This window comes from Fodinibius salsisoli, assembly GCF_026229185.1.
Lineage (GTDB): Bacteria > Bacteroidota > Rhodothermia > Balneolales > Balneolaceae > Fodinibius > Fodinibius salsisoli.
On record NZ_JAGGJA010000018.1, the window covers coordinates 1 to 57,671 of the forward strand.

58 protein-coding genes (1 of these 58 running past the window's edge) are annotated in these 57,671 nt (G+C 44.6%); 26 read left to right on the forward strand and 32 right to left on the reverse strand.

All coding sequences use genetic code 11. The features are described from left to right. Positions 1-154: 154 nt before the first annotated feature. Positions 155-661 carry a DinB family protein gene (locus J6I44_RS18395; protein ID WP_265767662.1) on the reverse strand — a complete coding sequence of 169 codons (507 nt, stop codon included), beginning with the start codon at positions 659-661 and terminating at the stop codon, positions 155-157. 263 nt (positions 662-924) lie between these two features. Here J6I44_RS18395 and J6I44_RS18400 point away from each other — a divergent pair, with 263 nt between their 5' ends. Beyond that, positions 925-1,656 carry a MerR family transcriptional regulator gene (locus J6I44_RS18400; protein WP_265767663.1) on the forward strand — a complete coding sequence of 244 codons (732 nt, stop codon included), beginning with the start codon at positions 925-927 and terminating at the stop codon, positions 1,654-1,656. Positions 1,657-2,110: 454 nt separating this feature from the next. Here J6I44_RS18400 and ligA read toward each other — a convergent pair whose 3' ends face one another. Together ligA and J6I44_RS18410 are read right to left on the reverse strand one after the other, a co-directional pair. Continuing rightward, positions 2,111-4,114 carry an NAD-dependent DNA ligase LigA gene (gene ligA, locus J6I44_RS18405; RefSeq protein ID WP_265767664.1) on the reverse strand — a complete coding sequence of 668 codons (2,004 nt, stop codon included), beginning with the start codon at positions 4,112-4,114 and terminating at the stop codon, positions 2,111-2,113. Between the two features lie 24 nt (positions 4,115-4,138). After that, positions 4,139-5,227, reverse strand: coding sequence for a helix-turn-helix domain-containing protein (locus J6I44_RS18410; RefSeq protein ID WP_265767665.1), 1,089 nt, complete (start codon positions 5,225-5,227; stop codon positions 4,139-4,141). Between the two features lie 161 nt (positions 5,228-5,388). On the opposite strand from J6I44_RS18410, the gene J6I44_RS18415 reads away from it, so the two are divergent. The 7 genes from J6I44_RS18415 to surE all read left to right on the forward strand — a co-directional run bounded on the left by J6I44_RS18415 (position 5,389) and on the right by surE (position 10,399). Further along, entirely contained in the window at positions 5,389-6,105 is a 717-nt protein-coding gene (locus J6I44_RS18415; RefSeq protein ID WP_265767666.1) for a ComF family protein, read from the forward strand. 50 nt (positions 6,106-6,155) lie between these two features. Next, complete coding sequence (locus J6I44_RS18420) at positions 6,156-6,791, forward strand: hypothetical protein (RefSeq protein WP_265767667.1); 636 nt, start codon at positions 6,156-6,158, stop codon at positions 6,789-6,791. Between the two features lie 6 nt (positions 6,792-6,797). Next, a complete protein-coding gene (locus J6I44_RS18425; protein ID WP_265767668.1) occupies positions 6,798-7,421 on the forward strand; it encodes a histidine phosphatase family protein in 624 nt (207 codons plus the stop codon). A gap of 65 nt (positions 7,422-7,486) precedes the next feature. Beyond that, positions 7,487-8,176: a bifunctional demethylmenaquinone methyltransferase/2-methoxy-6-polyprenyl-1,4-benzoquinol methylase UbiE gene (ubiE, locus tag J6I44_RS18430; protein ID WP_265767669.1), complete on the forward strand. Its 690-nt coding sequence runs from the start codon at positions 7,487-7,489 to the stop codon at positions 8,174-8,176. 48 nt (positions 8,177-8,224) lie between these two features. Further along, positions 8,225-8,671: a 3-hydroxyacyl-ACP dehydratase FabZ gene (gene fabZ / locus J6I44_RS18435; RefSeq protein ID WP_265767670.1), complete on the forward strand. Its 447-nt coding sequence runs from the start codon at positions 8,225-8,227 to the stop codon at positions 8,669-8,671. Beyond that, a complete protein-coding gene (gene panB, locus J6I44_RS18440; RefSeq protein ID WP_265767671.1) occupies positions 8,668-9,495 on the forward strand; it encodes a 3-methyl-2-oxobutanoate hydroxymethyltransferase in 828 nt (275 codons plus the stop codon). Before fabZ ends, panB begins: the two co-directional genes overlap by 4 nt. A gap of 142 nt (positions 9,496-9,637) precedes the next feature. Further along, the gene (gene surE, locus J6I44_RS18445) at positions 9,638-10,399 is read left to right on the forward strand and encodes a 5'/3'-nucleotidase SurE (RefSeq protein ID WP_265767672.1); all 762 of its coding nucleotides are present in this window, start codon (positions 9,638-9,640) and stop codon (positions 10,397-10,399) included. Here the strand turns inward: surE and J6I44_RS18450 are convergent. After that, entirely contained in the window at positions 10,396-11,256 is an 861-nt protein-coding gene (locus tag J6I44_RS18450) for an esterase/lipase family protein (RefSeq protein ID WP_265767673.1), read from the reverse strand. The genes surE and J6I44_RS18450 overlap by 4 nt on opposite strands. A gap of 1 nt (position 11,257) precedes the next feature. Next, complete coding sequence (locus tag J6I44_RS18455; RefSeq protein ID WP_265767674.1) at positions 11,258-12,220, reverse strand: hypothetical protein; 963 nt, start codon at positions 12,218-12,220, stop codon at positions 11,258-11,260. A gap of 140 nt (positions 12,221-12,360) precedes the next feature. Here J6I44_RS18455 and J6I44_RS18460 point away from each other — a divergent pair, with 140 nt between their 5' ends. Together J6I44_RS18460 and J6I44_RS18465 are read left to right on the forward strand one after the other, a co-directional pair. Further along, positions 12,361-13,503 carry a hypothetical protein gene (locus J6I44_RS18460; protein WP_265767675.1) on the forward strand — a complete coding sequence of 381 codons (1,143 nt, stop codon included), beginning with the start codon at positions 12,361-12,363 and terminating at the stop codon, positions 13,501-13,503. A 59-nt stretch (positions 13,504-13,562) separates the two neighbouring features. Next, positions 13,563-15,698, forward strand: a complete 2,136-nt coding sequence (locus tag J6I44_RS18465) for a PAS domain S-box protein (RefSeq protein ID WP_265767676.1) — start codon at positions 13,563-13,565, stop codon at positions 15,696-15,698. A gap of 21 nt (positions 15,699-15,719) precedes the next feature. Here the strand turns inward: J6I44_RS18465 and coaBC are convergent, their stop codons facing one another. The 7 genes from coaBC to J6I44_RS18500 form a co-directional block, all read right to left on the reverse strand. After that, positions 15,720-16,919, reverse strand: a complete 1,200-nt coding sequence (gene coaBC, locus J6I44_RS18470; protein WP_265767678.1) for a bifunctional phosphopantothenoylcysteine decarboxylase/phosphopantothenate--cysteine ligase CoaBC — start codon at positions 16,917-16,919, stop codon at positions 15,720-15,722. A gap of 2 nt (positions 16,920-16,921) precedes the next feature. Next, on the reverse strand, positions 16,922-17,215 hold the full coding sequence (locus J6I44_RS18475) for a DNA-directed RNA polymerase subunit omega (RefSeq protein ID WP_265767679.1): 294 nt from the start codon (positions 17,213-17,215) through the stop codon (positions 16,922-16,924). Positions 17,216-17,230: 15 nt separating this feature from the next. Beyond that, complete coding sequence (gene gmk / locus J6I44_RS18480; protein WP_265767680.1) at positions 17,231-17,806, reverse strand: guanylate kinase; 576 nt, start codon at positions 17,804-17,806, stop codon at positions 17,231-17,233. Then, the gene (locus tag J6I44_RS18485; RefSeq protein ID WP_265767681.1) at positions 17,799-18,680 is read right to left on the reverse strand and encodes a YicC/YloC family endoribonuclease; all 882 of its coding nucleotides are present in this window, start codon (positions 18,678-18,680) and stop codon (positions 17,799-17,801) included. The genes gmk and J6I44_RS18485 overlap by 8 nt, the downstream gene beginning before the upstream one ends. A 75-nt stretch (positions 18,681-18,755) precedes the next feature. Further along, positions 18,756-20,099, reverse strand: a complete 1,344-nt coding sequence (gene glmM / locus J6I44_RS18490) for a phosphoglucosamine mutase (RefSeq protein ID WP_265767682.1) — start codon at positions 20,097-20,099, stop codon at positions 18,756-18,758. 90 nt (positions 20,100-20,189) lie between these two features. Further along, entirely contained in the window at positions 20,190-20,747 is a 558-nt protein-coding gene (locus J6I44_RS18495) for a cob(I)yrinic acid a,c-diamide adenosyltransferase (RefSeq protein ID WP_265767683.1), read from the reverse strand. 169 nt (positions 20,748-20,916) lie between these two features. Beyond that, a complete protein-coding gene (locus J6I44_RS18500; RefSeq protein WP_265767684.1) occupies positions 20,917-21,531 on the reverse strand; it encodes an IMPACT family protein in 615 nt (204 codons plus the stop codon). A 209-nt stretch (positions 21,532-21,740) separates the two neighbouring features. Between J6I44_RS18500 and J6I44_RS18505 the strand changes: the two genes are divergently transcribed. The 10 genes from J6I44_RS18505 to J6I44_RS18550 all read left to right on the forward strand — a co-directional run bounded on the left by J6I44_RS18505 (position 21,741) and on the right by J6I44_RS18550 (position 30,932). After that, positions 21,741-22,436, forward strand: coding sequence for a succinate dehydrogenase cytochrome b subunit (locus tag J6I44_RS18505; RefSeq protein WP_265767685.1), 696 nt, complete (start codon positions 21,741-21,743; stop codon positions 22,434-22,436). Positions 22,437-22,477: 41 nt separating this feature from the next. After that, on the forward strand, positions 22,478-22,873 hold the full coding sequence (locus tag J6I44_RS18510) for a GxxExxY protein (protein ID WP_265767686.1): 396 nt from the start codon (positions 22,478-22,480) through the stop codon (positions 22,871-22,873). 70 nt (positions 22,874-22,943) lie between these two features. After that, positions 22,944-24,863 (forward strand): fumarate reductase/succinate dehydrogenase flavoprotein subunit, encoded by a 1,920-nt coding sequence (locus tag J6I44_RS18515; protein ID WP_265767687.1) that lies wholly within the window; start codon positions 22,944-22,946, stop codon positions 24,861-24,863. A 12-nt stretch (positions 24,864-24,875) separates the two neighbouring features. Then, entirely contained in the window at positions 24,876-25,643 is a 768-nt protein-coding gene (locus tag J6I44_RS18520; protein ID WP_265767688.1) for a succinate dehydrogenase/fumarate reductase iron-sulfur subunit, read from the forward strand. Positions 25,644-25,890: 247 nt separating this feature from the next. After that, positions 25,891-26,394: a tetratricopeptide repeat protein gene (locus tag J6I44_RS18525; protein WP_265767690.1), complete on the forward strand. Its 504-nt coding sequence runs from the start codon at positions 25,891-25,893 to the stop codon at positions 26,392-26,394. 298 nt (positions 26,395-26,692) lie between these two features. After that, positions 26,693-28,447, forward strand: coding sequence for a fumarate reductase (quinol) flavoprotein subunit (gene frdA, locus J6I44_RS18530; RefSeq protein WP_265767691.1), 1,755 nt, complete (start codon positions 26,693-26,695; stop codon positions 28,445-28,447). Positions 28,448-28,476: 29 nt separating this feature from the next. Continuing rightward, a complete protein-coding gene (gene sdhB, locus J6I44_RS18535) occupies positions 28,477-29,220 on the forward strand; it encodes a succinate dehydrogenase iron-sulfur subunit (RefSeq protein WP_265767692.1) in 744 nt (247 codons plus the stop codon). 25 nt (positions 29,221-29,245) lie between these two features. Beyond that, the gene (locus tag J6I44_RS18540) at positions 29,246-29,686 is read left to right on the forward strand and encodes a fumarate reductase subunit C (RefSeq protein WP_265767693.1); all 441 of its coding nucleotides are present in this window, start codon (positions 29,246-29,248) and stop codon (positions 29,684-29,686) included. A gap of 22 nt (positions 29,687-29,708) precedes the next feature. Further along, positions 29,709-30,062 (forward strand): fumarate reductase subunit FrdD, encoded by a 354-nt coding sequence (gene frdD / locus J6I44_RS18545; RefSeq protein WP_265767694.1) that lies wholly within the window; start codon positions 29,709-29,711, stop codon positions 30,060-30,062. A 405-nt stretch (positions 30,063-30,467) separates the two neighbouring features. Next, entirely contained in the window at positions 30,468-30,932 is a 465-nt protein-coding gene (locus tag J6I44_RS18550) for a hypothetical protein (RefSeq protein WP_265767695.1), read from the forward strand. 50 nt (positions 30,933-30,982) lie between these two features. On the opposite strand, the gene proC is transcribed toward J6I44_RS18550, so the two are convergent. The 9 genes from proC to J6I44_RS18595 all read right to left on the reverse strand — a co-directional run bounded on the left by proC (position 30,983) and on the right by J6I44_RS18595 (position 39,907). Further along, a complete protein-coding gene (gene proC, locus J6I44_RS18555) occupies positions 30,983-31,780 on the reverse strand; it encodes a pyrroline-5-carboxylate reductase (protein ID WP_265767696.1) in 798 nt (265 codons plus the stop codon). 20 nt (positions 31,781-31,800) lie between these two features. Beyond that, positions 31,801-33,093 (reverse strand): argininosuccinate lyase, encoded by a 1,293-nt coding sequence (argH, locus tag J6I44_RS18560; RefSeq protein ID WP_265767697.1) that lies wholly within the window; start codon positions 33,091-33,093, stop codon positions 31,801-31,803. A gap of 75 nt (positions 33,094-33,168) precedes the next feature. Continuing rightward, positions 33,169-34,230: a M20 family metallo-hydrolase gene (locus J6I44_RS18565; RefSeq protein WP_265767698.1), complete on the reverse strand. Its 1,062-nt coding sequence runs from the start codon at positions 34,228-34,230 to the stop codon at positions 33,169-33,171. Continuing rightward, positions 34,227-35,003, reverse strand: a complete 777-nt coding sequence (gene argB, locus J6I44_RS18570; RefSeq protein WP_265767699.1) for an acetylglutamate kinase — start codon at positions 35,001-35,003, stop codon at positions 34,227-34,229. Before argB ends, J6I44_RS18565 begins: the two co-directional genes overlap by 4 nt. Then, positions 35,003-35,941, reverse strand: coding sequence for an N-acetylornithine carbamoyltransferase (locus tag J6I44_RS18575; RefSeq protein WP_265767700.1), 939 nt, complete (start codon positions 35,939-35,941; stop codon positions 35,003-35,005). Before J6I44_RS18575 ends, argB begins: the two co-directional genes overlap by 1 nt. Continuing rightward, on the reverse strand, positions 35,938-37,077 hold the full coding sequence (locus J6I44_RS18580) for an aspartate aminotransferase family protein (RefSeq protein ID WP_265767701.1): 1,140 nt from the start codon (positions 37,075-37,077) through the stop codon (positions 35,938-35,940). Before J6I44_RS18580 ends, J6I44_RS18575 begins: the two co-directional genes overlap by 4 nt. Before the next feature lie 2 nt (positions 37,078-37,079). Further along, the gene (argC, locus tag J6I44_RS18585; RefSeq protein WP_265767702.1) at positions 37,080-38,057 is read right to left on the reverse strand and encodes an N-acetyl-gamma-glutamyl-phosphate reductase; all 978 of its coding nucleotides are present in this window, start codon (positions 38,055-38,057) and stop codon (positions 37,080-37,082) included. After that, positions 38,050-39,252, reverse strand: coding sequence for an argininosuccinate synthase (locus J6I44_RS18590; RefSeq protein ID WP_265767703.1), 1,203 nt, complete (start codon positions 39,250-39,252; stop codon positions 38,050-38,052). The genes argC and J6I44_RS18590 overlap by 8 nt, the downstream gene beginning before the upstream one ends. Continuing rightward, positions 39,218-39,907 (reverse strand): GNAT family N-acetyltransferase, encoded by a 690-nt coding sequence (locus tag J6I44_RS18595; protein ID WP_265767704.1) that lies wholly within the window; start codon positions 39,905-39,907, stop codon positions 39,218-39,220. The genes J6I44_RS18590 and J6I44_RS18595 overlap by 35 nt, the downstream gene beginning before the upstream one ends. 385 nt (positions 39,908-40,292) lie before the next feature. On the opposite strand from J6I44_RS18595, the gene J6I44_RS18600 reads away from it, so the two are divergent. Then, entirely contained in the window at positions 40,293-42,227 is a 1,935-nt protein-coding gene (locus tag J6I44_RS18600; RefSeq protein ID WP_265767705.1) for a RecQ family ATP-dependent DNA helicase, read from the forward strand. Positions 42,228-42,240: 13 nt separating this feature from the next. Here the strand turns inward: J6I44_RS18600 and J6I44_RS18605 are convergent, their stop codons facing one another. From J6I44_RS18605 to J6I44_RS20955, 4 genes are all read right to left on the reverse strand, one after another. Continuing rightward, positions 42,241-42,618, reverse strand: coding sequence for a DUF4296 domain-containing protein (locus J6I44_RS18605; RefSeq protein ID WP_265767706.1), 378 nt, complete (start codon positions 42,616-42,618; stop codon positions 42,241-42,243). Next, positions 42,608-43,327, reverse strand: a complete 720-nt coding sequence (locus J6I44_RS18610) for an SDR family oxidoreductase (protein WP_265767707.1) — start codon at positions 43,325-43,327, stop codon at positions 42,608-42,610. Before J6I44_RS18610 ends, J6I44_RS18605 begins: the two co-directional genes overlap by 11 nt. A gap of 72 nt (positions 43,328-43,399) precedes the next feature. Beyond that, positions 43,400-44,032, reverse strand: coding sequence for a uridine kinase (gene udk / locus J6I44_RS18615; RefSeq protein WP_265767709.1), 633 nt, complete (start codon positions 44,030-44,032; stop codon positions 43,400-43,402). Positions 44,033-44,038: 6 nt separating this feature from the next. Further along, on the reverse strand, positions 44,039-45,349 hold the full coding sequence (locus J6I44_RS20955) for an N-acetylmuramoyl-L-alanine amidase family protein (protein ID WP_265767710.1): 1,311 nt from the start codon (positions 45,347-45,349) through the stop codon (positions 44,039-44,041). 164 nt (positions 45,350-45,513) lie between these two features. Between J6I44_RS20955 and J6I44_RS18625 the strand changes: the two genes are divergently transcribed. Beyond that, on the forward strand, positions 45,514-48,294 hold the full coding sequence (locus J6I44_RS18625; protein ID WP_265767711.1) for an NACHT domain-containing protein: 2,781 nt from the start codon (positions 45,514-45,516) through the stop codon (positions 48,292-48,294). 2 nt (positions 48,295-48,296) lie between these two features. Further along, a complete protein-coding gene (locus J6I44_RS18630) occupies positions 48,297-49,367 on the forward strand; it encodes a mechanosensitive ion channel family protein (protein ID WP_265767712.1) in 1,071 nt (356 codons plus the stop codon). Positions 49,368-49,782: 415 nt separating this feature from the next. Here J6I44_RS18630 and J6I44_RS18635 read toward each other — a convergent pair whose 3' ends face one another. After that, positions 49,783-50,802, reverse strand: coding sequence for a 6-bladed beta-propeller (locus J6I44_RS18635; protein ID WP_265767713.1), 1,020 nt, complete (start codon positions 50,800-50,802; stop codon positions 49,783-49,785). 18 nt (positions 50,803-50,820) lie between these two features. Further along, positions 50,821-51,195 carry a hypothetical protein gene (locus tag J6I44_RS18640; RefSeq protein ID WP_265767714.1) on the reverse strand — a complete coding sequence of 125 codons (375 nt, stop codon included), beginning with the start codon at positions 51,193-51,195 and terminating at the stop codon, positions 50,821-50,823. 404 nt (positions 51,196-51,599) lie between these two features. Between J6I44_RS18640 and J6I44_RS18645 the strand changes: the two genes are divergently transcribed. Further along, positions 51,600-52,022, forward strand: a complete 423-nt coding sequence (locus tag J6I44_RS18645) for an ankyrin repeat domain-containing protein (protein ID WP_265767715.1) — start codon at positions 51,600-51,602, stop codon at positions 52,020-52,022. A 70-nt stretch (positions 52,023-52,092) separates the two neighbouring features. Here the strand turns inward: J6I44_RS18645 and J6I44_RS18650 are convergent, their stop codons facing one another. The 5 genes from J6I44_RS18650 to J6I44_RS18670 form a co-directional block, all read right to left on the reverse strand. Then, positions 52,093-52,818: an SAM-dependent methyltransferase gene (locus J6I44_RS18650; RefSeq protein ID WP_265767716.1), complete on the reverse strand. Its 726-nt coding sequence runs from the start codon at positions 52,816-52,818 to the stop codon at positions 52,093-52,095. A gap of 2 nt (positions 52,819-52,820) precedes the next feature. Beyond that, positions 52,821-53,312 carry a hypothetical protein gene (locus J6I44_RS18655; RefSeq protein ID WP_265767717.1) on the reverse strand — a complete coding sequence of 164 codons (492 nt, stop codon included), beginning with the start codon at positions 53,310-53,312 and terminating at the stop codon, positions 52,821-52,823. A gap of 69 nt (positions 53,313-53,381) precedes the next feature. After that, on the reverse strand, positions 53,382-53,549 hold the full coding sequence (locus tag J6I44_RS18660; protein ID WP_265767718.1) for a hypothetical protein: 168 nt from the start codon (positions 53,547-53,549) through the stop codon (positions 53,382-53,384). A gap of 41 nt (positions 53,550-53,590) precedes the next feature. Then, positions 53,591-54,787, reverse strand: a complete 1,197-nt coding sequence (locus tag J6I44_RS18665; protein WP_265767719.1) for a serine hydrolase — start codon at positions 54,785-54,787, stop codon at positions 53,591-53,593. A 604-nt stretch (positions 54,788-55,391) separates the two neighbouring features. Next, positions 55,392-56,645 carry a DUF819 family protein gene (locus J6I44_RS18670; protein ID WP_265767720.1) on the reverse strand — a complete coding sequence of 418 codons (1,254 nt, stop codon included), beginning with the start codon at positions 56,643-56,645 and terminating at the stop codon, positions 55,392-55,394. Positions 56,646-56,775: 130 nt separating this feature from the next. On the opposite strand from J6I44_RS18670, the gene J6I44_RS18675 reads away from it, so the two are divergent. Together J6I44_RS18675 and dapA are read left to right on the forward strand one after the other, a co-directional pair. Beyond that, the gene (locus J6I44_RS18675; RefSeq protein WP_265767721.1) at positions 56,776-57,450 is read left to right on the forward strand and encodes a dihydrodipicolinate reductase C-terminal domain-containing protein; all 675 of its coding nucleotides are present in this window, start codon (positions 56,776-56,778) and stop codon (positions 57,448-57,450) included. Between the two features lie 2 nt (positions 57,451-57,452). After that, on the forward strand, positions 57,453-57,671 hold the 5' end (the start) of the coding sequence (gene dapA, locus J6I44_RS18680) for a 4-hydroxy-tetrahydrodipicolinate synthase (protein WP_265767722.1). The gene runs 666 nt beyond the window's last position; only the first 219 of its 885 coding nucleotides appear in the window; its start codon is at positions 57,453-57,455; the stop codon falls past the right edge of the window.

Sequence of the window (57,671 nt, forward strand, 5' to 3'; positions counted from 1 at the left end):
TGCCTAAAACCACCTCTTTATCGGGATTTTTTTAAATGGAATCCCTCCATTTGTGGAAAAGGTGCATCTTAGTTACCCTTTTTAACACTTTTATTTGACTCTTAGCTAAGGGTATGCGCGGGTTAGGCGTAAGCTCTTTTCCCAATAATGCTTATCATGCTGGAACCCCGTGTTTTTCTGCGTAATAAAAAAGGATATCAAAACTTCCAGGGGCATAGCCGAGCTCTCGCAGTAGCACAGCAATTTGCCCGCGATGGTGTGCGCCATGAATAATTGAATGATGCAGTAATTCTCCCAAAGGCATTGACCGTTTTTTGTCTTCTTTGCCAGAGTATTCAACCCTTTGATTTAGATCCTCATCTTCGAATTGAGATAAAAATTCACGCATATAACTTTCAACGTTATGCCAATCCTTAATCAGTGGCTCCACTGTGGGATAGTCTTCAGCTTTAAGGCTTGCCCCGCGTTGGTGCCCACCACATCGACTAAGCCAACCCCATTCTGTACTAAGTAAATGAACCATTGTATTTCTGATGGATCGGTATCCTCCGGCAACAGTTTGGGTAAATTCTGCAGTTGTAAGCTGGGAGACCACAGGCAAAATTTTTTTATTTGCCCAATAGTTATAATCGTAGAAAGTTTCTAAATCTTGAACCGTCATTCTACTTGGATTTACATTTCGATAGTTGCTTACGCCTAACGACCTGGCGCTTAAGCGGCAGGCGTCAGAATGTTGTAATTGGTTACAAAAGAAGGTTAGCTAAAAAATGGTAAGCGGGCAAGGGAGGGTGAGGCCTGTCCGTTTATAGCGCTGGTTAGGTGTACTTTGAACTTGGATTTTTTAAAAGATAAAATTATTTCTTGACTCTGACGCGACGTAAGGTCTTATCTTATTGACAGAACAACAATAAAACAAGAAAAATCATGAACGACCGACTGTTAAAGATTGGAGAACTTGCCGAAAAGACTGGTTTGACTAACAGAACAATTCGTTATTACGATGAGCTTGACCTGTTAAAACCTACAAAACGCAGCAGATCAGGATATCGGTTGTATGGGCGGGACGAGCTGGAGCGTCTCCAAAAAATAAGATCTCTCAAATTTATAGGATTACAACTAGAAGAGATAAAGGAATGCCTGGAAGATGAGGATTATAATTTGGAGAAAATTATATACCGGCAGATGAAGCAAGTACGAACTGAAATAGAACTTGGAAAAGAACTCTACAGTCGCCTGAAAACAATCGCTAATCTTCTAAAATCTTCAGAGGATCTCTCTACAGAAGAACTTTTAAAAACCTTAAATACAATGACTAAATACGAAAAATACTATACGAAGGATCAATTGGAATATTTAGAAAAGCGGAAGCAGAAGCTTGGTGAAGAACGAATTAAAGAAGTACAGCAAGAATGGAAAGAACTCATAGCAGAAGTTCGAACAGAAATGGAGAAGGATACCGATCCGAACAGCGAAAAGATGCAAGAACTCGCTGCTCGCTGGGAAGAATTAATCCAGGAATTTACCGGAGGTAATAAAGAAATACGGAAATCACTTTCTAACATGTACAGTAATGAGGATACTGAAGAGGCCTCTCATGGATATGTGGACAATGAGACCATGCAATTTATTAGTAAAGCAATGAAAAAAGCTGATTGATTATAGTACACCTAACCTAAGCTTATTCATATGGTTTCTATGGTACGTATCGAATGGATAATATTCAAGAAGTGGGCCTATAGAGAATAATAGCCGATAATGATCATATTATTTGTATTCAAAAGATGTTACCAATACAGATAATGTCGATGGATAATATATTTTATCTGTATCGAAACCGGGGGCATTACTGATCTAAGATCCAACATGTTACCCAAAATCGGTACGATTTTATGGAGACGTAATCGCTTTTTTCGTGCTGTTATTGTAAATACTGATACAATATTTTAATTCTGGTAAGCTATCCAGTCATAAAAATCATCAATATCATGAAAGTCACCCTATGTCCGCGGGTCTACGTTTGAACAAAGCATTACTTGCCAGCTGAAGGGCAAGACGTAGTTGGGATATTCCATTCTATCGTTCAAAAGAATGGCAGGAATAATAAAAGTCGTTACCGTTCTTCGCCTATTTTAGAGCGGAATTCTTCTTCGGAAAGAATGGGAATGCCCCGTTCCCGGGCTTTATCATATTTGCTTCCGGGTGATTCTCCTGCTAAAAGAAAGTCCGTATTTCCACTTACAGAAGAAGTAACCTTACCCCCGTGTTTCTCGATCAGTTCGGTCGCTTCTTTGCGCGTTAGGGAAGGGAGGCTGCCCGTAAGTACAAAGGTTTTGTCGGCCAACTTTTCTGAGGCCTGTTCCTGCTCTTCAACCTCGAATGTTAATCCCGCTGATTGCAGGGCGTCAACCATCGCAAGGTTTGACTCATCATTAAAAAACGTAACCACCGATTCAGCAATTTTAGGACCAATAGAGTCGATATCGGCGATTTCTTCTTCATTTGCTTCAATCAGTGATCGCATATTCTGGAAAAAGGCTGCCAGGTCGCGAGCCACTGTTTTGCCTACAAAACGGATGCCCAGGGCATAAATGAGTCGGTCTAACGATTGTGATTTGCTCTTTTCGATAGCTGTAAGCAGGTTTTGGGCACTCTTTTCGGCCATCCGTTCCAGGGGCAACAATTGTTCCTTTTCAAGTTTATACAGGTCAGCATAGTTATGGATCAATCCCTCGGTAACCAGCTGATCGACTACTTTCTCGCCGAGTCCCTCAATATCCATGGCATCGCGGGAAGCAAAATGAGCGATACGCTGTCGAACTTGAGGCGGACATTCGGCATTGGTGCAGCGCCAGTCCACGTCATCGCCCAGTTTGGTCAGGGGATGTCCACATGCGGGACAGTCCGGAGGCATGGAGAATGCAGGTCCGCGGTCTTCACGATCTGGATTTACGACCTTGATGACCTGGGGGATGATTTCACCGGCTTTTTCAACGATAACCTGGTCACCCACCCGGATGTCTTTGCGGTGGATTTCATCCTCGTTATGCAGAGAAGCATGTTTGACCGTTGTACCGGCAAGTTCTACCGCTTTGAGGTCCGCAACGGGCGTAAGTTTACCGAGCCTTCCCACCTGCAGGCGAATACCTTCGATGGTTGTGGTTGCCTGTTCAGCCTTAAATTTGTAGGCAATAGCCCAGCGCGGAGATTTTGAAGTTGAGCCTAACTTGGCGCGGAATTTATCTTCGTTCACTTTTACTACCACGCCGTCGGTTTCGTAAGGCAACTGGTGGCGCAGTTCTTTCCATTCATCTATCTGCTCGTGAACTTCTTCGATCGAGGAGCATTTTCGATAATGCTCGCACACGGGTAACCCATATTCCTGAAGCAACTCCATCTTATGGTACTGGGTCAAAGAGTCTTCTTCGGAATCCACAAGCAGGTCAAAGCTGAAAAACCGAATAGGGCGGCGTGCTACTTCCCGGGGATCCTGCATCTTCAAAGATCCCGCGGTAGAGTTCCGGGGGTTGGCGAAAGTATTCAACCCTTGTTCTTCCCGGTGCTCGTTCATCCGGGCAAATGCTTCGCGTTCCATATAAGCCTCGCCCCGAATTTCCGCAACAGAAGGAAAGTCTCCGTTAAGATGGAGCGGAATATCCCGAATAGTTTTGATGTTGCGGGTAATATCATCGCCGTTTTCACCATCACCGCGTGTGGCCCCGACTACCAGTTTCCCCTCTTCATACCGCAGCCGGATGGAAGCGCCGTCAAATTTGAGTTCAGCCATATAGCTGAAGTCGGTATGTTCCAGGAGATCACGCACCCGCCGATCAAAGTCATTGAGCTCGTCTTCATTATAGGTATTGTCAAGACTGAGTAAGGGCGTGGGATGCTGGACGGTTTCAAAGTCACTGCTGGGTTCACCGCCCACACGCCGGGTAGGGGAGGCAGGTTCCTGCAGATCGTATTCCGCTTCCAGCTGCTCTAACTCAGCTAATTTTTCATCAAACTCTTTATCCGATATAAAAGGTTGTGCTTCTTGATAATAAGCTTTGTTTGCTCGGTCTAAAAAATCGCGTAGTTCAGTTACACGTTTCCGGGCCAATTCTTTATCCATATTGCGAGGTACTCTTAAATCAAATTAGTTATCAAGGTCGTGAACAACGGAGGGGGGCGGCGCTTGGATGGGCAGGGTATCCGGCGCGGGCTGGAGCCATTTGGAATCTTCCTGGAAAAAAGAACGATTTATTTCCACTCGGCCTGTTTCAGGATTCAGAAACTGCTCCTCAAAATCTGTAATAACGTGCCCATTCATCAACAGTACAATGCTGGATAGACCGTCCCGAAAATGAAATTCGTTGACAAAATCAAACTCAATAGCTTCGCCGCGTTGAATCCAGTAGGGGTTCAGCTGATCCGTGATATCGGTGTAAACTCTAACCGGCTCCAGCTTCTCGTATGCTGCATACAGTACAATAGAGAGCGTGTCTGGTAGTGCCCCTTGAGCTTGAGGTTGGCCTCTAAAATCAGAAAGATTCACCGTATCATCACTTGCCCGAGGGTTTAACTCTGATTGGATAGAATCAGGGGTACTGGTTGTTTGGGGAAGGCCCTGCTGAGTAGTCTGAGTGTTGGTCGGGGCGCCTTTGAAATAGAACCAATACACAAAAAATGCAGCAACTGCCAACAAGATCAGCCCAACGATAAGGGCAAAACGCCTCTTGGATTTCACGGTCTTGGCAGGCTGGAACTGGTACCCTAAGTTTACCCAATCTACGGATTCCACATCCTGAGAACGCAGTACAGGATTTTCTTCTTTTGGCGCCGAAGCCTCGGGTTGTGAGGGCTGATCAGAAGTGGTTTCCTCCTCTTCTTGGGAAGCTTCATCATCTTTCGTTTGCTCGGTGATGTCATCATTTTTTTGATCCGGAGCGTCGCTATCCTCAAAGCTGCTGCGTTGCTCATCCTCAATAAGAGAACCATCGTAATTATTGTGCTGTACTCGATTCAGAGCATACACAATTTTTTGTTCTTCAATAGACAAGGCCTTGGCATAACTCCGAACATAACTGCGGACATATATAGCACTACCGTCCGAATTTTGAAAGATAGAATTATCCTCAATGGAAGATAAAACTTTCTTTGGAATTTTAGTGGACTGATGAATCTCTTCAATAGTCAGTCCCTGGCTTTTACGAATTAAAGCCAGATCATTTCCCAGTGATGGCATAGGCAAGTTATAGATTTAATTATATTCATATAAGAGCCGCTTTAATAGGCGTAAATCTAAGCAAATATCATGGTTGGCAAAAGTTTTTTGACCAGTTGACTTTTTTATTTGTAAGGATTCCCTTTTTCAAGGGACTTACCTGTAAAAAGGAGGACCTGACGATGACTAAATTATTCAAAATTCTTGCAGAAGGGCTTTCTGAGGTTCTTTTTCCCAAAGTGTGTGTTTGCTGTGGCAGAGAAAACACTCAGAAGCATCGGCAGATATGTTCTTTTTGTCTGCAGGAACGATTTGAGGACGCCAATCCTGGTAATGAGCTGAGCTCCGGCGATACGCTTCTTCCGGAAGGGGTTCTTGCCCAACATGCCTTATGGCAATTCGATAAAGGGGGTGACTTGCAGGATTTACTGCACTTACTAAAATATGAACGCTTAACGACCGTCGGTATAGATTTAGGCCGGGAGCTGGGGAAGCGGGTACACAAGCATCCATTTTTGTCGCGGACTGTAAAGGAGGCGCCCCAAGCCGTTATTCTTCCAGTACCGCTGCATTATCTTAAATTTCGTTATCGAGGCTTCAACCAGGCCTTTAAGATTGCGAAAGGGTTTCAAGAGGCCTGGCCTGACATTCCACTGTGCGATATTAAAAGTGTCGTCAGAAGAAAGAATACACGCACGCAAACCGGCTTTTCTTTAGAAAAACGATTGCAGAATATCGAAGATGCCTTCCGGGTGAAGGTACCATCTGTGGTAGATAAGAAGTTGATTATCATCATTGATGATGTTTTTACAACCGGAGCTACTACATTTGAGCTCGCCCAAACGGTGCGGGCATCCGGAGCTGAATCGGTAGTTGTATTGACCGTTGCACAGGCATAATTTTTAGGATATAATTCATTTTTTGCTAAAAGAAGGATATTTTTAGAACTATGAACAGACAAACCTCTCGATCTCAAAATTTATTCCTGGAAACACAACTGGGTATTGTTACTCGCACCGGCGACTGGTTCCATACAACTGCAAAGCATATTGAACAATTTGTGCCGGGCTTATTAAAAGAACGTTCGCTCGATTTATTGGTTGAGGAAGCCGTGGCATGGGTGCGCAGTGCCGACAGTTTAGCCCTGACTATTCTACTGGTACTGTTGATGTTTATTCATCCCATTTTTGCAGCTATTATTGCTATTACCTTCCATTTTTTCTGGTATCGTTTTAAAAGTGGTTTTGTGACCATCTACCTGGGCAAGGTGCTGAAAATGATGAATACCGATGGTTACCTGTTGATTACTTCATTGGTGGTAATCAGCCTGGTGGGCATGGATGGACAATACCTGGCAGCAGGAGTCGGACTGGTATTCTTTTTCCTGATGAAACTAGGCCTTCTAAAGCGGCTATGGGATAAGATTGATGACGAGAAATCTGAAAAACTATCGCTGAATGATCGTGTGTTTAAGATGGTTTTGGTAAAATATGCAATGCATTACAACAAGGCTCCTTCAGAAATCCAAAGTATGGAAGATAAATTTAAAGAATTAGCAATTAGCAGAAAAAAGGGTGGAAGTTAACTGAATATGACGAATTTATATTTGGCCCGACACGGAGAGACCGAGTACAACAGGCGTAGCCAAATGCAGGGCAGAGGTATTGATGCACCTCTCAATGAAACCGGCCGTGAGCAGGCTAAAGCTATTGCAACACATGCCAAGTCGTTAGATTTGCATCATATTTATAGCAGTAGCTTGAAGCGTTCTCGCCAAACCGCAGAATTTGTTGGCCAGGATTGTGGACTGGATGTTCAATCTTACAGCGAGCTCGATGAAATGGATTTTGGTGAGTTTGAGGGTAAGCGGGCATCAGAAATAAAAACGGAATTACAGACTCTTCATACCAACTGGAAATCAGGGAATGTTACGTTCGCGGCCTCTGGTGGTGAGAGCCCACAAATGGTATTAGATCGGGCCGCCACTAAAGCTGAGCAAATTATGGCCGAACACCATACCTCGAATTTATTGTTTGTACTTCATGGGCGACTGATAAGGATATTACTATCGCACTGGCTTGGACTTGGTCTGTCAGCTATGCACCATATTGAACACAGCAATGGAGCGTTATATCATTTACGTTGGGACGGTGAGCATTATAATTCCGTTTACCTGCATAACACCGATCATTTGCAAAATGGAGCGTTAAGCTGATAAGAAGGCAGAACGGTCAATTTAACTGTGGATACAGGAATCAAATTTAAAATTGTTGAGCATTTATGAGTGAAAAAGTACGGAGTATGTTTGCGGATATCGCCGATGACTACGATCGCGTTAACTCCATCCTGTCATTTGGGGTACATCACGCATGGCGTAATCGAACGGTGCATCTGAGTACCGCAAAAGAAGGGGATCGGGTACTCGATTGTGCCACCGGAACCGGTGATTTGGCCCTGCAGTTTAAAGAAAAAGTTGGTCCAACGGGGCATGTGCTGGGCACAGATTTTTGCAGGGAGATGATTAAACATGCGCCCGAGAAGGCGCGCAAGAAGAAGTTGGAAGTGGATTTTGAGGTGGCAGATGCCATGGATCTGCCCTACGAAGACGATCGGTTTGATATTGCAAGTATAGCCTTTGGAATCCGAAATGTGGATGACCCCGTGCAGGCGCTTAAAGAAATGGGCCGGGTGGTAAAGCCGGGTGGCAAGGTGGTTATACTGGAGTTTGGACAGCCAAAGGGACTGCTTAAGTATCCATACGAATTGTATAGCCAGCATATTATGCCAGCTATCGGTGGCTGGATTAGTGGCAATCGGGAAGCATATACCTACCTGCCCCGTACAAGTGCTGAGTTTCCGGCGGGCGATAAGTTTATAGCATTGATGAAGGAGTCCGACGCATTCTCGTCGCAGACATCTGAAAAATTAACCGGTGGAATTGCATATGTTTATGTGGGTACCGTTCAATAAAAAATGTATATTAAACTCCAATTTTACTACAATTAAATACCATTTGACATGTCAGTAATGCAAATAGAAGCGATTAAAAAAGTATTACCTCATCGATATCCTTTCTTGTTGGTAGATCGGGTCTTAGAGCTTGAAGAAAAGCGTATTTTAGCGCTTAAAAATGTTACGGTGAATGAAGAGTTTTTTAATGGTCATTTCCCGGGAAAGCCCCTAATGCCGGGTGTACTGCAGGTAGAAGCACTGGCCCAAACCGGATGTATTATGCTTACCGAAAAACATATAGAAGACCCGGATAACAGCCTTATTGTCTTTACCAATATCAACAAAGCAAAATTCAGAAGATCAGTAGTGCCGGGCGATCAGCTTATGATGGAAGTAGAACTTACCAACAGGCGCCGCAATTTTACCACCATGGAAGGGACTGCAAAGGTAGATGGTACCGTGGTGTGTGAACTGGAAGCGACATCTGCAATTGTTCCAAAAGAAGACGAATGAGCACACAGAATCCCACAGATCGGCCTGCCAAAATAACGACCCAAACCATCGTTGATATGAAAGCCGATGGGCAGAAGATTAGTATGCTCACGGCTTACGACTATACGATGGCTCGTATTCTTGACCAGGCGGGTATTGAAGTCATTTTAGTAGGTGATTCGGCCAGTAACGTGATGGCAGGCTATGATACCACGGTACCGATGACCCTCGATCACATGATTTATCATACTTCTTGCGTAGTTCGTGGCGTAGAAACGGCCCTGGTGATTGCAGACTTGCCTTTTATGAGTTATCAGGTTACGCCCAAAGAAGCGTTAATAAGCGCCGGAAGAATGATGAAAGAAGCCGGTGCGCATGGCGTGAAACTGGAAGGAGGGAAGCCCGTGGTACAAACAATTTCCAAAATTGTGGAAGCCGGCATTCCCGTAATGGGCCATCTGGGACTCACCCCCCAGAGCATTTATAAGTTTGGTACCTACAAAGTACGCGCTACGGATACTGAAGAAGCCCAGCAACTTATAGATGATGCCAAAAGTCTCGAAGAAGCGGGATGTTTTTCCATTGTGTTAGAAAAAATACCCGCTCAGCTTGCTCAAAAAGTTACTGAGGAAATTACTATCCCCACCATCGGCATTGGTGCGGGGCATGAATGTGATGGACAAGTATTGGTAACCCACGATATGCTGGGACTTAATAAAGACTTCAAACCGCGGTTTTTACGACGTTATGCTGATATGGATACCGATATGACTGACGCCGTACAGCATTACATCCAGGATGTTAAGTCGGGTGATTTCCCCAATAAAGATGAAGAGTATAATTGATAAATAGGCAGAGATTCGTAGTAGCTAAACGACTGATCAGCTGGCTATTTTTATTATTTATTTAACATTCATCATTACAAATTAAGCGTTGAAAAGCGTAGATTAATTGAACGTTAGAGTGACTTAAGTAAAAGAGTTTTTTATGAGTGATAATAAGCCTGTAATTCTTATTTGTAATGATGACGGTATTTTTTCTCCTGGTATCCGGGCACTCGCTGAGGTAGCCGACGAATTTGGGGAAGTCCATATTATTGCCCCGGACCGCCAGCAGAGCGCGGTGGGACATGCCGTAACGGTTAGCACGCCCCTGCGGTCACGTTCGTTCCAGATTGACGGACGGTTTAGCGGTCAGGCGGTAACGGGTACCCCTGCTGATTCTATAAAACTGGCCCACGATCAGCTGATGAAACGCAAGCCTGACCTGGTGGTAAGCGGAATTAACCATGGAAGTAACGCCGGAGTCAATATACTCTATTCCGGCACTGTAAGTGCGGCCACGGAGGGCACGATTTTAGGATATCCTTCCATTGCGGTAAGCTGCACCGATTTTGATGAAGATGCCGACCTGAGCGGCTCCAAAGAGGCCGCCCGCAAGGTTATCAGGTACGTTTTGAACCAGGGATTGCCCAAAGGAGTGACCCTCAACCTGAACGTCCCGGCGGGCGAACTTAAGGGTATAAAGTGGGCCCGACAGGCCGATAGTCGGTATGTTGAAGAGTTCGAAGGTCGCGTGGATCCCAATAATCGATCGTATTACTGGCTCACCGGCCGACTGGAACTGCTGGATGAAGGCGATGATCTGGATATCAACGTGCTGAAAAAGGGGTATGCATCACTTACTCCCATCCAATACGATATGACGGCGTACTCTCTGCTTAAAGATGTAGAAGATGTTGAGCTTTAATGCCCCTTCTCTTCCAGCATTTGGATGACATTCAGCCAAAAGTCTTGGAAGGCAGCTTCCCGATCATTCTTTATGCGGACGTGCATTTGCTCTAAGTGCGAGAGATTTACGGTTTCAATATGATTACCCCATTTTGAACTTTGCACGGATACCATACCATCATTAATCCCTTCCTGCTCGTAAATATGGTTGTTTTGGTAACGCCCCATCACTTTAATGGGATGGGACGTTCCTTTCCCTACAGCTGAGCTATACGAGTAGTAGGGAATGTCCGGTACGTCAGCAATAACGGGGTTAAACTCCTCCGTGATATAACGGCGCGTTAATTGGGCCGCTGATGCTACGGAATCACTTTTGGTATGCGGATAGATACGATCCCCCATCCAGTCGAGAAAGTCGGCAAGTTTATCTCTGATAGCCTCCGGAGTTTTGAGGGTGAGCTCAGCCAGAGAGGTGCCATGATGCGGTGTGCAGACCGTCGTCAATGAGGCCACTTTGGGAGCAATGTCAAGTTTGGCAAGCGCATAACGAATATCAAGCCCACCCATGCTATGAGCTATAATATTCACCTTTTCGAAGGATTCTCCTTCAGTTAGTCGCGAGAGTAAATGAACCCAGCTCTCAGCCCGGGTTTCTATTTTAGCATAGGGTACAATGTTGGGAGCAAAAGCCGTGATGTTATGGGTTCGCAGCAGCATGGCTACATCATACAGCGGAGAAGGTTTCACCAGGGAGGCTATGGCTCCATAGCCATGGCATAGCAACACAGGGTGCTTTAGGCGAACGGTATCAGGTTCCGGGAACTCCTCGAGCTGCAGTTTATCCAGCCATTGGGTGGTATTAAAGCGTTCTAACATGTCAAAATGTTGTTTTAGGTGGCGGTATGATCTGGACGCCCGCTTTTTTTAGGTCTGGCAGCTTTTGTTCCAGCCAGCTTAAGGTAGTCTCATTGCCGGTAATAATGGCAACAGGGAAAGAAGGATCAGATTTTAGGGTTTCCAATTCTTCCAGGAAAGCGGCCTTGCCAAGTTCTTGATGCAGACGCAAAGCATTTTCTACCTTAACAAAGGATAAATTGGTTTCAGATACAATACTATTGTTGGATTCTCGTCCCTGGTTGGCCAACAGAATATCAGCCTGAGGCAGAATATCCTCAAACTGTTTCATTCGGCGTAAAGCTGCAGTGGGATTGTTGCGGATTAAATCCTTGTTATCTTCTGTTTGCAGCCAAAAAAGAAATCGATTATATCGTCCGGAAAGTGATTTTCTAATTTCATTAGCTTCCATTGGATGGTTGACACCAAGTACTACAGGGATCGGTTCTCCAAAGTTGGAAATAACATTAAGCAGGTCAACATCCGGCAGCTCATTAAAGGCAATGATGATGCTGGCTCTGTTACGCTGCAGCGTTAGGTCAGCATCGGTTCGTAACTCGACCGTGCGGATAACAGTCTGCTTATACTCCAGATGAATCTGCATTTCCTGTTCCGGGAATGTAACTTTCGCCGGCATGGCAATACCGTAGGGATGGAAAACCTGGTTTAACTCTGCATGCAATTGAGTTTTAGAAAACCCTTCGGGTAGGTCAACCCGGTAAATTTTACGGTTAAAAGAGGAGTCAAGCGATACGGAAGTGCGCTCAATTTGGTGTTTGCTAATGCTAAAGTTAGACAGTTCAAGCTCTATAAGAGAGTCGGCCTCAGCAAATGACTGCAAATGCCTGGTGGCCCCATCAGAGGTCTGGAATAGCATGTAACCACTTAGCAGGCATGCCGCCAGCAATAGCAGAGCAATAAATCGTTTTTTCTTTTGTTCCTTCACGCCAGTTGTAGATATTTAGTTGGCATTCAAGCCATCTAATAATAGGCGTTATTCTGTTGTAAATCTATGATAAATTAAAATGAATGAACGGCTGTTATTTTAGCAGTAATCGACCCTAACGATCTGAATTTTTTTGCAATATGCCATACTCTTTTAGCCGTGTTGAAACATCACAAGAAGTTGATGCTTTTCATGAATTACCTTTTCGTATTTATGAGGACGATCCCCATTGGGCACCTCCCTTTCGATTTGAGATTGAAAATGTTTTTGATCCTGATCACAACGATTTTTTTAATTATGGAGAGTGTGAACGTTATTTAGTGCATAGGGATAGTCGGGTAGCAGGGCGCTTTGCCGTGATGAATTCACCAGAACGTGACAAAGTACTGGAGCCCACAATGGGAGGGCTGGGGTTTATAGAAATGGAAAACGATCCCGAACTGGCCCGGGCGATCGTATCATTTGCAAAAGAGTGGCATAAAGAGCGGGGCTACCAAGCTATGCGGGGACCTATTAATTTTGGAGAAAATGATACCTATTGGGGACTCTTGGTTGAAAATTATGAAGAACCGCCCATCTATGGGATGTTTTATCATGCACCTTATTATAAAGAACTGTTAGAGCAAACGGGCGCTCAAAAGTTGGATGACCATTGGAGTTATAAGCGGAACTTTGATCAGCCGATTCCCGAGCGTATGCAGAAAATTACAAATCGCATCGAAAGTCGATCCGGCGTTTCGTTACGTTCTATTGATATGAGTAATCTACAGCGCGATGCCGAATTCATCCGGGAAATATATAATGATGCCTGGAGCAATCAGGATATTGGAGAGCGTGAATCAGAGTTTACAGAACTGGCCAGGGAGACGGTCCAAGCCATGGTCAAGAAGCTGAAGCCGGTAATGATTCCGGAGAGTATCCTAATCGCCTTTGTTGATGATGAGCCAGCTTCTTTTATTGTTTGCGTGCCGGATCTCAATGAAATTTCAAGAGAAACAGACGGTCGTCTACGTTGGTGGCATTACCCCAAGTTACTGTGGTTTAAGCGCCGGGCCAAACACCTGCGCTCGCTGGTCTACGGTACTAAACCCAAGTTTAGAAAAATGGGGTTGGAAGCTCTGACGTTTACCCGTGGCATCCAATTTACTAAAAAAGCGGCTCCCAGCCTGGAATATTTAGAAGGGGCGTGGGTGAGTGAAAAAAATTGGCTGATGCAGCGAAGTTTGGAGGCTTTGGGATGCCATCATCATAAAACGCATCGGACGTATAAGTGGGAGTTTTAGATTTTCTGCTGATATTTACATTATATTAGAGAGGTAATATATAATTTAGGGGTAGTAGTATGGAACAAGAACTGTTTGAGTTAAATCCGAACCCCGTCTTTATTTTTGAGTTAGACTCATTACAGATTGTGAAGGTCAATCAGGCTTTCATAAAGAAATATGGATATAGAGAGAAGGAAGCTTTAAAACTTAGACTCACAGATATACAGTCCTCCAATGGGGTAGCGGGGGGACTAGATGAAATGACCTCAGGATACAAGAATCCAGAAATTATTCGTGAGGATTCTGTAGAGCATATCTCAAAAGATGGGGAACATTTTTATGTAATGATTTCCTCTCATCCTATCACTTTTAAGAATAAAAGGGCTCGGATCGTTTTTATACATGATGTTACAGATCGTGTTGAAGCAGAGCAGAAAGCCCAAAAAGCCTTTGATGAACTCAGCCAGCATGTAAATAATAGTCCGTTGGGGATGATCAAATGGAGTTCCAGTTTCGAAATTATTGAGTGGTCAGACCGCATATCAGAAATAATAGGATATAGCCGGGAAGAGGTGCTGGGGAAAACGCCCTATTTCTTCCAATTTTATTCCGAAGATGATTTGCAGATCGTTGAAAATGAAATGTCTGCTATACAAGCTGGGGAAAAGAATAAAACACGGACTGATATTAAGATATACCGGCCCGATGGCAAATTAATCGATTTGCGAGTGCACGCCTCGGCTATAAGAGATAATAATGACCAGCTCATTTCTACCATTACCTTTGTGGAAGAGATTACCAGGCAAAAGAGGATGAGGCTTCGGTATCAGCGGCTTTTTGAAAATGCCAATGATGGCATCTTTTTGATGAAGGGAGATACTTTTATCGCCTGTAACCAGCAAGTTTGTAATATCTTTGGATGCACAAAAGATGAAATTTTAGGGCAGACGCCTGCTGACTTTTCACCAGAATACCAACCGGATGGTAACCCTTCTCTGGAACAGGCACGCAAAGTCATTGACAAGGCGTTGACCGAAGGTCCCCAGGTTTTTCCATGGCGGCATCAAAAAAAAGACGGAACCCTTATTGATACGGAGATTAGCCTTAACAGTATTAGTCTTGATGAAGATGGAGGATATGTGCAGGCTATTGTTCGGGATGTGACCAAGCAAAATAAGGATCAGGAAGAATTACGCCGGAGTGAGGAGTTGTTTCGCAAACTATTTCTGGAAGCACCAAGTGCAATGGTGATGGTCGATACGCAAAATAAGGTTACAAAAGTAAATCAAAGTTTTGAACAGCTATTTGGGTTTGAGAAAGATGAGCTTTTGGGCAGGGATCTGGATCAAATATTAGGGTCTGATGAAGATGCACCAAGAATGACGGAAGAAGGCTTGAAAGGGCAAGAGCTTTATATGGATATACAGCGTTACAATAAAGAAGGAGAAAAGCTTGATCTTCTGTTAAGTATCATTCCGGTGTACCTGGATGATAAACCAATAGCAGGATTTGGCATATATGTTGATATATCAGATCAAAAAAGGTATGAACGGGAGCTCAAAAGGTCGCTCGATGAGAAACAAGTTTTGCTCGAAGAAATTCATCACCGGGTAAAAAATAACCTTGCTATTGTATCCGGATTATTACAAATGCAGATGCTAAGTGTAGAAGAACCCCGTTTGACAAGTTATTTGCAAGATAGCCAGTTACGTATCAAGTCCATGGCTATTGTACATGAAATGTTATACCAGTCAGAGAAATTATCCCAGATTAATATGGATAGCTATGTTAAGAAGCTGGTTCGGGTAATTTCCAATACTCTGTCTCCAGAGAATAAAAATATACAAGTGGAGGTAAAGTGTAATGAATGTACATTGAATATAAATCAGGCTATTCCCTGTGCCCTTAATATCAATGAACTGATTACCAATAGTTTTGAATATGCTTTTAAGGGAAGGCAGAAGGGGTTGATAGAAGTGAAGGTCATTGAGAAAGAGGGAGTCATTACCGTAGAAGTTAAGGATGATGGGGTAGGTTTAGCCGATAATTTTGACGAATTGCGTAAAACTTCGCTGGGAATATCGCTTATTGAAAACTTAGTTAAGCAGCTCGATGCCAATCTGGATATAGATACGGGCGAATGGGGAACGGCTATTTCTTTTTCCTTTAATAAGGCAGATGTAGGCGGATCCAGCAGCTCCGGACGGGTTTAACATTAACAGTTACTTGGAGGCCTATGCCTTAAAGATGAGGGCTAATATTTTCTGAGCAATCTTTTTCTTGGAACCTGCAAAAGATTCAGTGCTCTGCTTGTTAATAACAGTAACGGTATTTGAATCAGATTCAAAGCCCACATTTTCTGCAGATATAGTGTTAGCTATAATCCAGTCGAGATTCTTTTTCTTTAATTTCTGTCGGGCATTTTTAACGAGATCCTCAGTTTCCATAGCAAAGCCGATGAGCGTTTGTGCCTCTTGCTTATGCTGGCCGAGCCACTGTAAAATATCCTGCGTTGATTGTAGGTGCAGAGTTTCTTTGGCTTCGTCTTTTTTCACCTTCTGTCCATGATAATCAGCGGGAGTAAAGTCGGATACAGCAGCCGCCATAATAATGACATCGGCATCCGCGTGATGCTTCATCTCTTCAAAAAGGTCTGCGGTTGAGGTAATCCCGATATAGTTGATACCCTCTGTTTTAGGCAGTTGAACCGGGCCGTGAATGACGGTGACCTCCCCGCCCAGCTGTTGTGCGGCATCAGCCATCGCAAAGCCCATTTTCCCTGAACTGGGATTGGATATAAACCGAATAGGATCAATGAATTCCCGGGTAGGTCCGGCCGTAACGACTACTTTTTTGCCGCTAAGGGGACCTTCACTGACTGTTCGAGTCAGGATGGCGCTTGATTCGTCTAAAATATCTTCAGTCTCTGGCAGGCGCCCTTTGCCTTCCAGCCCACTGGCTAAATAACCTTCCTCAGGTTCCAGGATATGGTATCCGTCGTCTCTCAATGTTTGGATGTTCCGTTTTACGGCTGGGGCACGGTACATCTCTCCGTCCATAGTGGGACATATAAGCAGGGGACAGCGAGCAGCCAGCACCGTTGAAGTAAGCATATTATCAGAGATGCCCCCGGCAATCTTGGCTATAGTATTGGCCGTACAGGGAGCAATAATAAAAAGGTCGGCCCATTCGCCCCATTCAATATGCTGAGTCCAGCTATCAGCAGCTGCTTGATTTTCCGGGAAGATGTGGGTAGCAACAGGATGTTTCGAGAGAGAGGCAAAAGTATCGACTCCTACAAAGCGATGTGCCGCGGGAGTCATTGTAACGCGTACTTCAGCACCGGCTTTTTGGAAGGCACGTAAAAGAAAAGCAGCCTTATAGGCTGCAATTCCTCCGGTAACTCCTAAAATTATCCGTTTGTCGGATAACATCGTTATTCCTCGTCTTGAGGATATCGAAAATAGATTTCGCCACGCCGCATTTCATCGATGGCCCGCTGTGTGGCATGTGGATATTTCTCAAATTCCTTAGAAATATTTTCCTGCTCTTCATTGAAAGAAAATTCATCTTCATCTTCAAAGCCTTCAAAATATTTCAGCTTTTCATCCAGCTCAAGCTTTTCTTGTGCCGCCACCTGACGCGCACGTTTAGACATGATAGAAATCAATTCATACTGATTTCCAGTGTTCTTATTTAGCTTCTCAATATCAAGCGTCTTAATAGGCATAGTAATGTTCGCTTTTTAATCGGTAATAAAAGATTCAATAATAGCTTGTATTTCTCCGTATGCGGTATCTAAATCATCGTTAACTACAGCATAATCGAAGCGCTGGGCAAAGCTCAATTCTTGTTCAGCCCGGGCCAGTCTTTTCTGAAGTGAATGGTCTGTTTCACTACCTCTGTTTTGGAGGCGAGTTTTCAAAACCTCCATTGAAGGGGGCTTGATAAAAATTGACACCACATCTGATCCATACATTTCGAGAACATTCAGGGCACCCTTCACTTCAATGTCAAGCAAGGGAAAATAGCCAGATTCCACTAATTTATCAACTTCGGATCGAAGGGTACCATAACGATTTCCACCGTAGTGTTCCCACTCCAAAAATTGATGGTCTTGTACTTTGGTATCAAACTCTTCTTCGGATAAAAAATGATAGGCCTGGCCGTCTTGTTCCCCCTCACGTGGTGGACGCGTTGTTGCGGATACCGAAAATTTGATTTGAGGATAATCGTTTAACAAACGCCGGGCTAAAGTCGTTTTTCCGGCGCCACTTGGAGCTACGAGTACAATTATTTTTCCACGGTTGGCTTTACTCAACGTTCTGTACCTGCTCTCGAATTTGTTCTAAACTTTCTTTGGCCTGAACAACATACTGTGATATCTCTGAATCATTAGCCTTGGAACCGATGGTGTTAATTTCACGGTTGATTTCCTGGCTTAAAAAGTTAAGTCGTCGTCCCACGGATTCTTCATTCTTTACAGCCTCTCGAAAAAATTTAATATGAGACTGGGTGCGCACAATCTCTTCAGTAATATCCATTTTATCGACCAGCACAGCTACCTCCATTTCCAGCCGATCCGGATCAATTTTGTCATTATCAACTAAGTTTTCAATTCGTTCTAACAACTGTTGCTTAGTCTCTTCTGCCCGGCCATTGGTCTTTTCCTGGATGATTCCCAACATTTTTTCAATATGATTGATCCGGTCAAGCAGGTCTTTTTCCAGCTGTGTTCCTTCTTGTAACCGCATTTTTGAAAGAGCTTCGGCCGCTTGCTGGGTAGCAGAATGGCAGAGCTCCCAAACGATTTTTTGGGTCTCTTCATCTTCCTCGCGAGACTCAAAAATATCATTAAATTGCAGGAGATCATCCAGAGTGACGGGCTTATCAATATTGGCTGTTTCTCGTAAGTCGTTGAGCATTTTACGATAACCGCGAACCAGGTTTTTATTGAAGGTAACCTCGGGCTTGCCGGTATTAGCTTTGTCAACGCGGACGTTAACATTCACTTTACCCCGTTGCATATGCTGTTGAAGCAGCTCTTTAAATACAAGCTCCTTCTCTTGAATAATCTGGGGAAGCCGGAGGGATATATTAAGATAGCGGCTGTTAACAGTTTTTAATTCAACGGTAACAGAAATGCCGTCAGAAGAGGCTTCTCCGCGACCAAATCCGGTCATGGATGTAATCATAAAGGAATCCGGGTAAAATGAATATTAACAATAATTTTAGGGCAAATATAAGAAAGTAAGGCCTCGAATAAAATGCTATTGCACGGCTTTCACCACTTTATCAGCCAGCACTTTGGCTTTTTCTGCGGTAGTGCCTTCAGAGTAAACCCGAATAATAGGCTCCGTATTGGATTTACGCAGGTGGACCCATCCATCTTCAAAATCAATTTTCACCCCGTCGGTTGTATCTGGATCAAGATCCTGATAAACGGCTTGTGCTTTTTGAAGGATAGCATCACCATCTACATCGGCAAGCTGCATTTTACTTTTGCGCATCTCGTAGTCGGGAAGAGTAGCTCTGTATTCATCAGCTGTGATATCGCGTTCTGCAAGTAGTTGCAAGATCATGGCTACGCCCACTAATGCATCGCGGCCGTAGTGCAAGTCTGGGTTGATGACGCCTCCATTTCCTTCGCCGCCAATAACAGCGTCTACTTCCTTCATTTTTTGAACCACATTAATTTCGCCTACTGCCGAGCGATGGCATTGTTGGCCATGTTTTTTGGCAATATCTTCAGCGGCGCGAGAGGAGGAAAGGTTAGTGGCACATGGCCCCGGCTTTTTATCCAACAGAAAGTCAAAAGCCGCTACCTGGGTATATTCTTCACCAAAAAGTCGTCCTTGGTCGGTGATAAGAGCCAGCCGGTCGGCATCAGGATCAGTAACAATACCGAGATCGCATTCCTTTTCTTTTACGAGCGCAGAAATATCCTGCAGGTGCTCCGGCAGGGGTTCGGGGTTGTGGGCAAAAAGTCCCGTGGGTTCTTCATTAATTGCATGGATAGTATCCACCCCCAGGGCCTCCAGGATGGCCGGAATGCCAATACCCCCCGTACCATTGACCGGATCAAGGCCGATGGTAAAATCTTTGGAAGCAATGAGTTCCTGGTCGATATAAGGAAGAGCTAAAATTTTCTGAATATGATAATCTAAGGCTTGCGAATCTACCTCCACCGAGCCAATTTCGTCAAAGGGTTTATATTGATAGGACTGCTCTTCGCTAATCTGGATGACTTTTTCTCCCTCTTCGGCATCCAGAAATTCACTTTTGCCATTTAAGAGTTTAAGGGCGTTCCATTCTTCGGGATTATGGCTCGCAGAAATGATAATGGCACCGTCCGCATCGTGTTTATGAACGCCCATGGCAACCGTAGGAGTGGGAGCCACGCCTACTTTAACAACATCACAGCCGACCGATTGGAGAGTCGCAACTACGATATCTTCACAGATCTGACCGGTTACGCGGGTGTCACGACCTACAACAATTTTTCCACTACTGGACCACGCACCAAAAGCAGCAGTAAAACGGCCGAGGTTTTCAGGAGTAAGGTCAGTACCAAAAATGCCCCGGATGCCCGAGACGGAAATCATAAGTGCCATAATTAAATGTTAATCAGTTAAGCTTCTAACTTTTAATACTACATTTTCTGTACGGATAGAATATACAAACTCAAAGTTCAATGGCAACGCTTATTTAGGCGACTGATGATCTGGTTTCCAGGCTTCTTCCCGCGTTCCGGCTTTTTTGTTTTCAAAACGAGCCAGCACAAAAAAGAAATCGGACAGTCGATTCAGGTATTTGATTGTCAGGTCCGATATTTCTTCCGTCTTGCGACAGGCAACAGTCGCCCGCTCTGCTCTGCGGCAGACGGTGCGTGCCAGATGGAACGTAGCTCCTGCCTGAGATCCGCCGGGTAAAATAAAGTTTTTAAGGGTGGGAAGTTCTTCCTCCATTGTATCGATAGCCTCTTCGAGGTAAGTAATAGCCTCTTCATTAATCCGGTCGATGCGTGTCTTGGAAGAAGGGGGGGTAGCTAAGTCGGCACCGAGCACAAATAAGTCTTCCTGCACTTTTTTAACCCACTTAGTCCCCTGGTCAGAAAGAGTATAGCTTGCTCCAAGACCAACGATGGAATTTAGCTCATCAACAGTGCCATAGGCTTCAATACGAGCTGATGACTTGGGAACGCGTGTCCCTCCGAAGAGGGAGGTGTTACCTTGGTCGCCTTTCTTGGTATAGATTTTCATAACAGTCTGTTGTTAATATTCGTGCTAAGAGTTTCATAGAACTACTTGGTATTGTTATTCTGAACCTAATAGCATTTGGGGCAGTATAACACGTAAAATTTTGCAAGTTCTTTGGCCAATAAGGTACAAGGCGTGTTGCACTTTTGCAGGCGCAATTAAAAACTGGATGTTAAAGCGTTACGAAACCGCGCTCGAGCTTTTCAGTTTCAATGCCAAGATGTTGTCGTTGTTCCAGAGCATGATGAAAGGAGGGGGCCTGTTCGATGCGACAGCCCATAACAAGCGTTACCTTTTCCAGGTATTCGGCGGATAATTCTTTGAGGTCGAACGTATTTTTTAGCTGGTCAATTTCGCTCTGTGTTGAATAATCGTAGGTAATCCTGAAGTTTTGAGTAAGTACAAGTGCAGAAAAAGAGGCTTGGTGCAGGCAGAGGCGTGCAGATTTGCCATAGGCTTGTATTAATCCCGATTTACCCAGTTTAGTTCCACCATAGTAGCGCACCACTATACATCCACAGTTAACCAGCTCGTGCGACTTTAACTCATTGAGGATCGGCAAACCGGCCGTGCCGCTTGGTTCACCGTCATCCTGAGCGAATTCTTCTATTTTATGAGGATTAATGCGCCAGCCATAACAGTGATGGGTCGCATCCGGATACTCTGAGATGATGCTTTGAAGCTCCTTTTGGAAATTTTTTTTGGATGAAACGGGAAAAAGATACCCTATAAACTTTGAACCTTTTTCTCGAAAGGTGTGACTGTAAGTAGAAGATAGTGTTTGCACGGGAGCCAAAGGCCATTTTATGTTCTAAATTAGTGGATACAACAGGTCTAATTTAGAATATTTCTGAATAAGATTGAAAAACTGAAACCTTGTCTCATAATCTTGCCTTTTTATCCATTTCGCCTCATCTTCCACCCCTCGGTAAGAGGATCCGTGCGTTGGCATAAAGCAGCGGGTCAATAGACAGAATTTAATAATGATTATCAGCGATGGCATCACTTCTAAAAGCGCTAAAGTCACAAGTTGGACGAAAGATATTAACGGGCATCACGGGTATTGGCTTAATTATTTTTATCATTACACACCTTTTGGGTAATCTTCAATTGTTTGGGGATGCTCAGGCATTCAACGAATATACGTATGCTCTCGAAAGTTTGGGCTGGATTTTATACGTGTTGGAAGCCGGTTTGGTATTTGCGTTTTTGCTGCATGCCTATTTGGGAATTTCTATCTGGTGGAAACGCCGCAAAGCACGGCCCGAAGGGTACAGCAAGTACCAGAGTAAAGGAGGTCCGAGTCATCAAACATGGGCATCTAAATCCATGATTGTTACCGGAATTGTATTACTGGTATTCCTGGTATTCCATCTCGATACATTTAAATTTGGAGCCACGGAAACAATTATGCTGAACGGTCATGAAGCACGGGATCTGAAGGCATTAGTTATAAATACTTTCCTAAACCCACTTTATGCTTTTGGATATACCGCAGTCATGATTTTGCTTGGTTTCCACTTGGGACATGGTTTTTGGAGCGCTTTCACTTCCTTAAGTATGAAGCATAACCAGTATTCGGCCTTGATATATACGGTAGGTATTATATTTGCCGTTTTGATGGCTGTAGGATTTCTTTTCATTCCGCTCTACATTTACTTTACCGGTGGGCAGGGCGCATTACTTGTTTGAAGATGTTGCCACAAAAGCTCAAAAACTCAAAATAAGTCAATTTGGAACAGGCTGATAAACATAACCAATATGATCCGATATCTCCTGAGTTGGAGAAAATTGGGAAAGGTATTGTCGATTCAGCTTACAGGGTTCATAAGTCCCTTGGTCCCGGATTATTAGAAAAGATTTATGAAATTTGTTTTTGCCATGAACTGTCCAAGAAAGCTATCCAAAGTAGGAGACAGGTAGCTTTGCCTATTCACTATGAAGGATTGAGACTGGATGTTCTTGTTGCTGATGAGGTAATTTGTGAGTTGAAAGCATTAGATGAAATAAACCCTGTTTGGGAAGCACAGATTTTGAGTCATCTTAAATTACTTGATAAAAGACTTGGTTATTTAATTAATTTCAATGTGAAAAACATTGGCAAAGGAATAAAACGGTTTGTCAATTAAAATTTTACTCACTAATGCATATAAAAAAAATTTGGTGTTTTTGTGTATTAGTGGCAAAAAGTAGGTTTCTATGAACTTAGATTCGAAAGTACCATCCGGACCGTTAAAAGATAAATGGTCTAATCATTTAGAGCACATTAACTTGGTGGCTCCCAACAATAAGAGGAAACATGATATTATTGTTGTGGGAACGGGGCTGGCCGGAGGATCAGCAGCGGCAACACTGGCTGAACTTGGCTACAACGTAAAGAGTTTCTGCATTCAGGATTCCGCACGCCGAGCTCACAGTATTGCTGCACAGGGGGGGATTAATGCCGCCAAAAATTATCCCAATGATGGGGACTCGGTGTGGCGATTGTTTTATGATACCATCAAAGGAGGAGACTACCGCTCTCGTGAATCCAATACCTATCGATTGGCTGAGATATCCAATGAAATTATTGACCAGGCGGTGGCACAGGGCGTTCCTTTTGCCCGTGAGTACGGCGGACTGTTAGCCAACCGGTCGTTCGGTGGTGCACAGGTTTCTCGTACATTTTATGCCCGTGGACAAACGGGCCAGCAGCTTTTACTCGGTGCCTACCAGGCGATGATGCGACAGGTGCACGAGGGGAATATTGAGATGCACACGCGCCACGAAATGTTGGATTTAGTGAAGGTGGATGGACGTGCCCGTGGTATTGTAACCCGGGATCTTGTCTCCGGTAAAATAGAGCGCTGGATGGCCGATGCGGTCGTTCTGGCCAGCGGTGGCTATGGAAACGTTTTTTATCTGTCGACAAATGCAAAGAATTCCAACGTCACGGCAGCCTGGCGCTGTCATAAGCGAGGGGCCGGCTTTGCCAATCCTTGTTATGTACAGATCCATCCAACTTGTATCCCTGTTTCCGGAGACTATCAGTCTAAGCTGACGCTGATGAGTGAGAGCCTCCGTAATGATGGTCGGGTTTGGGTCCCCAAAGAAAAAGGCGATGACCGCCATCCGCACGATATTCCTGAGGATGAACGGTATTATTATTTGGAAGAGAAGTACCCTGCTTTCGGAAACTTGGTGCCTCGTGATGTAGCTTCCCGGAATGCTAAGATTGTTTGTGATGAAGGCATGGGGGTAGGACCAACGGGACGAGCGGTCTACCTGGATTTCCGTGATGCTATCGAGCGGGATGGCCGGAAGACAATCTCTGAGAAGTACGGCAATCTTTTTGAGATGTACGAGAATATCACCGGCGACAATCCCTATGAAGAGCCCATGCGCATATTCCCGGCGGTACACTACACCATGGGCGGCTTGTGGGTTGATTATAACCTAATGAGCAATGTGCCGGGACTGTTCGTAGCCGGTGAGGCAAACTTCTCCGACCACGGGGCTAACCGTTTAGGTGCAAGTGCATTGATGCAGGGACTTTCGGATGGATACTTTATCATCCCGTACACCGTGGGGAACTACTTAGCTGATGTAGAGCTGTCTGACATAGATACCAAGCATGAAGCTTTTGATGAAGCCGCTGATAATGCCCAAGGCCATATTGATAAGCTATTAGGTGTTCAGGGGGATAAAAGTGTGGTCGATTTCCACCGTGAACTGGGACAGATTATGTGGGATAAGGTGGGTATTGCCCGTAGCGAAGAGGGGCTTAAGCAAGCAATCGAAGAAATTAAGGCTCTTCGTAAGGAATTCTGGGAAAACGTTCGTGTGCCCGGTGAAGCAACGAATTACAATAAATATTTAGAATTTGCCGGACGTGTGGCTGACTTCCTCGAACTGGGTGAGCTGATGGCAAAAGATGCCCTCCAGCGGGATGAGTCCGCCGGCTGCCACCTTAGAGTCGAACATGAATCTGATGAAGGAGAAGCCCTTCGGAATGATGAGGATTTCTCTTACGTAGCTGCTTGGGAATTCCAGGGTGTGAATGGCGAGCTCCAGGAAAAGCTGCACAAAGAAAATCTGGAATTTGAATTTGTTGAACTGAAACAACGTAGTTACAAATAGAATACGGATAAAATGGCTGAAGAATTTAGCATCCACTTAAAAGTATGGCGACAAGAAGGACCGGACCAACCGGGTAAGCTGGTTGATTATACCCTCAACAATGTCAATGAGCACATGTCTTTTCTGGAGATGCTCGATGTTCTGAATGAACAGATCGTCGCCGAAGGAAAAGAAGATCCTGTGGAATTTGATTATGATTGCCGCGAAGGAATCTGTGGCTCTTGTAATCTGGTTATCAACGGACGGGCGCATGGACCTAAGGCGATGACCTGTACCTGTCAGCTGCACATGCGTAATTACAGCGATGGCGATACCATTGTTGTTGAGCCTTTCCGGGCAAAAGCATTTCCTGTGATAAAAGATTTGGTTGTAGATCGCAGCGCTTTCGACAGGATTGTCGAGGTCGGTGGCTATGTGTCCATAAAGACCGGTTCAGCCCCCGACGCGAATTCTATACCCATAGATAAATCTGTAGCTGATACTGCTTTCGATTACGCAACCTGTATCGGATGCGGTGCTTGTGTAGCAGCCTGTCCGAACTCTTCAGCCTCCTTGTTTACTGGTGCTAAATTGGCCCACCTCAATCGTTTACCGCAGGGTGAACCGGAACGCAAGAAGCGAACGATAGCTATGGTAGAACAGATGGAAGAGGAAGGATTTGGGGACTGCTCCAACTATGCCGAATGTGAAGCCGTCTGTCCAAAGGGAATTTCAATCTCAGCTATTGCAGAAATGCGTAGAAATTATATGAAAGCGGCACTGGCAGGCGAAGAGGTGTAATACTTGGCTATTTTTAGTGAGCTAAATTGGCTTAAAAGCTATATTTACCCGTCAGACCGCTCCAGTCGATCTGATGGGTAGAACAGATGTCGGTCGTCGTTGTATATTTTTTAAATCAGAGAGAGCTTCTTTCAAGAAGATATTGGCAGGCTTCCATTTACCCGAAGAATAGGTATTAAAGATAAAAGAAAGGAAGAATTTTGTTATTTTAAATAAAGTAGCGTTTTTAACGCCTAAATTCTCCGTTATGCCTGAATTAAAACCAATATCGCAAGAGGCCATTCCGCAAGCACTGGAGAAAGCCACTCGTTACCGCCTGCTAAATCAACCCTGGCAGGCCGAAAGCATATGCCGTGATATCCTTAGGACAGATCCTGATAACCAGCAAGCAACTCATACCCTTATTCTGGCCATTACAGATCAGTTTGAGGGAGAAAATAAGAGAAGTCTGCAACAGGCCCGTGAGGTTGTTTCAAAATTAACCGATAACTATGAGACAGAATATTGCCTCGGCCTTATCTACGAACGCCAGGCCAGGGCGGCTCTGAAGCGTTCAACACCCCGGGCCAGTTATATGGCCTATGAATACCTTAATCAGGCTTTACAGCACTATAAAAATGCAGAGGAAATCCGTCAAGAGACGAATGAAGAGTCCATACTCCGTTGGAATGCTTGTATTCGTTTTATTAAGCAACACAATCTGAAGCCGGCTCCGGATGATGTGCGAGAGCCCCCGTTTCTCGATGTGTAGTGGTATGATGAGTAACAGCTTTACGTTAGCGGAATGAAGCCATGGGAAGAGTTCTTTATTTAGCCTTGTATTTCTAGCGGAAGTATGGTTAATTAAATAATAGCAGCATTGTGGAATAAGAGATAGGGTTGCGCCTTGTCAGGCTTTTAATAGTTAAAAGCGGAGGAGGGTAAGACAGTGTTTCGAAAATATGCGCAAAGGAGAGAGCTGTTCGTATTGTGATGAGGTTTACCAGAGGTGTCGATCCCACTTTCGGCAATATTAGACGTGCAATCCGTAACCATAGGAGGGGAAAATTATGGCTCGTTACGGACCTAATGAACACGATGTACTCATTGTTGGGGGTGGCGGTGCGGGGCTACGTGCTGCCATTGCGGTGGCTGAGACGAATCCTGAACTGAGCATTGCGGTAGTTTCAAAAGTTTATCCTATGCGGAGCCATACAGTTTCTGCAGAAGGGGGATCCGCCGCCGTGATTAAGGACAACGACAGTTTCGATGACCATGCCTATGACACTATCTCAGGAGGCGACTGGTTGTGTGATCAGGATGCTGTGGAGGCATTTGTCAAGGAGGCCCCGAAAGAGTTGCTTCAGCTCGAGCATTGGGGATGTCCATGGAGCCGGGAGGAAGATGGCAGTATTGCGGTCCGTTCGTTTGGCGGCATGACCAATAAACGCACTTGGTTTGCAGCTGACAAAACTGGATTTCACCTACTTCATACAATGTTCCAGACCACTATGAAGTATGATCCCATCCAGCGTTATGACGAATATTATGTAACCAGGTTGTTGGTAGATAACGGGCGGTGCCAGGGAGTCGTTGCTATTGAGCTGGCTACGGGAAAGATTGAAGCTATAGCGGCGAGGAGTGTCATTATGTGTACCGGTGGGTGTGGTCGTATTTTTCCGTTTACTACCAACGGCAACATCAAGACGGGGGATGGGATGGCATTTGCTTATCGAGAGGGCGTTCCGCTCAAAGATATGGAATTCGTACAGTATCACCCTACGGGACTGCCGTTTACCGGTATACTCATCACTGAAGCGGCCCGTGCTGAAGGAGGACACCTGCTCAACAAGGATGGTTACCGGTATCTTCAGGATTATGACCTCGGCGAGCCCAAACCGGAACCGATTCACCGTTCAATGGAACTGGGCCCCCGGGATCGTCTCTCCCAGGCGTTTGAAAAAGAAGAGGAAAAGGGACGGACAATAGAAGGCCCTTATGGCTCTTATATCCATCTTGATATTCAGCATCTCGGCGAAGAAATCATAGACCGAAAACTCCCCTTTGTGAGAGAACTTTGCCTGAAATACGAAAATATCGATCCCGTCAAAGAGATGATACCGGTTCGTCCCGTCGTACACTATATGATGGGGGGGATCGATACAGATATTCACGGAGCCACGAAGCTGGACGGTCTTTACGCCGCCGGGGAGACGGCTTGCGTCAGTATAAATGGTGCGAATCGCCTTGGATCAAATTCACTGACGGAGCTGCTTGTATTCGGAGCCCGGGCGGGACAGGCCGCGGCCGAATTTGCATCTGAACAAAAACCATTCAGTTCTGCCCTGGAAGCTCTTGCAACCGATGAGAGCAGACGCATTGAAAAGGGATTCTTTTCTGAGAATGGCAGTAATCCCGAATCTATCGCCTCCATAAGGCAGGAGATGTATCAGGCCATGGAAAAAGGGGTCGGCATTTATCGAAGTGAGGACTCCCTGGAAAGATCACAAGAAAAAATTCAGGAGCTGCAAGAGCGCTTGATGAACGTCTCTATTGAAGATCACAGCTATACCTTCAATACGGAACTTGTTGCGGCCCTTGAACTTTCGAATATGCTTGATATTTCGGAGGCTATCATTCAATCTGCTTTACAGAGAACGGAATCCCGGGGATCTCACCAGCGGGTGAACTATCCGGACCGGGACGATGAACATTTTCTGGCCCACAGTATGGCTTATAAATCCGAAGTTGGGCCACCTAAAATTGAGTATCAGCCTGTAACCATTACCCGCTGGCCACCGGGTGAGCGGGTATATGGACATTAAAGAATGTTCAATATGAAACCATAAATGTTATGGAAACGACCATCACACTTGAAGTTCAGAGATATTTGCCCGAGAAGGATACGGAACCTTACTTCCAGGAATATAAAGTGCCGCTTCGCAAAAAGTGGGTCGTACTCGATGCACTTAATTACATCAAGGATAACATTGATGGGACACTCTCATACCGTTGGTCTTGCAGGATGGGGGTATGCGGCAGTTGCGGCATGATGGTTAACGATAAGCCTGTACTTACATGTGCTACTTTTCTGGAGGAATGTCTTCCCGGCCCCATCCGCGTTGCTCCGCTCTCTTATTTTGATGTTATTCGTGATCTCGTTGTCAACACCGATGGTTTTATGGACAAGCTGAAGCGGGTTAAACCCTGGTTGATAACGGACCAGGTAAAACCGGTTCCCGAGGGCGAATATCGACAGACACCGGAGCAAAAAGCCGAATACGATCAATACAGCATGTGCATTAACTGTATGCTCTGCTATGCCGCCTGCCCGGTAGCAGGACTTGAACCGGAATTTGTGGGTCCTGCAGCTATTGCACTGGCCCAGCGCTATAATTACGACAGCCGAGACGAGGGCCGGAAACAACGAAACGAAGAACTGCTGGGCGAGGGGGGGATCTACAGTTGTACGCTGGTTGGTGAATGTTCTGAAGTCTGTCCCAAGGCGGTTGACCCGGCCGGTGCTATTCAGCGGTATAAGGTCTCGGGCGCCGCAGAGTGGTGGAAATCGGTTGTTGTGCCGTGGGGAGATACATAAATGGCAACCTATAAGCCGCAAAAAAATGGCTAAAACTGATGACATCAATACCAGCACGAATCCTCGGTACCAGCGTTACCGACCCGAGAGATACAGCCCACGAATGTCCATTTTCTGGTGGGTTCATAAAAAGCCCTTTGTGAAGTTTATCGTGCGAGAACTAACCAGTCTCTTTGTAGCAGCTTATGCAGTACTTTTAATTTTTCAGGTAAGGGCGTTAAGCCAGGGTGCGGAAGCCTGGGAGGCGTTGGTTGCGTGGTTTAGTACACCTTTTTCAATAGGGTTGCATGTTATCATCTTTTTATTTGTGGTTTTTCATGCTATCACCTGGTTTAACCTTGCACCGACAGCCATGGTACTTCGGATCGGAAAGAAACGAATACCCGGAGGGGTGATCATTACTATAAATTTTTTGATGTGGATCGCTCTTTCCCTGGCCATTGCAACTCTGATACTGGCCAGATGAATAACTGAAATCTATAGTCTGTATGGCTAACAAAAAAAATAACGATCCATTCTGGTGGACCCTTTTCGGAGCGGGAGGGACGATTTCGGCTTTCTTTATCCCTATACATGTCGCCCTGATAGGAATTGCAATTCCTCTTGGCTGGTTTGCCATGCCGGATTACGAGGGGCTCGTCGAATTGGCGCGACATCCGCTTTCGCGCATCTATTTATTTGCCCTTATATCACTGTCCCTGTTCCATTGGGCGCACCGTTTCCGTTTTACTCTTTATGATGGACTGCAGCTCAAGCATCTGGAGCAGTATATTGTAGTATTTTGTTATGGCAGCGCTATCGTAGGAACGGTAATAGGACTTATCTTTGTGCTGTCTATTTGAGTTTGTAAACTACTGAAAAGATATCGCTACGTGAAAAAGGCACATGCCTTGCAAAGGCTTTTTGGGGATGAAAAATCCTGCCCATTTTATTCCTATATTTTTCTCCATCGCTCAGCGAATGGAGCTTATTTTTAGAAATTTGATAAAAAGTTGAATGGATACCGTTCATTGATTATCAAGTTAATAACGGATAAAATGAAAATATTTTGTAAGGATTGGGTCTGGCAGCGGTCTTACTTACAAAAGCAAAGATTCATGAACTTTAAGCCAGAGAGTCTATAACACGTTTATAATCAAGGCAATAACCATCAACCTATATTCTTTTCACGGAGAAACTATCTCTATTTTATCAGGAAAATGCGTTCGCAGCTGATTCCACATTGTGATATTCTCAGCTATTGTTTGATGCCTAATCATTTTCACTGGCTGTTATATGTGAGGAAGGTTGGAAAGAGTAAAAATGTCCGAGAAACCCGTCAGACCGCTTTGAGCGGTCCGGCGGGTGAAGAGCAACACCCTTTGATTAGAAAAATTGCAGTTCTGTTAAGCTCTTATACACAGGCAATCAATAAACAAGAGCAACGGAGTGGATCTCTATTTCGGCAAAAAACTAAATCGATTAAAATAGATTCGAGAGAGTATGGAAGGATTTGTCTTTATTACATTCATCATAATCCATTGAAAGCCAATCTTGTTGATAGCCTTCTAAAATGGGAATATTCGAGTTTCCCTGATTATGCTGGTATAAGAAGCGGATCATTGATAAATAAAAAGAAAACTATGGAGCTTTTGAGTGTAGGTAAGAAAGATATCTTAAAAAAATCTTGCAAGAAGGTTAGCCAAAATAAAATTAAAAATATCTTAGAATAGCTCCAGTACCCGTCAAACCGCTTTGAGCGGTCTAACGGGTGTAGACAGATTTATCTAATATTCTCAATCATATCGCACGAGAGCTTTATGCCTTTAATCAGGGCTGAGCTTAGTCCATTGTGTTCCATCTCGTTAAGGCCGGCAATGGTACACCCTTTGGGGGTCGTGACCTTGTCGATCTCCTGTTCTGGATGGCTGTTGGATTCCAGTAGCAGGGCGGAAGCACCAAGGGCCGTTTGCGAAGCAATAAGCTGTGCTTCCTCGGCATGGAAACCGACCTCAATACCTCCCTGTGATGCAGCGCGAATGTATCGCAAGAAGAAAGCAATACCACAGGCTCCAAGTACCGTCGAGGCTTCCATCAGTTCCGAATTAATAACCAGCGTTTCACCCAATGTATCAAACAGGGCAATAACCTCTTTCTCAGCTTCTTTATGAGGCGTTTTCTCGATACAGGTCATCGCCTGATTGATAGCAGCAGCTGTATTGGGCATCACCCGAAGAATTCGTACCCCGGATCCCGTAAGCTTTGCAATATCTTCGCTTTTGACACCGGCCATCGTCGAAGCAATGATATGCTTTTGTGGATCTATGGCCGGCTTAATTTCTTCAATAAGTCCTTCTATTTGAGCCGGCTGAACCGCTATAATAAGCAAATCTGCTCCTTTTACGGCTTCCGTATTATCGTCAGTTACGGTAATGCCTTTATCTTCAAGATGCCGGATATGGTCAGGAGTCCTCCGTGTTACGGTTACTTTGTATTTAGATGCGGCTTCTTCGGTACGCGCCAACCCCTGTGCCAGCGCCGTACCAAGATTTCCCCCACCAAGAATCGCTACATTTTTCATTGTTCAGTGATTTTAGATTATTAAAATTGGTTATAAACGAGATTAAATTTTTCTCGTATTTCTTTATTGCAAAGATTCCCAATACTGCCTTCATGAGTATGGTTGATAGACTTATCCGGTACAAAATTGCCCTCTTCAATCGCCTGGCCTACGCTCTGGTAGGCTTCCCTGAAGGGCACACCATCCAGAACATTTTTGTTGACTTCCTCTACACTAAAAAGATAATCATACTTTTTATCTTCAATGATATCCGTTTTGACTTCCACCTGCTCAAACATAAAGCGGCTGATATCCAGGCACGATTTTAAGGTTTCGACAGCCGGAAAGAGCGTTTCCTTGAGCAGTTGAAAGTCGCGATGGTAGCCGCTGGGCAGGTTATTGGTTATAAGTGTAAGCTCGCTGGGCAGATTCTGGATACTGTTGGATTTTGCCCGCACCAGCTCAAAAACATCCGGATTCTTTTTATGCGGCATAATACTTGAGCCGGTAGTCAGTTCATCCGGGAATGAGAGAAAGCCAAAATTCTGGCTCATGTATTGACAAACATCCATACTCAGTTTGGAGAGCGTTCCGGCCACCGCGCTTAACGCAAAGCTGGTCATCTTCTCCAGGCGGCCGCGACTCATCTGCGCAGCTACGGAGTTATATTTTAAAGTATCAAAATCGAGTAGTTCCGTAGTCATGGATCGATCCAACGGGAGCGAGGTACCATAACCGGCCGCTGATCCCAACGGGTTTTGATCCGCAATACGATAAGCAGCCTGCAGCATATGCAAGTCATCAATCAGTGATTCGGCATAGGAACCGAACCATAGGCCAAAGGACGAAGGCATCGCTACCTGCATGTGCGTATAACCGGGAATAAGCACTTCTTTATGCTCTTCACTGAGTTCAATAAGCTGCTCAAAAAGAGCTTTGGTAAGCTCCTTAATTTCCGTTAGCTGCTCTTTCACATACATATGCAGGCAGACGAGCACCTGGTCGTTGCGCGAACGTCCGGCATGGATTTTTTTTCCTGTCTCGCCCAGCTCCTGGGTGAGTTCATATTCGATCTTTGAATGCACATCTTCAAAATCTTCTTCAATCGTGAAGGTGCCTTCATCAACTTGAACCAACAGCTGATCGAGGGCCGCGATCAGATCCGCTGTTTCTTGATCAGAGAGAATTTCAATACTGTTGAGCATCTTGGCGTGTGCTTGGGATGCCTTTAGATCGTATTCGGCAATCTGTAAATCCAACACTCGGTCGTTGCCAACCGTAAATCGATCAATGATGTCGCTGGTAGAGGTTTGTCCTTTATCCCAAAGTTTCATGGCGGTTTTGTTATTTGTTAATGGTTATTGGTTATTCAGAAAGTGGCTTGTGTCCTAAGTCCTAATAACCAATACCTATTTATTGACAACGGCATCCAGCAGTTTGATATAGATGTCAATCGCTTCCTCGATCTCCTCCAGTTTGATAAACTCATCCGCAGTATGTGAACGTGCCGACTTGCCAGGACCCATCTTCAACGAAGGAACTGAAAGTACCGACTGATCGGATAGCGTTGGAGATCCGTACTTCGCCAGGCCCAGTTTATCACCGGACTGGACGATAGGATGATCCAGTGGAATGAACGAAGGGTTCAGGCGGATAGACCGCGCGGTAACTTCAGATTCAATATTTTCTTTAAGCGTTTCCAAAATCTGAGCATTATCGTACACATCGGTACTTCGGATATCCACCGTAAAGGTACAGGTATCGGGTACGACATTATGTTGGCTGCCGGCCTGAATTTCGGTCACGGTCATCTTAACGGGACCCAAGGTCTCCGATACTTCCTCGAAGCGGTAGTTCTTAAACCAGTTCACATCGTCCATGGCAATGTAGATGGCATTTTTACCTTCATCACGGGCTGCATGTCCACTAATACCCTTGGCGGTACATTCCAGTACCATAAGTCCTTTTTCGGCCACCGCCATTCGCATCTGTGTCGGTTCACCCACAATAGCAAAATCAATATCCGGAATCTTATCCAGGATGGAGACAATACCATCATCCCCGGAAATTTCCTCTTCCGCTGTTGGGGCGAGTACAAAGTTATAGTTCAAGTTTTTCTGTGGATAAAAATGAACAAAAGTTGCAATAAGAGTTGTAAGTGGTCCACCCGCGTCATTCGAGCCAAGACCAAAGAGTTTACCATCTTCTACCTGCGGGGTAAAGGGATCTTTGGTATACCCGGAATTCGGTTTAACGGTGTCGTGATGCGAATTCAGTAAAATCGTCGGTTTTTCCGGATCAAAATGCTTGTTGGTTGCCCAAATATTATTCTTGTGTCGAGAAGTCGGAATGTCTCGATCCTCCAAAAACTGCTGGATTATATCTCCGGTCTGATCTTCTTCTCGGGAAAGAGAAGGGGTGGCGATCAGCCGTTTGAGAAGTTCTGTTGCATCCGTAAATAGTTCGCTCATGGTGTAAGTTTAGTTCCCCTTAGGTTTAACAAATTATCGGCATGTTTGATATTAACTTGGTGCACTCCTTGCTGAAGCGCTTCAAATGCGGTGTCGAGTTTGGGAATCATGCCTTCGTGAATTATTCCCTCATCTTTTAGCTGGATGTATTTATCATGGTCAATTTCCTCGATCCAGGATTCTTCATCATTAATATCCCGGAGGACGCCCTGTTTTTCAAAACAGTAGGTTAACGTTGATTGATAGCGATCAGAAAGCGCAATGGCCAGGACCGAGGCAATGGTATCGGCATTGGTATTGAAAAGCTGGCCTTGGGTATCGTGCGTGATAGCCGGAAAGACAGGCACGACCTGCTCATCCAGCAGTCGCTTAATAAAGTAAGTATTGACGTCTTCAGCCGTAATATCGCCTACAAAACCAAAATCTATGGTCGGATGGTTTCGTTTTTTTGCAGGGATGATATTGAGGTCAGCGCCTGAAAGACCAATTGCATTGGTAGAACGTCCCTGGAGTTTTGCAACAATCTTCTTATTGAGCAGTCCGGCGTACACCATCACAGCCACATCCAAAGCAGGCTTGTCCGTAATGCGCCGCCCATCTTTCATTTGGATGGGGATGCCCAGCTTTTTGCAGAGATCAGAGGCGGAGGATCCGCCGCCGTGGACCAGAATCTTGGGATGGTCCATGGCTACAAAATTATCCAAAAAAGTTGGTAGTCGATCTTCATTATTGGCAATACTGCCGCCAATCTTTACAATGTTCAAAGTCTGCATTATAGATTTTCCAATAGGTTTTGAAGTACGGCTTGCGCAGCATACTCGCGGTTCTTGGCCTGCTGGTACACAATAGAGTGATCTATCACTTCGTCCGATGCTACCACATTTCGGCGTATCGGAAGGCAATGCATAAATTCAGCCTGGTTCGTGAGTGCCATTTTCTCTGGTGTGATGGTCCAGGTGCCATTGACGTTCGGCGTAGCTCCATAATCAGTGTAGCTTGACCAATTTTTAGCATAAATAACGTTGGCATCTTTAAAGGCTTCTTCCTGGTCATAAGTTTGCATAAATCCATCTGCAAAGCTTTCTGCCAGTTCATATCCTTGAGGGTGAGTTATAGTAATATCGGCCTCGATGGCCGGGAGCCACTGCAAAAAAGAATTGGCTACGGCCTGTGGAAGCGGCTTGGGATGGGGTGTCCAGCTGAGTACTACTTTCGGTTTTTTGATCCCGATGTCGGCAATGGTCGCCATGTCCGTGAGTGACTGCAGCGGGTGGAGCGTCGCAGATTCCATACTGATGACGGGTACCGAGCTGTGTTCAATAAAATTGTTCAGCACCTGCTCACCGTAATCTTTTTCGCGGTCACGAAGTGTGGCAAAACTGCGGACGGCCAAAATATCGCAATAGCTGCTGATGACTTTCACCGTATCCTTTATGTGCTCCTGGGAAATGCCGTCCATCACGGTACCATCCTCAAATTCAACCTTCCAGGAGTCTTTGCTGATGTTGAGCACAATAACATCCATCCCCAGGTTTTGGGCGGCCTTTTGGGTACTCAGTCGGGTACGCAGACTGGGATTAAAGAATATGAGTCCTACCGTCTTTTGCCGGCCGACCGAGGAGGAGGTCGGGTTTTGTTTTAGATCAACGACTTGCTGAATAAGTTGCTGAGGATCATCGACATCCTCGATTGATGTAAAATGCTTCATCATGCCATACATAGTTTGAGCGCATTTTCGAGCGCGGTTATAAATTGATTTACTTCGTTTTGAGTAACACTCAAAGGAGGAAGGAGCCGCAGCACGTTGGGATCAGATGAAACCCCCGTCAGCACCTGTTCTTCTTCAATAAGTGTATGGCGAAGCTCCTTAATGGGGAAGGGAAATTCAATACCAATCATGAGTCCCCGGCCGCGTACCTCTTCAACTTGAGGCAAGTTCTCAAGTCGTTCCAGCAGCTCCTGTCCCCGTTGAGCCGCATTTTCAATAAGGTTTTCATTTTCAATAACATTAAGCACGGCCGTTGCTGCTGCACAAGCCAGATGGTTGCCACCGAAGGTAGAGCCCAGCTCTCCATAAAAAGGTTCGATATCGGGATGAATAATAGTACCCGCAACCGGAAATCCGTTACCCATGCCTTTGGCGACTGTCACAATATCGGCTTTAATGCCGGCGTGTTGGTGGGCAAAGAACTGTCCCGAACGTCCGTATCCGGATTGGATTTCATCACAGATAAGCAGCGCATCGGTCTCAGAGCAGAGTTGACTCACATTCTGTAAGAAGTCGTCATCGGGAATGTTAATACCGCCAATGCCCTGGATGCCTTCCACGATGACCGCACAGACATCACCGCCGGCCAGTTCTTTTTGGAGGCCTTCCAGATCATTAAGTTCTAAAAAAGTTACTTCCGCACTTTTATTGACGGGGGCTACGTATTTGTCATTATCCGTGATGCCGATGGCCGCTGACGTTCGTCCGTGAAAAGCCTTCTTAAAGGCTACAATTTTTGATTTTCCGTTATGGAAAGAAGCAGCCTTCAGGGCGTTTTCGTTGGCTTCAGCCCCGGAGTTGCTCAAAAACAGTTGGTAATCCTCATAGCCCGAAAGTTTACCTAATTTAGTTGCAAACTTTTGTTGCAGGGGATTTTGAACGGAGTTGGAATAAAATCCGATATCCCGCAGCTGGTGATTAATTTGGTTCACATAATGAGGATGCGAGTGGCCGATAGATATTACGCCATGGCCGCTGTAAAAATCCAGGTATTGATTGCCATCGGCCGTGAAGACATGGCGGTCCTGGGCTTTTACAGGTTCTAAATCAAGTAAGGGATAAACATCAAAAAGTTTCATAGTTAAAAGTGTGAAGGTTTGAGATAAAGACCTGCAGATTCATCGAGATCAAACATCAGGTTCATATTTTGGACGGCTTGCCCGGATGCTCCTTTCAAGAGATTATCAATGATGCTGGTAATAAGCAGTTTGCCATCCTCTTTTGCCACGTGCAGCAGGTCTTTGTTGGTGTTGACGGCTTGTTTTAAGTGAATAGGTTCATCACTGAGATGAACGAAGGGTGAATCTTGGTAATAATCTTTAAAGAGTTCCCGGGCTTGCTCAGCCGAGAGGTCGGATTGCGTATAGGCGGAGATAAAGATCCCACGCGTAAAATCGCCTCGAACGGGAATAAAGTTCAGCTCTCGATCAAAATTGGGATCCAGCTGCTCAATTTTTTGGCGAACTTCACCGATATGCTGGTGGCGCAATGGTTTGTAGATGGAGACATTGCTATCACGCCAGCTAAAATGCGTGGTTTCTCGCATTGAACTCCCTGCACCAGTTGAACCAGTGATACCGTGAATATGCACATCCTCATTAAGGTTAGAACTATTTGCTAACGGATAGAGAGCCAATTGAATAGCGGTAGCAAAGCAACCGGGATTGGCAACATTGTCCGCGTTCTTAACAGCCTCTTTCTGAAGCTCCGGCAGTCCGTAGGTAAATCTTCGATCGTTGTACGTTTGATCCGGTGCCAGGCGGAAATCCCGACTCAGGTCGATGATTCTGGTGCTATCATCCACGGGGTGGGAGTCTAAGAACTCCACAGAATTTCCGTGGCCCATGCATAAAAAGAGCACATCGATATCAGAATCAAGCTCGTGGCTGAAGTGTAAATCAGTTTCTCCCAGCAGGTCACGGTGGACTGAAGCCACAGGCTCGCCGGCCTTGCTGGTACTAAAAATAAATTGGATCTCTGTTTCCGGATGATTGAGTAGAATACGCAACAGTTCGCCCGCTGCATATCCGGTGCCCCCGACAATTCCTGCTTTAATCATTACTATTGTTATTAACTGATTGGTGGATTTTAATTTGATTGGATAGGATTTTAGCGAACCCTTTTACGTCTTCGCCGCTCCAGGCGTTATTCATTTCGCCGTAGTCTCCAAATTTAGCGTTCATCAGGTCGTTGTCGGACGTGATGCCCTCAATTTCAAAGCGATAGGGCAACAGACGGATGGAAACCGTGCCGTTCACAACGGGCTGTGTATCATCCAAAAAGGCTTCAATATTGCGCATCACCGGATCGAGATATTGTCCTTCGTGGAGCATCATACCGTACCAGTTGGCAAGCTGATCTTTCCAGTGGAGCTGCCATTTGGTGAGTACATGCTTTTCCAGCTGCTCATGGGCTTTGATAATAAGCATGGCTGCAGCGGCTTCGAATCCAACCCGGCCTTTAATGCCAATGATTGTATCGCCCACGTGGATATCGCGGCCAATGGCATATTGGGAAGCAAGGGCATCCAGCTTTTGGATGAGTTCGATGGAACCGTAGCTTTCACCATTGATAGCTGTCGGTTCGCCTTCAGTAAACGTTAATTTCAGTGTTTGAGGCTCTTCCTTTTTGAGCGGACTGGGATAGGCTTCATCCGGCAATGGCTGGTCTGACGTCAGGGTCTCAGCTCCGCCCACGCTGGTGCCCCACAGGCCCTTGTTAACCGAATATTTGGCCTGGCTCCAGTCCATATCCACATCGTGATCCTGCAGAAAAGCCACTTCTTCCTCACGCGTCAGCTGCTGATCGCGGATGGGGGTAATAATATCCAGGTCAGGGGCAATTACATTGAAAACAAGATCAAAGCGCACCTGATCGTTGCCGGCTCCGGTGCTTCCGTGGGCAATAGCATCGGCGCCCACTTCCAGGGCGTATTTAGCAATAGCTACGGCCTGGAATACACGTTCCGAGCTAACTGAAAGGGGATAAGTGTTATTTTTGAGAATATTCCCAAAAATAAGATACCGGATAACTTTTGAATAATAGTCTTCTGTTCGCTCCAGTGTCTGGTGCGTATGGCTGCCGAGGCTGTACGCATGCTGCTCAATATCATCCAGTTCCTGTTGGTCAAATCCACCGGTATTTACGAGGACGGTATGAATTTCAGCTTGGTATTGCTCCTTTAAATAGGGCACACAATAGGAGGTGTCAAGTCCTCCGCTAAACGCTAATACTATTTTCTTTTGTTGAGCCATCTTGGATTAGAAAGTTTAGGAATTTTTTGGTTTTACGTTGAAGGTTTCGTTGATGGAGCCGAAGAAACCGCTTAAATTTCTTCCAGCGGGTCTGTTTGTCAGCTTTTTTCTCGGAGGTCTTCTCATTGGGGTCGTAAAGCATACCCGTGCAGAGGCAACCCTTGCGATCTTCGTTGGTAAGAATATCATAATTAGGGCAGCTCTGGCATCCTTTCCAATACTCTTCGTCGTCGGTCAGCTCGGAAAACGTTACGGGTTTATATCCCATATCTGAGTTGATCCTCATGACCGCCATGCTGGTGGTGATACCGAAGATTTTGGAATCCGGGTATTTTTTGCGAGAAAGTTCAAAAATGTTCTCTTTAATGCGTCGGCCTAATCCCAGCTTACGGTAATGGGGATGCACAATAAGGCCGGAATTGGCAATATATTTTTCGTGTCCCCAGCTTTCGATATAACTGAAGCCAGCCACTTGATCTTTGTCAAGATCAACAGCAATAACGCCTTTGCCTTCTTCCATTTTGGACTGCACATACTCGGGCTTACGTTTGGCGATACCGGTACCTCGCTGCTTGGCAGCTTCTTCCATGAGGTCGCAAATTTCTTTTGCATGCTTAAAATGCCGCGAATCTGCTACAGATATTTGAATATCCATATTGTTAAAAGGGTAAAATTGATATCAAACAACAGCATATAGTTATTGCTGATGTTAAAAGAGTTTGTCGGTAAAGTCGGAGTGTGGGGAGAGTGGCGAAAAAGAGACTCTCCACCAAGAGAGGTGTTTAGGAGCCCAGGAGGGCCCGCGGTCGTGGCCGCCGAATTGGACAAAGCGGAGACATAGGGAGGACATCAACAGATGGACTGTCGAATAAAAAATTGATATGTCTTCCGCGTTTTTTCATTAGGGACTATTATAATATCTTATCCGGCAAAATACAAAATATTTTTTTGGCCATGTAAATTGTAAGTTGTACTGCTGGTTTATGATCTGTCCTTTTCAGTGGACCATTATATGATGACCATAACTTTTATGTGTTAGAATGGATAACGAAACCTTAGAAATAGCCCGAGAAGCCTTACAAAAGCATTGGGGATTTACCTCCTTTCGCGAGGGGCAGGATGCTGCTATTAAGTCTGTGTTGGAGAAAAAGAATACGATGGTTTTGTTCCCAACAGGTGGTGGGAAATCTCTCTGTTACCAGCTGCCTTCCGTATTATTCGAGGGGCTGACCATTGTTATTTCTCCACTGGTGGCCCTTATGCAGGACCAAGTGCACCAATTGAATGAGAGAGGTATTGCAGCCACCTTTGTAAATAGCACTATTTCTTCCTGGGAGGTAGAACAGCGGCTGGTTAATGCCCGCAACGGCATGTATGATTTGCTTTATTGCGCCCCTGAACGACTCGAGACCCCTCTCTGGGAAGCGGAGCTTCCAAGATTGGATGTAGACCTGATTGCCATTGATGAGGCCCATTGTATTTCGGAGTGGGGACACGACTTTCGGCCAAGTTACCGCCAGATTAGACCCGCTTTTGAGTCCATAGCTGACTCGGTAAGCTGGATTGCCCTTACTGCTACCGCTACCCCTGAAGTGCGTGCAGATATTGCAGAAAACCTTGGTTTTACCGATCCGGAAGTGATCTCAAAAGGGTTTGAACGGCCCAATTTAAAATGGTGGGTTACCGCAACTGAGCAGAAACAGAAAAAAATATTGAATGCTGTCAAAAAAGCGGCTCCATTGGGATCGGGGCTCATTTATGGGGGTACCCGTCGTAATTGTGAGGAACTTGCCCGGAAAATTACGAATCAGCTTGGAGTCAAAACAGAAGCATACCATGCAGGGATAGAATCATCAAACAGGGAAGAGGTTCAAAACAGGTGGATAGCGGGTGATCTGCCTCTCGTGGTGGCTACAAATGCCTTCGGCATGGGCATCGATAAAGCCGACTGCCGTTATGTGATCCACTACGAGATGCCGTATTCTCTGGAAGCGTATTACCAGCAGGCAGGCCGCGCGGGGCGCGATGGACTGGAGAGCTTCCCGATGCTTCTGTTTAAGCCTTCGGATTTAGCTATTGCCCGGCAGCGTATCAAAGATTCGTATCCCGAAAAGGACCAGCTGCAACACGTATATGATGTACTTTGCGATAGCTTAAATTTGGCAGTAGGAGCTGAAATGGAGAAGTCAGAAGAAGTTTCGATACGAGCATTGGCCAAGCGGTCCGGCTACCCGGCTCGAATTACACAGTCGGCACTTAAAGTACTTAACCAGCTGAGTATCATTGAGTTAATTGAATACCTGAAGCCACGGGTAGGTATCCAATTTGTTGCAAGCCAGGATTATATCCGTGAGCAGATACAAGTATCCGAGAACCAGCGAAAATCACTATTCCTGGATACCTTGCTCCGGCAATTCGGAGGAGAGGCCTTTGCTGCAATGAAATACCTGGATTTCGATTATATACAACAAAAGCTGGGCGTATCTCCTAATGCGGTCAAAAAGGGATTGCAGGTGCTTCAGGATCATGATCAGCTACTGAAGTTTGAACTCAACGGAGAGCAACCCATGGTAAAACTGGTAGATGAACGGCAGGCAAAACTTCGATTACGAAAGGAAGAATTAGAGCAATACCGTAATACCCTGCTTGAAAAATTAGCCTATATGAAAGGCTATATTCAAACGGAAAATTGTCGGGAAGTATATATCCGTCAGTACTTTGGGGAGCAAGAAGTATCGCCTTGTGGTCATTGCGATAATTGTTTACAGAAGAAAAAAGAGGACGTACAGTTTACGAATTCTGACCTATTAGCGATCAGGCAGGCACTAAGCGGGGGAGGGAAAACATTAGGACACCTTTGCCGGCAACTGGGGTGGAGTAAAGCACGGATAAAGCGATCATTAAGCCACCTGATACGCGAAGAAAAAGTCAGGGCAAAGACGGAAAAATATTTCTGGGTCAATAACAATAAGTAGGTAAGATGGCACATCAATTGTTGGGGGGCAGGGGAGCTCTTCGTCTGGTACGGATGGAGTCGGCCACCCGATCCATGCGAAGCTCTTCAATAGCTTTATCAATTCTCTTTTTTTGTTCGCCTGGGAATTGCTGGTAATAGGTATGGCTGGATTGGAAAGCAGTTGGTGAAATATTATAGTGTTGAAAGATGCGTTTTCGCAATGAATCAGTCGCCAGGCTATCAATTCGTCCGGTTTCCTGGTAGGTACGTACCAGCTGGAACTCAACCAACAGAGAAATATATTGATCTTCCGGAATTAAGTTGTCCGGTTCTTCGGGAGAGGTCATGCAGCCCACCAAAGCACAGAGTAGAAATAACAATCCAACAGAACTTCTCATTTTACTGCTCATCCGGATGCTTTGGATTTAACGGTCGCATGGTAATTTCATTAATCAAGAAGTTGCTGGGGGTCTCCAGTATATTGATAAGTACATCCGCCACTTCCCCGGGTTGCATCATGTTGGCGTGCGATTCAGAATTGTTGGCCTCATTAAAAAAGTTTGTAGCAATAGAGCCGGGGCAAAAGCAGGTCACTTTGATACCATCATAACGTAATTCTTTGAAGAGGGCCTCACTGAATCCACGAACACCAAATTTGGAGGCGTTATATCCGGATAGTTGGGGATTACCTATTTTTCCTGCAATAGAAGCAATATTGATGATATGGCAACCATTGGGGTTTTTCTTCATCTTAGGGACAATTTGTCGGCACATATAGAAGACGCCCGATAGGTTGGTACTGATCATCGCTTCCCAATCGTCAAGAGGCAGAGCGTCAACATCTCCAAAGCGTCCCAGGCCTGCATTGTTAATCAGGATATCCGGATATTCCTGTTGGAAGGTCTTATTAACCCACTGGTCAATGGTATCATGGTTGGTAATATCCAGGGTAACCGGGATGAATGAATCGCCCAGCTTTTGCTGAATCTTTTCCAGTTTATCAGAACTACGGGCGAGGCCAAATACGGTGACTCCTTTTTCAATCAATGCCTGGCTAAAAGCCGTGCCGATGCCACTGCTTGCCCCGGTAATAACGGCTGTTTTTGATGTTAACTCCATAGAAAAATGACTCTAATTCAAATGTTTTTAACAGATCTGGCAAAAATTACTTCCAAAGCAATATAACCAAAATCATTTTTGGTTTGCAGAAGATTTCAAGCGGTCTTGGATAAGGGCATTTACCATATCGAGGGCAATTTCATTCTGGCCGCCCCGGGGAATGATGATATCTGCATATCGCTTGCTCGGTTCTACAAATTCCAGGTGCATGGGACGAACAAACTTTTTGTACTGGCTGAGTACATTTTCAAGCTGACGATCACGTTCAACAATATCACGCTTGATGCGCCGGAGCAGCCGAATATCGTCATCCGTATCCACATATAGCTTGATATCCATCTGGTCGAGGAGCTCCTTTTCACTAAAAATAAGAATACCGTCAATCAGGATGATTTTACGAGGACTGGCCATCCGCGTTTCTTCTTTCCGGATGTGTTTGCTAAAATCGTAAATCGGGATTTCTGCCTGGTATCCGTTTTTCAGTGCCTTAATGTGGCGAATCATGAGTTCGGTCTCAAGCGAGGAGGGATGGTCAAAGTTCTGCTGGATGCGTTCCTCAAAAGATAAATGCTTAAGGTCGCGATAGTAGGAGTCGTGCTGTAGCAATAGAATATTCTCCTGACCAATGGAATCGATGATATGCCGTACAACCGTTGTTTTCCCAGAGCCGCTACCCCCTGCTACGCCGATAATGAGTGGTTCCAAAAGAAGTTATCTTGTTTTAGGTTGCTGGGTCTGTTCCGTCTTTTCTTTGTAGTCTCGAATTGCTCTGAAAATAGCCGATGAAATAATATTCTGTCCGTACTCAGTACTAAGGTAGCGTCCTTCATCAGGATTGCTGATAAAACCCGTCTCTACAAGAACAGCAGGCATTGAGGCATGATACAGGACGACAAATCGCGCCTGCTTTACGCCCCGTGAATGCCGCTGGGCCCGGTCGTCAAATTGATGCTCAAGCATACCGGCAATGCGTTCGCTGGTAGATATATAGCCACTGTTTGCAAGTTCATAAATCAATAAATCTTCCTGGCTCAGTTGTTTCTGTTCAACATCATCATTGGCCCGCACCACTTTATTCTCACGTTTCATGACTTCAAGAGCAGTTTTGCTGCGTTCCAGTCCCAGGAAATAGACTTCAGAGCCATAAGCCCGCCGTGAATGAGCCGCATTACAGTGAATAGAGACAAAGAGGTCGCCCTCATGACGATTGGCAATACTTCCCCGTTCTTCGAGCTCTATAAAAGTATCATCATCTCGCGTATAAACAACTTTTACGCCGGGCATATTGGATTTAATATAGTCCCCAACCTTTTTGGCAATATCCAGCACAATGTCTTTCTCCTGGATACCTCCGTGGCCGATTGTGCCGGGGTCGTGTCCGCCATGCCCCGGATCAAGAACGACGACATCAAACTTCATTTTGTCACGCACTTCATTATAGGTCGTATTTTCCGGAACAGAATTATTGTTGGGAGGCTGCTGTTCCTGGTTCATCAACAAATTAGGCACGGCTGAGGCCGACCATGTTACTGCTTTCAGCTCTTGGGTGTGTGCGGCAAGCTGCTTCTTATCCGTTTTTGTAAGGCCTATAAGCAAATCACTGCTTTGTCCATCCGGATAGGCACTACTATTCAGGAACTGATCTTTCTGAAGCCTGATGTTAATACCAAGGCCATTAGGAATCGTGCTAAAAGTAACCTCACTAAAAGCCGGAGAATCGGATGTGACTTTTATGTTATTGGGATTAATTTTTGGACTGAATAGAGCAAATTGAATAAGATGGGGCTCGGGTTGATAAACTTGAAAAGAATCCGCTTTCTCTTTGAGATGAAACCGAAGCACATACCCTTTGCCATCACTTCTGACAGCGGTGGAAATACGGCTAAGAGTATTATCTTGGGCCTTTTGAGCCTGCGACATGGTATTACATCCTACCATAAAAAGACCGCTGACCATTAGGGCCAGAAAAAACTGGCTGTAGAAATTTATACTATGTCTGCCAACAAAAAAATTTGTGTTCACCTTGTATGCTATCCGTTTTGTAGTGATGCTATTAATAGATTGAAATTAAGTAATATTTATAGAAGAATAAAAAGTAGAAATCATGCTCTTTGTTTCTAAACGATGTTATGTTAGATTGTATTTTGTAATTATTTGCTATTAACACTTAGGTTGAGAGAATACAGTTGGATCGTCAGTCAGTTATACAAGCGTTAGATACAGCTTTACAACAAAAAATTGTAAGCTGTTTTGATGAGCTGATCAAAAAATATGATGGCTATTACGAACAGTTTGCCCAATCACTTTCCGTGCTCCCGGAGCAGGACAGTGAGGAAGATATTGAGGCAGAACTCGCCCATCTTTTTGAAGATGTTTCAACATTTTTGAAAGTGCAGCAGCTTACCACCTTTACGAGATGCTTTATGGATGGGACCAGGGAAGCCGTAGCCGAAGTCCCGGAAACAGTGGAATGGCAAACCGAAACTCCATTGCGGAAGGAGGTGCAGTATATTCTTGCTGATTCAGAAATGATAGCCGATCTGTTGCGCGAGTTTAAGCAGCAACAACTGCCCTTTTTAATGAGGCTCGAAAAAGAATTGGCTCCTTTTCTGCAAGAAGGTCGCGATGAACAGGTACAGTTGGCAGTAGATTATGCCTCTGTGGCCGAGCTCTTGCAAAAGCAAAGAGCCTTTATGGAAGGACCGTTTAGGGAAAAGCTGAAAGAAAAGATAGCATCTATGCATACTTCTGTAGCGGCCCAGCTTAGAGAGGATACCAAAGTCTGGAAAAAATCAAAGGCCGGCCAGGCAGAAAAGCAGTGGTCATTAATGGGCCAAAAGCTAAAGCGAATAGAAAAACAATGGCATGAACCTCAGGAGCTATTAGCTGAACGGGGTGAAAATATTCTGTCTTTTCTAAAATTGAAAAGGGAGCTCCGGGAACATCGGATCGATTTTTTAAAAGATATGGCGGCCCTGTTCCAGGAACAACTCTACCTGCCGTTGCAGCAGTTTCGGCAAACGTTGATAGAGGCGGTTTTTGATATCAGAAAAGGAGGCGGTAAGCGTTCTTACGAGTATATATCCGCATTAAAGCAGAAATTGCTGAAATATATTAGTCATCATCTGGAAGGACCTTTTAGAAAGATGAGGGATAGAGAACAGCTCTCCCAAAAGGTCGAAAAGTTTTCTGAACAGCTTCTGTTTAGGATAACACAGACACCGGAACAGATGAGTTTTATCTTTAACCTTCCCAGGGAAGAACAACCGTCTGCAGAAGATCTGAAACAGATAGAATGGCGATTATTGTTACTCCGGATTTTCAGGCAGCAAATAATCAATGAGATTAAACCTTCCAAACAAGAGTATGATCACTTTATAACAAACATTATTGAGGCTATCACCGAACTTAAAGAGATTCTGGATGTCAACCTGGAGGCCTCGCTGGAGCATAAAGAAGAGGACGAGGAGGGCGATCCGGGACAGGTTGCTACAGAGGCACTAGAGCGAATTATTAAACGTCTGGGGCATTTAACTCTTATTCTCCAAAATGAATACGATAGCATTGAAACGGTCATCAAAGGGGCCGAAGAACAGTTTATTGAATCCGTAGAAGCATGTTTTAATGCTAAAAGTGCCAATGAATTACAGCTGTTTATCACCCAATACCGGGTTAAAGAAACTACCAGCGACTGGCAAAATATTGCTCATACAAAAGCCCGTAGGTCGAAAGATAAGTTGTCGCTCTGGTACCGTTTTGTGAGGTTGAGACTCCATGGTTATATCAAAGAAGTAACGCATTTTTTCGGCTATGGAGATGTCGCTGTGGAAGAGGCCAAAAGAGCCGATATCATCAGTTATTTGTCGGAAACCGATCAGAAGATACAGGAGCTGCCTTATATCTATCGCCGCCTTTTTGATTTTAACCAAGCGGTTGATCAGCGGTTTTATATACCTGTGGTAGAATCGACTGCTACCTTTAAAAAAGCGTATGACCAATGGCAGAATTCGCCCTCTGCTCTTGCTGTAGTTGGCGAAAAGGGGAGTGGGAAATCTACCTTTTTACAGCTGATGAGGGATGAATTAACAGCTGGCGAACCGCTATATGAGATGGAAATAGCACAAACGATCTGGACTGAAGAAGAGCTGGCCGCTTTAGTTTGCAGGGAGCTGAATATTGAGGAGCAAAACTCTGTTGATGGAATTATTGAGATTCTTCAGCAAGAAAAAGAACGACGAATTATAATTTTTGAGTCGATACAAAATAGTTTTGTGCGAAACATCAATGGCTACGAGGCCATTGAAAAACTCTGTTACCTGATTTCCGAGACGAAAAATGACGTTTTTTGGATTGTCAGCTGTTCGCGCTATGGGTGGCACTTTCTGGATAAAGTGCACAAGCTGGGTGAATACTTTTCCCAGACCATTCAGGTGGATACGCTCGATGCCGGGGATATTGAAAAGATGATCATGAGCAGGCATCGTTCCAGTGGCTATATGCTGCAGTTCGAAGATAATCCGGATAGCCCCAAGAGCCGGTCAGCAAAGAAGATGACCGAAAAGGAAGAGCAGCAGAACCTGAGGAAAGAATATTTTAAGAAGTTAACCGAGTTTGCGGATGGAAATGCCTCCATAGCCATCATTTTTTGGATCCGGTCTATTCGTACGGTGGATGAAAATTGCATTTATATAAAACCGCTGGAAATAACATCGGTTGAAATTATCGCAGACCTTAGTCCTGAAGTACTGTTTGTCCTGGCTGCATTTGTTATACAGGATACCATTTCGGATAAAGACTTGGCGATGATTTTAAATATGAGCCTATCAGAAAGTCGACTAATGCTAAAAAGGCTTAGTACGAGGGGACTTTTGTTGGAAAAAGAAGGTCATTATATGCTGAATCATTTAGTGTATCGGCAGATTGTGCGAGTGTTAAAAGAACGGAATATTATTCACCTGGTGGAATAATTATGATCATAAATAAAAAAAATAAAATCCTTTGCTTTGTTTTCTGGCTGATTGGATCGGCCCTGTTGCTAAATGCGGAGGTGCATGCAATGCCCGTTTATCCGGCAGATGCTCCTCAGGAAATTATTCAACAGCAGGATACAACCCGCACGGACACCAGTCGTACTGACACGCTGCGCATCAGGCAGAAAGGGGACACGACCATTATCGTCGGACCGGTCCGGGTCGATACATCCACCGCTACAAGGGATTCTACCATTGGCGATAAGGTTGGTCAAAAGGTAACCGAGGTGCATGAACTTATTTCTGCAGGGACCATTATTTTAATTCTGGTACTTCTCATAGTCACGCATCTGATCAATCGCCTGCTGATAAGTATTCTGGATACTCTTTCGGAGCGATTCTTCAAGTATCGCCTCACGCTTAAACGATTGATACCGGTTATCCGGTTGGTAATCTGGGCTATTGCTTTTTATATCATTCTTGCTGGCATTATCGATCCACCCTGGGGAACGGTTATTACCGTGTTAGCTTCTATAGGTGTTGCCGTTGGATTTGCTGCCCAGGATATTCTCAAGAATGTGTTCGGCGGATTTATGATCATACTTGATCGTCCCTTTCAGGTGGGCGATAAAATTGAAGTCGGAGACGATTATGGTGAAGTCACACAAATTGGATTACGCTCCAGCCGCATTTTAACGCCTGACGATTCTATCGTATCGTTACCCAACGGGGAATTGATGAATAAAGCCGTCTCGAACGCCAACTCCGGGGCTTTTGATTGTCAGGTTGTTGCCGAAATTTATTTGCCGGCGCATGTCCCCATCGACTTAGTGAAACGTATCGCTTATAAAGCAGCGGTTTCATCGCGGTATGTATATCTTAATAAGCCGGTGTCGGTTATCGTATTGAATGAAGTGCATGAAGAGAATTTCATTGTCAAATTACGGGTCAAAGCTTATGTACTGGATATTCGGTACGAGTTTCCCTTCAAGAGTGACATGACGGAACTGATATTGGGTGAATTGAATGAAAAAGAGATATTAGCAAGCAGCGTACATCGCAAAGGATAAATCGAATAATTTTGAAAAAAAGCTACAATTCTAATAAAGTGAGATTTTTAGTCAAGAGGTTCAGGAGCTTGAACTGAACTAAGTGAATAGTTATGGATATCTCTTACTAAATAAGGATGAATCGATATACTTATCGATTCATCCTTACAATATTTAATCAGCGATTTTTCGTTTATTTCTAATATTGGTATTTAACACGTAATGTGTGAACATGACTGATGGTCCGGACGTGGTACACAACTTCTCGCACCATCCTTTTCTTCGCATTTGGGACCACCGTCAGAGCAACCCATATCCTCACAAGGATAAAAAGTTGGTGGGGTTTTATTTTGGTTTGGTTTTTTATTCAAAGAATAACCCGATGGCTCGCCTCGGGATTGTTCATTGTATTAGAGCAACTAGTAATCAAGAGTTACTAATTGTTAACTCCGTTAATTTTGACGTGTGGTGTCGGATAATTTGCCCCATAAATTATTTGACCTTTCACATGATCAAATATTAAGGGCAAGTTCTTTGATATTTTATAAGTACCATCACTCAAATCTACACTAAAACTGATAATAGACTGTTGGTCGGATTCTGAGAAAAATCTTTTATATTGAACCAGTAATTGATTGTCAATAGCTGCTATATTTTCTAAACCATCATGATAATCACCCTTGTCGTTATAGGCTTCTCCCGGATAATATTTCCGTGCAAAACCGACCCCCCCATTACGACTTATTTTAGATATTTCAATAGGAATAGCCTCTTTAATTTCGATTTTTTTAAGTAAATTCCCAGTATTTTTGTTATAAACCCGTATTATATTATCTGTGGTAAAGCCTGTGTAGATATTCTGACCTTTGCAAGCAAGTACACCATTTTGAGAAATTTCTCGTGTAACGATATCATCGGAGTCATAACCACCTCCGATAGAATAACTTTTTGATTTTAGATCATCACTCAATCGGTGTATAACATTGTTCTCTTTTCGTGCATGAACCCAAACATTGCCATCTGATACGCAAAGATTACTCATGTTCATGTTATGGGCTCCAGATTTTTTGACCTCCCATTTTTTTGATTCATTGTTATAAAAGTATTGGGTAACCCTTCCTAAGTTTTGATCGAGTAAAACAAGATCACCAGTATCGAAAATATCAATTGATACTGGGCTCAAATATTCACCTGGCCCTTTCCCTGCCCGTCCTATTTGTTGAATTAATTTACCTTTTTTAGATAGTATTAGGACTTTCGGGGCTGCCTCGTCAATTAAGTATACCGTCTGATTATGATGTTTCACATCCTGTATATTACCTATCAGATAATCTTTTTGATTACCATTGAAGACCGTTGAACTTTTGGATTTATTGATTTTTAAACCTTGGGCTTGGAGACCAGAGGTGATTATTAACAATAGACTAAAAAGTAAAGGGAGGGTTTTATATTTCATCGGTGGTTAATTAATATTTTAATTAGATTTGTACTTCAATGAATCTGATTGAAAAACAAATTGTTTTATTTCATCTAATCCTTTAAAACGTGCGTACTCAGTTTTATTGGAGATTTTGTATTTGTTTTTAATTGGTCGAGATTCGTATAAAACATTTCTAAAAGCCAAAAGGATTTGAGGAACTGATCCTTTGGTATCGGTAGGAATATCTGTATGAATGTATATTCTTGCACCAGTATTAAACCAACTTCTACCTACCATGATTTCGTCAAAAGTTCCAAACTTTTCTAAATGGCTAAAACCTTTTCTAGCTGACCAACTAATACCTACTCCGATTGTAGCAAAATTTGCATTATGTTCTTTTGCTATTTCAAGAGCCTTTAGTTTAGACATCTCAACATATTTTGGCATATCAGGTAAATTACAGTAATTGCAATTGGGTGAACCAATGTAAACCATTACTAATTCTTTGCCGCTCTCATATTGGTAGCTGGGTATGTATAAACTATCAACAGGCAGTTTAGATATATTCTCGGACTTATTGTAAAAAAATATTACCGAAAGAATATGTAGTTAAAATATAAATAGTAAATAAAATAAATATATATAAGTATTTTTTAATATTCATATAGTGAAATTACATATAATAACTTTATTAAATGGTATAATTATATATGGTAAAAATAAAACTGTGAAATTATGTTTTAATATAAAGTAGTAATATATTCAGGGCGTAATTTCTAAAAAAAGTCTCTTCCTTTTGAAAGAGGTTGATTATGATTTGTGAATCAATTACAATGCATTTACATACCTACCTAAAAATAGAAGAGGAGGATTATTATATGGAAGAAAACGCCTTTCTGGAAGCAGCCGAGAATGGAGATTTGGAAGCCGTTAAGCGACACCTCTCAAAGGGATCAACGGTCAACACCAGTGATGAGCACCAGCGAACCGCATTATTGAAAGCCGCCAAACATGGTCATTTAGAAATTGTGCAATATTTGTTGGATCATGGTGCCAATGTAAATATGAGAGATAATCGGGGAACCAGTGCTCTGTACTGGGCCTCAAGTAATGGACATCATGAAATCGTACAACTTTTGATTAAGCACCACAGTGATGTAGGCGTGCATGATGATCGGGGATGGTCGGCTAAAGATCAGGCCAGTTACCATAAGCACCACGACATTGTGCATATGCTGGAAGAGGCAGGAGCTTAACGAAAATGAATAGATTCAGGTAACAAGGAAAGCCCGCTCTATTGTGAGTGGGCTTTTTTATAGGTCTAAACTATGCAGATAACAGAAAAATCGTAGGCCTTTTATGGATAGAAGGGGGATTCTCTTGCTTCCATTCATGTATAGCCTGCGAAATAATGCGCTCTTCTGGCTGGGTTAAATTGGTAGCAGTACAAAACCGAGTATCGTCTTGGCAACATTGGATCACATCTTTAACCACAGCATCATTTCGGTGAGGCGCCTCCATAAAAATTTGAGTCTGTTGACTCTTTCGGGCCTTCTGTTCAAGCTTCTTTATGGCCTGCCGGCGCGGGTTCTGCTCGATTGGCAGATAGCCGTGGAAAGCAAACTGTTGCCCATTGAATCCGGAACCCATCAAAGCCAATAAAATGGATGAAGGACCGACTAAAGGAGAGACCCGGATATGCCGGGCATGGGCCATCTTAATGAGTTCGGAACCGGGATCTGCAACCACAGGACAGCCTGCTTCCGAGAGAAGACCTGCATCTCTGCCTTTTTTTAGCGGATTTATAAAAGAGGCGATTTCTTGTGTAGGCGTCTTCTTATTTAGGAGTAAAAAATCAATTTTATAATCCGGGATTGTCTCGCCCACCCACTGTAAATAACGCGATGCCGTCTGGATATTTTCTACGATCAGCACATCAAGACGCCGAATGACATTCAGTACATACTCGGGGATGGTATTATTCTCAGGCGTTTTCCCAAGCGTATTAGGGATGAGGTAAAGGGTGCCTTGGGAGGAATCTTTACTGCTCATAATTAGATGTCAATCCGTTCAATTTCTAATTTCTCATTGCCGCTTTCCAACTTTCGGTTGGCCAGCCGATGGGTGAAGATGGCAATGATAAGGGTACAGAGTAGAGCCACAACGGCCATTGCCAAATTCGACCAGACCAGGTTTTTTTGAGTACTGTAAGCGGGCATCAGTACAATTTCTTGCATAGTACCTGGCTGGTACCGGATAGGGATGACACGAATTTGTCGCAACTCTCCCGCCATCTCTACCGGAAGCGAAAGCTTTCGTTGGATTTCCTGTTCATTGCTATCCACAAATCGCAGAATAATATAGCCGTTTGTCTGCGCAGCAATTTGTTTGATATCAAAATCTACCACTTCAGCAGTGTAGCTGGTTCCATTTTCATAGGTATCGTGGATACCGTACCAGACAACCGTTTGGTGCAGGCAAAGAAACAGAAAAGCAGCCGGAATGAGCCACACAAAATAGAGATACTTATAAGGATTCACGTTCATAAATCAAATACTTAAAAACTGAATAATCAACGGATGAGAAAATTACGGGTGGTTTATAGGGTACGGTGACTAATAAAAAAGAGCATAATAGATCACGTAGAGCCAGCTCAACAAACCGTGGATGATGGCCCAGATAATTGATTTATTGACAGACCAGGAGATGGCGATCGCCAGTGCTGATCCCAGCGTGATACCGCCCCGGACTGATTCGGTAACTTTGTTGTTCGAGTCTCCCATAATCAGTGATCATTGAATTAAAGGTTACAGCAAAGATAATACTATTTATTGATTTGTTGCATAGTGGCTTCACGCAAAGCCGGGTCCCACATCAGTCGCTGTTGGTAATCCTGGTGCATAAGCGTGCTACTCATGTGGAACCAGAAAGCTACCTGAAGGGAGTCAAAAAATACGGCTTGTCCAAAGGGTTCTTCGGAATAAGTTGAAGCCCCGTAGTCCAGGCCATTCAGCAGCCCCATCCGATTGTCATAAAGCGCCCCATAGTAGGTAAAGTCGCTATTGAGGCTTTGGCGCTCATAAGGCCAATCCATAATCGATTTTATTCGTTTGGAAACAGCCGGTGAAATAAGTTCATTTTGTTGAAGGCGGACCATAAGCTCCGAAAGCTCGCTGGCTGTTGATTGCGGGAATAAACTCAGCGCATCGCGACGGTGCCTGAACTGCATAGAGAGTCCCTGGGCCGCTTTGAATGTGTCCGAAATCTTTTTGTAGTAGAGCGAATCAGATTGATATCTGCGGGCATTCGCCAGAACAGTATCCTGAAAAGCCTGTTCGCTCATCGCCGTTAATGTTTCAAAATGTGGCTGAAAGGTAGTGCCTGTAACAGCCGGATTAATGGTGATGTAAAGCCCTGAAAAGGGAAGGGGATGATCCGTATGCTGCAGGTTCAGCTGCTCGAAAGTGGTACTTATATTATCCTGGCCTAATTTATAAAAAAGGTAGTCAGAAATGGCCAAATCATTGAAAACCAGGGCCGTTCGGACCAATGCGTCCAGTGGAGCCTTGCCCTCCCTTAGCACGCCCTTATTGGTGAGCGAAGTCTTGGCATCTGTATGATTTGAGGCATCAATATACGGCAGTTGATACCGGTCGATTTGCGTCAGTGGAATCAGTTCATCCGGATCCAGGGAATCTGCTTCAACCAACCGGGCATAAGTAGCAATTAGAAAAAAGTTGGAAAGCGTACCCATGGTATGCTGTTCATTGCCGCCATAAGAAATAGTAGTATCCGCGTTGACCGTTGAACGTGATACCACGGCCACTCGCTCGGGATTCGCGGCAATGTACTCAGTGAGCCCTTTAAGAGAAGTAGTTTTGGGGACCCACTGTTGGCCTTCCTGCAGATCGTCGCTGTTTTCTGATAAGGTAACGAGGGCATCGAGGTTAAAACCAAAGACAATGAAAAAGACGAGCAAGAGGGTGCCAATAGTGACACCAATAAATTTTAAAATGCGCATGAATACGATTAGAGCGTATGAAATTTGAACCCTGAAATATAATCATCCTGCCAATAGAAATCAGGTCTAAAAGCAAGAAGTAATGAGCGAGAAGGAAGAAGCCAGAAGAGTACTTAAAAAACGGTTAGAAAGTGTTTGGAAGGCGTTTTTAAAAATCCGTTTAGCGGTTATAGATGAGTATTCAATCTCCCTCTACTCCGTTAAAACTTCGTAGAGTTGGCTAAATCCTTCTTACCGCCGGCAGGCGATCATGGCTCCAAAGCTTGTCCCGAATGCTATCGGGGAGGGACTTCAAAATGGTAGCTTCTAAAGGGGGGGCACAAGCCTCGATCTCTATTAAGGAGTTCCTCCTTGCGTGTCCCGAGCGATTCGGGGGAGAAGGAGGACAGGAGGATTGACCTGCCTGATGGAGTCGAATCAGCTCTTTCACCATATAGAAGACGATTTTTAATTCAGTAAGTGGTTTAATTCCCTGACCCTCTGGGTCGGAAAGAATAATAAGTTGAAATTAGATAGATACCTCGTGGGCTCTGCCCCGAGGTAGTTCATTCACTAAATGCATACTTTTTACTTTTCGGTCTTTACTTCTGGCTTCTCACCGATGCTAACTCACAAACTTCATCATGAGGGCACAAACATAGGCCGCATAGGTGCCAAGGGCATAGCCCAAGACGGCAAGCAATACACCCACCGGAGCCAGGGCCGGATGGAAAGCAGAAGCTACAATTGGGGCTGATGCCGCGCCCCCAACATTGGCTTGGCTACCAACTGCAACAAAGAAAAAGGGTGCATTGATAATCTTGGCAACGATAAAGAGAATGCTTACATGGATGAGAATCCACATAAGGCCGATGAGAAAGAAACCCGGGTTTTCAAAGATAGCCAATACGTTCATCTTCATTCCGATGGTGGCTACAAGAATATAAAGAAATAGGCTCCCAACTTTAGAAGCTCCCGCTCCTTCCAGTTCACGTGCCTTGGTAAAAGAGAGTAAAAGTCCCCCGGTGGTGGCTATCACAATTATCCAGAAAAACCGGGAATCCAGGCTCAATTGACTTAATTGAGGAGCGTTTTCAGCAATCCAGGGAGCAATGGCATCGGCTCCCAGATGTCCAATAGCGGTTATGACAAAAGCCACGGCAACGATGCTGGTTAGATCAGACAATGTAGGAATTTTGGCAATGCTTGCTTTATAATCCTCAATTTTCTTGCGCAGTTCGGTAATGGGCGTGGCATCCGCTTTAAACCACCGGTCGATGCGTTCCGAGATGCCGGCTCCATACAGCAGAAAGGCCAGCCAGATATTGGCTACAATGATATCCACAGTAACCATAGCCGAAAACAGGTTATCACTCGGGTTAAAAACTTCGTACATGGCCGTTTGGTTTGCGCCGCCTCCAATCCAGCTGCCGGCTACGGTTGAGAGTCCTCGCCAAAGGGCATCAGGTCCGGTTCCTCCCACGAGATCCGGGGCAAAATAGCCGGCAGTAAGCACTGCAATAGGCCCGCCAATAGCAATGCCCACAGTCCCGGCTAAAAACATGATAATGGCCTTGGGACCCAATCCAATGATGCCTTTGAAGTCAATACTAAGGGTCAAAAGTATCAGGCTGGCGGGTAGGAGGTAGCGGGATGCAACGAAATAGAGATTCGACTCTTCACCGGATATCAGCCCCAGCGAATTGAAAATAGATGGGATGAAATAGCACAACAGGAGCGAGGGAACGAAGGTGTAGAATTTCTTCCAAAAGGGTTTTTCACTGCTGGAGGTAATAAAAATTAATGCCAATATGGCCAGCAGGAGGCCTAAAACAACCGCATCATTCGTGAAAACCGGGGCAGCAAAAAGTGTAATCATAATTTTATTTATTTAGATGATTAAGCGGGAATCTACATTATATTAAGGGTTCTGTGCAAATGGTATGAAAATAGGGTTTGAAAAGGTTATACTTACTGACTCTATTTTAAATTCGAATTGTTAGGTATATATGAAGTTTGCAGTAATTGGGGCCGGTAAAACCGGTGGTAAAGTAGTTGACGTTTTAGGGAAGGAACAGGTCGTTGGGCCTTTTGATGAATTTAATAAACCCACGGCCGAGAAGCTTAAAGAAGCAGATGCCGCAATTCTGTTTGTCCCCGGTGCGGCGGTTGAAGATGTCTTTGATCCATTGATCGAAGCTGGAATTCCTGCTGCTTGGGGCACAACGGGTTATGAGTGGCCGGATGATCTTGATGCTAAGCTGCGCACAAAAGGAATTAAGTGGCTGAAAGCGTCTAATTTTAGTTTGGGTATGAGTATTGTCCGGCGCTGCCTTAATATAATCGGGCAAGGTTCTTCCGTACTGACGAATCCTACGTTCAAGATACATGAGGTTCATCATGTTCATAAACAGGATGCGCCCAGCGGTACCGCACTCTCGTGGGAAGAATGGCTGGGCCGCGATGCGGAGATAACCTCCGAGCGGAAGGGGGATGTTAAAGGCATCCATCAGCTGGAAGTTCGAACAGAAACCGAGTCAATACAGTTGGAACATAAGGCGCATGACCGGAAAATTTTTGCTGAAGGAGCTATTTGGGCTGCCGAACAGCTGGTAAAATCTGATATCGAGGCCGGATTTTACGACTTTTCAACAATTTTTGACCAAGCAATGCAACGACAATAACTATGAGTATTAGAGAAAGGAAATTATGGACCGCCCTGGCAACCCCCATGCAGGAAAATGGAGATCTTCACTTAGAAGATTTTGCTTCGCTGGTCCACCGACAAGATGATGCCGGGAACGGGGTGCTTGTACTGGGAAGCACCGGTGAGGGATTGGCGTTGGGACTCGAAGACAAAAAGAAAGTCGTTGAAACGGCGGCCAGTCTCAATATCGAAGTTCCC

What these genes read in the sequence shown, in the direction of transcription:
- J6I44_RS18395 (WP_265767662.1), bottom strand. Translation starts at nt 661, where the DNA reads ATGACGGTTCAAGATTTAGAAACTTTCTACGATTATAACTATTGGGCA.
- J6I44_RS18400 (WP_265767663.1), top strand. Translation starts at nt 925, where the DNA reads ATGAACGACCGACTGTTAAAGATTGGAGAACTTGCCGAAAAGACTGGT.
- ligA (WP_265767664.1), bottom strand. Translation starts at nt 4,114, where the DNA reads ATGGATAAAGAATTGGCCCGGAAACGTGTAACTGAACTACGCGATTTT.
- J6I44_RS18410 (WP_265767665.1), bottom strand. Translation starts at nt 5,227, where the DNA reads ATGCCATCACTGGGAAATGATCTGGCTTTAATTCGTAAAAGCCAGGGA.
- J6I44_RS18415 (WP_265767666.1), top strand. Translation starts at nt 5,389, where the DNA reads ATGACTAAATTATTCAAAATTCTTGCAGAAGGGCTTTCTGAGGTTCTT.
- J6I44_RS18420 (WP_265767667.1), top strand. Translation starts at nt 6,156, where the DNA reads ATGAACAGACAAACCTCTCGATCTCAAAATTTATTCCTGGAAACACAA.
- J6I44_RS18425 (WP_265767668.1), top strand. Translation starts at nt 6,798, where the DNA reads ATGACGAATTTATATTTGGCCCGACACGGAGAGACCGAGTACAACAGG.
- ubiE (WP_265767669.1), top strand. Translation starts at nt 7,487, where the DNA reads ATGAGTGAAAAAGTACGGAGTATGTTTGCGGATATCGCCGATGACTAC.
- fabZ (WP_265767670.1), top strand. Translation starts at nt 8,225, where the DNA reads ATGTCAGTAATGCAAATAGAAGCGATTAAAAAAGTATTACCTCATCGA.
- panB (WP_265767671.1), top strand. Translation starts at nt 8,668, where the DNA reads ATGAGCACACAGAATCCCACAGATCGGCCTGCCAAAATAACGACCCAA.
- surE (WP_265767672.1), top strand. Translation starts at nt 9,638, where the DNA reads ATGAGTGATAATAAGCCTGTAATTCTTATTTGTAATGATGACGGTATT.
- J6I44_RS18450 (WP_265767673.1), bottom strand. Translation starts at nt 11,256, where the DNA reads ATGTTAGAACGCTTTAATACCACCCAATGGCTGGATAAACTGCAGCTC.
- J6I44_RS18460 (WP_265767675.1), top strand. Translation starts at nt 12,361, where the DNA reads ATGCCATACTCTTTTAGCCGTGTTGAAACATCACAAGAAGTTGATGCT.
- J6I44_RS18465 (WP_265767676.1), top strand. Translation starts at nt 13,563, where the DNA reads ATGGAACAAGAACTGTTTGAGTTAAATCCGAACCCCGTCTTTATTTTT.
- coaBC (WP_265767678.1), bottom strand. Translation starts at nt 16,919, where the DNA reads ATGTTATCCGACAAACGGATAATTTTAGGAGTTACCGGAGGAATTGCA.
- J6I44_RS18475 (WP_265767679.1), bottom strand. Translation starts at nt 17,215, where the DNA reads ATGCCTATTAAGACGCTTGATATTGAGAAGCTAAATAAGAACACTGGA.
- J6I44_RS18485 (WP_265767681.1), bottom strand. Translation starts at nt 18,680, where the DNA reads ATGATTACATCCATGACCGGATTTGGTCGCGGAGAAGCCTCTTCTGAC.
- glmM (WP_265767682.1), bottom strand. Translation starts at nt 20,099, where the DNA reads ATGGCACTTATGATTTCCGTCTCGGGCATCCGGGGCATTTTTGGTACT.
- J6I44_RS18495 (WP_265767683.1), bottom strand. Translation starts at nt 20,747, where the DNA reads ATGAAAATCTATACCAAGAAAGGCGACCAAGGTAACACCTCCCTCTTC.
- J6I44_RS18505 (WP_265767685.1), top strand. Translation starts at nt 21,741, where the DNA reads ATGGCATCACTTCTAAAAGCGCTAAAGTCACAAGTTGGACGAAAGATA.
- J6I44_RS18515 (WP_265767687.1), top strand. Translation starts at nt 22,944, where the DNA reads ATGAACTTAGATTCGAAAGTACCATCCGGACCGTTAAAAGATAAATGG.
- J6I44_RS18520 (WP_265767688.1), top strand. Translation starts at nt 24,876, where the DNA reads ATGGCTGAAGAATTTAGCATCCACTTAAAAGTATGGCGACAAGAAGGA.
- J6I44_RS18525 (WP_265767690.1), top strand. Translation starts at nt 25,891, where the DNA reads ATGCCTGAATTAAAACCAATATCGCAAGAGGCCATTCCGCAAGCACTG.
- frdA (WP_265767691.1), top strand. Translation starts at nt 26,693, where the DNA reads ATGGCTCGTTACGGACCTAATGAACACGATGTACTCATTGTTGGGGGT.
- sdhB (WP_265767692.1), top strand. Translation starts at nt 28,477, where the DNA reads ATGGAAACGACCATCACACTTGAAGTTCAGAGATATTTGCCCGAGAAG.
- J6I44_RS18540 (WP_265767693.1), top strand. Translation starts at nt 29,246, where the DNA reads ATGGCTAAAACTGATGACATCAATACCAGCACGAATCCTCGGTACCAG.
- frdD (WP_265767694.1), top strand. Translation starts at nt 29,709, where the DNA reads ATGGCTAACAAAAAAAATAACGATCCATTCTGGTGGACCCTTTTCGGA.
- J6I44_RS18550 (WP_265767695.1), top strand. Translation starts at nt 30,468, where the DNA reads ATGCCTAATCATTTTCACTGGCTGTTATATGTGAGGAAGGTTGGAAAG.
- proC (WP_265767696.1), bottom strand. Translation starts at nt 31,780, where the DNA reads ATGAAAAATGTAGCGATTCTTGGTGGGGGAAATCTTGGTACGGCGCTG.
- argH (WP_265767697.1), bottom strand. Translation starts at nt 33,093, where the DNA reads ATGAAACTTTGGGATAAAGGACAAACCTCTACCAGCGACATCATTGAT.
- J6I44_RS18565 (WP_265767698.1), bottom strand. Translation starts at nt 34,230, where the DNA reads ATGAGCGAACTATTTACGGATGCAACAGAACTTCTCAAACGGCTGATC.
- argB (WP_265767699.1), bottom strand. Translation starts at nt 35,003, where the DNA reads ATGCAGACTTTGAACATTGTAAAGATTGGCGGCAGTATTGCCAATAAT.
- J6I44_RS18575 (WP_265767700.1), bottom strand. Translation starts at nt 35,941, where the DNA reads ATGATGAAGCATTTTACATCAATCGAGGATGTCGATGATCCTCAGCAA.
- J6I44_RS18580 (WP_265767701.1), bottom strand. Translation starts at nt 37,077, where the DNA reads ATGAAACTTTTTGATGTTTATCCCTTACTTGATTTAGAACCTGTAAAA.
- argC (WP_265767702.1), bottom strand. Translation starts at nt 38,057, where the DNA reads ATGATTAAAGCAGGAATTGTCGGGGGCACCGGATATGCAGCGGGCGAA.
- J6I44_RS18590 (WP_265767703.1), bottom strand. Translation starts at nt 39,252, where the DNA reads ATGGCTCAACAAAAGAAAATAGTATTAGCGTTTAGCGGAGGACTTGAC.
- J6I44_RS18595 (WP_265767704.1), bottom strand. Translation starts at nt 39,907, where the DNA reads ATGGATATTCAAATATCTGTAGCAGATTCGCGGCATTTTAAGCATGCA.
- J6I44_RS18600 (WP_265767705.1), top strand. Translation starts at nt 40,293, where the DNA reads ATGGATAACGAAACCTTAGAAATAGCCCGAGAAGCCTTACAAAAGCAT.
- J6I44_RS18605 (WP_265767706.1), bottom strand. Translation starts at nt 42,618, where the DNA reads ATGAGCAGTAAAATGAGAAGTTCTGTTGGATTGTTATTTCTACTCTGT.
- J6I44_RS18610 (WP_265767707.1), bottom strand. Translation starts at nt 43,327, where the DNA reads ATGGAGTTAACATCAAAAACAGCCGTTATTACCGGGGCAAGCAGTGGC.
- J6I44_RS18630 (WP_265767712.1), top strand. Translation starts at nt 48,297, where the DNA reads ATGATCATAAATAAAAAAAATAAAATCCTTTGCTTTGTTTTCTGGCTG.
- J6I44_RS18635 (WP_265767713.1), bottom strand. Translation starts at nt 50,802, where the DNA reads ATGAAATATAAAACCCTCCCTTTACTTTTTAGTCTATTGTTAATAATC.
- J6I44_RS18640 (WP_265767714.1), bottom strand. Translation starts at nt 51,195, where the DNA reads ATGTCTAAACTAAAGGCTCTTGAAATAGCAAAAGAACATAATGCAAAT.
- J6I44_RS18645 (WP_265767715.1), top strand. Translation starts at nt 51,600, where the DNA reads ATGCATTTACATACCTACCTAAAAATAGAAGAGGAGGATTATTATATG.
- J6I44_RS18650 (WP_265767716.1), bottom strand. Translation starts at nt 52,818, where the DNA reads ATGAGCAGTAAAGATTCCTCCCAAGGCACCCTTTACCTCATCCCTAAT.
- J6I44_RS18655 (WP_265767717.1), bottom strand. Translation starts at nt 53,312, where the DNA reads ATGAACGTGAATCCTTATAAGTATCTCTATTTTGTGTGGCTCATTCCG.
- J6I44_RS18660 (WP_265767718.1), bottom strand. Translation starts at nt 53,549, where the DNA reads ATGGGAGACTCGAACAACAAAGTTACCGAATCAGTCCGGGGCGGTATC.
- J6I44_RS18665 (WP_265767719.1), bottom strand. Translation starts at nt 54,787, where the DNA reads ATGCGCATTTTAAAATTTATTGGTGTCACTATTGGCACCCTCTTGCTC.
- J6I44_RS18670 (WP_265767720.1), bottom strand. Translation starts at nt 56,645, where the DNA reads ATGATTACACTTTTTGCTGCCCCGGTTTTCACGAATGATGCGGTTGTT.
- J6I44_RS18675 (WP_265767721.1), top strand. Translation starts at nt 56,776, where the DNA reads ATGAAGTTTGCAGTAATTGGGGCCGGTAAAACCGGTGGTAAAGTAGTT.